The following is a 50,936-nucleotide window of genomic DNA, read 5'->3' on the forward strand; positions in this document are numbered from 1 at the left end:
CCTCTCGGACGCGGGGTTTTCACATCAGCAAGCCGATCAGTTCTTGGCGAGGCGCTGCCAGGTATCGACAACGGTATCCGGGTTGAGCGACATCGACAGGATGCCCTCGTCCTTCAGCCATTGCGCGAAGTCCGGGTGGTCGCTGGGGCCTTGGCCGCAGATGCCCACGTACTTGTTGGCGGCCAGGCAAGCCTTGATCGCGCGGCGCAGCATGAACTTCACGGCCTCGTCGCGTTCGTCGAAGTCGGCAGCCAGCAACTCCATGCCGGAATCGCGGTCCAGGCCCAGCGTCAGCTGGGTCATGTCGTTCGAACCGATAGAGAAACCGTCGAAGTACTGCAGGAACTCGTCGGCCAGGATGGCGTTGGACGGCACTTCGCACATCATGATGAGCTTCAGGCCGTTCTCGCCGCGCGCCAGGCCGTGCTTGGCGAGCAGGTCCACCACCTTGGACGCCTGGCCCAGGGTGCGCACGAAAGGCACCATGATTTCGACGTTGGTCAGGCCCATTTCATCGCGCACCTTCTTCAGCGCTTCGCATTCCATGCGGAAGCACTCGGCGAAGTCCTCGGCGATGTAGCGCGACGCGCCGCGGAAGCCCAGCATGGGGTTCTCTTCCTCGGGCTCGTAGCGCGAACCGCCGACCAGCTTGCGGTACTCGTTGGACTTGAAGTCCGACATGCGCACGATGACGGGCTTGGGGTAGAAAGCGGCCGCGATGGTCGCCACGCCTTCGGCCATCTTCTCGACGAAGAAGGCGCGCGGGCTGGCATGGCCGCGGGCGGCCGATTCCACGGCCTTCTTCAGTTCGCCGTCGACGTTCGGGTAGTCAAGCACCGCCTTGGGGTGGATGCCGATGTTGTTATTGATGATGAATTCCAGGCGCGCCAGGCCCACGCCGCCGTTCGGGATCTGGGCGAAGTCGAAGGCCAGTTGCGGGTTGCCCACGTTCATCATGATCTTCAGATCGATGGGGGGCATGTCGCCGCGGCGCACTTCTTCCACTTCGGTTTCGATCAGGCCGTCATAGATGCGGCCTTCGTCGCCCTCGGCGCAAGACACGGTCACGGCCTGGCCTTCCTTCAGCAGGTCGGTCGCGTTGCCGCAGCCCACGACCGCCGGAATGCCCAGCTCGCGCGCGATGATCGCCGCGTGGCAGGTGCGGCCGCCGCGGTTGGTGACGATGGCGGAGGCGCGCTTCATCACGGGTTCCCAGTTGGGATCCGTCATGTCGGTGACCAGCACGTCGCCCGGCTGGACCTTGTCCATGTCGGAGATGTCGCCGACCACGCGCACCGGACCCGCGCCGATCTTCTGGCCGATCGCGCGGCCGGTGATCAGGACCTGGCCGGTGGCCTTCAGGCGATAGCGCTGCTGCACGTCGTTGACGCCCTGCTGCGACTTCACCGTTTCCGGGCGCGCCTGCAGGATGTAGATCTTGCCGTCGATGCCGTCACGGCCCCACTCGATGTCCATCGGGCGCTGGTAGTGCTTCTCGATGATGACGGCGTAGCGGGCCAGCTCGTTGACCTCGTCGTCGGTCAGCGAGTAGCGGTTGCGCTCGGACACCGGCACGTCGACCGTGCGCACGGCACGGCCTTCGGGGCGCTCGGGGTCGAACTCCATCTTGATCAGCTTGGAGCCGATGCGGCGGCCCACGATCGGATAGTGGCCCTGGGCCAGCGTCGGCTTGAAGACGTAGAACTCGTCGGGATTGACCGCGCCCTGCACCACGGTTTCGCCCAAGCCATAGGACGAGGTGATGAACACCACGTCCTGGAAGCCGGATTCGGTGTCGATGGTGAACATGACGCCGGCGCTGCCCTTGTCGGAGCGCACCATGCGTTGGATGCCGGCCGACAGCGCGACGTCGGCGTGAGCGTAGCCCTTGTGCACGCGATAGGAAATGGCACGGTCGTTGTACAGCGACGCGAACACGTGGCGGATCTTGTCCAGCACGTCATCGATGCCGACGACGTTGAGGAAGGTTTCCTGCTGGCCGGCGAACGAGGCGTCGGGCAAATCTTCGGCGGTGGCGGAGGAGCGCACGGCGAACGAGCCCTTGCCGTCAGCGTCGAGCTTGGCGAAGGCGGTACGGATCTGCGATTCGAATTCGGACGAGAACGGCGCGTCGATGATCCATTGGCGGATCTGCGAGCCGGCGTTGGCCAGTTCGCGCACGTCTTCGGGGTTCAGCGTGGTCAGGCGTTCGGCGATGCGCTTGTCCAGGCCAGAGGCCTTGAGGAAGTCGCGGAAGGCGTCAGCGGTCGTGGCAAAGCCGCCCGGTACGCGGACGCCCGCGCCAGACAGCTGGCTGATCATTTCGCCTAGTGATGCGTTCTTGCCTCCTACCGAGTCCACATCCGTCATGCGGAGCTGCTCGAACAAAACAACATACGACATTGAAGTCACCTTTTACAATGGAATGAAAGCGAGTTTGGTCAATGCATCAGGAAGCTGGATCACAGCTCCAATTTACGCGCTGACCAAACTGGCCTTGGACCGCCCTTGGGGTGACTTATAGGGGCCTGATTGTACTCGGTGGAGTGCATCCGGCTATCTGCCTGGTTGGAATTTTTTACACATGACATCTACCCCGATCGTACGCACGGTATACATCGTTTCCGACAGTACCGGCATCACCGCAGAAACCTTCAGCCAGTCAGTGCTTTCGCAGTTTGAAGAGGTCAATTTCAAGCCTGTCCGCCTGCCTTTTGTCGACACGCTGGAAAAGGCTGCGGAAGTGGCCATGCGGATCGACCGCAGCGCCCTGGAGGCTGGCGTTCCCCCTATCGTGTTCAGCACCCTGGTCAATCCCGACATCCTGGCGCGCGTTCGTCAGGCGAACGGCGTTTTCCTGGACCTGTTCGGCACCTTTGTCAGCCATATCGAGCAGGCCCTGGGCCTGAAGTCCAGCCATTCCATCGGCCGCTCGCACATGCAGGCCAATTCGGAAAAGTACCGCAACCGCATCGACGCCATCAATTTCAGCCTGGCGCATGACGACGGTCAGTTCGTGAACCAGCTGGATCAGGCGGACGTGATCCTGGTCGGCGTATCCCGCTGCGGCAAGACTCCCACCAGCCTGTACCTGGCCATGCAATACGCCATCAAGGCGGCCAACTTCCCACTCACGCCGGACGATTTCGAGCGCGGCACCCTGCCCTCGACCATCGCGCCGCACCGCGGCAAGCTGTTCGGCCTGTCGATCCAGCCCGAACGCCTGGCCGAAGTCCGCAACGAGCGCCGCCCCAACAGCCGCTATGCGCAGCTGGAACAGTGCCGCTACGAAGTGGCCGAGGCCGAGCGCATGATGCGCCGAGAGGGCATTTCCTGGCTGTCCAGCACCACCAAATCGATCGAGGAAATCGCCACGACGGTGTTGCAGGAAGTGGGTCTGGACCGGGGCTGAAAATGGCAAGGGCGCGCCGATGGCGCGCCCTCCTTTAAGACATGGCCCAGATCAGGGGCGCAGCTTGACACGCTCGCGCGACCCGGCGCCCCAATATTGCAGCGGCCCCATTTCCCGCTGGGCGGTTGCCTCCGACTCTTCCAGGCGCATGTCCTGGCGGCCCATGTTGGACGAATTGCCACTTACGCCTTCGATGCTCAACCGCACGTAGCGGGTCTGGCCCGGGGCCAGCGTGAACGACAGTTTCTCGTCGTCGCGCAAAGTGTCGACCACGTACTGGCCGGCAGGCCGGTTCACATAGAAGAAGCTGCCCGGCTTGGAGCGGCCGACCTTCAGGCCGTTCACGCGCAGGTACGGCTGGGCCGACACCACGCCAACCGGCGCCGGCGGCTGGTAAAAGTAGATGCGGCCCGTTTCCGGCACCATCATGGGAATGGAACTGGCGACCTCCTTATACCGAGGACCGCCGCAACCCGCCAACAAGGCCGCGCCCAGCACGGCGGCAGCCACCATCTTGAACCTGCGCTTCATTCCGTCTTCTCCGATTTGCTTGCCTCGCAGGCCATCAACTCTATGGCCCGATGCGAACATGCATACAAATAAATCTAAAACATACATATTGTAATTTATTCATAGCGCAGCGGCTCGCGCTCGCGCCGCCCAGCGCCCCATTAACGCAGGTCCTTCATGGCCTGCACGGCTTCGTCAGCGGAAGCCTCCAGCCGTAGGACCTGCCGACCGCCTGCGATATCCACCCGCAAGTACCTGGTTTGTCCCGCGGCCAAGGGGACCTTGAGCGCATCCTTGCGCTCCTTGCGGTCGGTGGCGGTAATGACTTCCACCTCGCCTGGCGCGCGGTCCACGAAGAAGAAGCGACCGGATTTGGAACGCCCGACCTTGCGGCCGTCGACCAGGATTGCGGGTTGGGCGACTTTGTCGCCGTTGGGCGTCGCGGGCTGGTAGAAGTAGATCCGGCCTTCGGCAGCTTCCAGCGCCGGAATGCGGTCCGCCACGTCGCCATACCGGGGGCCGGCGCAAGCAGCTAGCAACACCGCCGCGCCCAGCGCCACAAAACTCGATTTGATCCAGCTTTTCATGTCCCGTCCTTGATCTGGTCCCGCGCACGGCTCAAGGCCGCCCGGTTCGGGCAAACGGGGCAGTATAAACAGGGGACGGTGCCTTCAATCGGCGGAAAAGCGGCGAAACGCCGGACTGCTCGGAGTTCAGCCCGGCTTGCCGCGCAAGGCCTGGCGCCGCTGCTCGAAGAGGCAGATCGCGGCTGCGGCGCCCACGTTGAGCGACTCCACTGCCGCCATGTCATGCGGAATGCGGACCTTGAGGCGCGCGGCGGCAAGCAGCTCCGCCGCCACGCCCTGGCCTTCGTGGCCGAACACCCAGGCGCAACGCGACGGCAATCCGTCTTCATACAGGTCACGCGCGCCGTCCAGAGCGGTCGCCACCAGCGGCACTGCCAGACGGGACAGCAAGGCGGCCAGATCGACATGCTCATGGATGGCCAGCGCGAAATGGGCGCCCTGCCCGCTGCGCAGCACTTTGGGAGACCAGGCAGCGGCGGTGCCCGTCGCCAGGAAGACGCGCTTCACGCCCGCCGCCGCGCAGGTGCGCAGCAGCGTGCCGACGTTGCCGGGATCCTGGATGCGGTCGAACAGCACGCAGTTCTCATCCACGGCATCGGGCAGGTCCAGGACCGGCGGCGTCACCCGAAAAGCCACGCCCTGCCCGCTTTCGACGGCCGCCAGGGACTGCATCAGGCGCGCGTCCAGGGCCAGGCAGTCGCGATCCGGCACAGCGGCCGCCAGCGCCGCGATATCGGGCTGGGACAGGCGTTCCACGTCGAAGATCGCCTGATCGGGCGCGCCGTGATGCTGCAGCCAGGCCTGGCACAGGTGCACGCCGTCCAGCAGCACCGGCGCGCCGCGCTTGCCCGCCGTGACGGCGAGCTTGGCCAGCGCCTTGACGGCGGGATTGTCGCGTGAACTGATGTGCTTCATAAGTTCAGGCCAAAGGCCTTGATGGGAGCGAAGCTGCGCCGGTGTTCGGCGCAGGGGCCGTGCTCGCGCAGCATCTCCAGATGCAGCGCGGTGCCATAGCCCTTGTGCTGGTCGAAGGCGTACTGGGGATACAGGGCATGCAGGCGCAGCAGGTCCGCGTCGCGCGCCGTCTTGGCGAGGATCGAGGCCGCGGAAATCGCGGGCACCAGGGCATCGCCTTTGATGACGGTCTGCACCGTGCAGCCCAGCTTGGGAGCCTGGTTGCCGTCCACCAGCGCCAGTTGCGGCATCGTGGACAGGCCCTGCACCGCACGCTGCATCGCCAGCATGGTGGCGCGCAGGATGTTCATGCTGTCGATCTCGGCGACGCTGGCGCTGGCGATGCACCAGGCCAGCGCGAATTCCTGGATTTCCAGCGCCAGCGCCTCGCGCGTGGCCGCCTTGAGCACCTTGGAATCCGCCAGGCCGGCGATGGGCCGCGCCGGATTCAAGATGACGGCAGCCGCGTAGACGGCGCCCGCCAGCGGGCCGCGGCCCGCCTCGTCGACGCCCGCCGTGACCATGGCTGGCTGCTCTGGCGCCGCGAACAGCTCAGGCTGCTCCACCTGCCACCTCCAGGATCGCCTGGGCGGCCAGCGCGGGCGTGTCGCGCAGCAGCTCCTGATGCAGGGCCGTAAAGCGCGCCTCGATGCGCGCCCGGCCCGCGTCGTCGGTCAGGGACGTCCAGGTCGCTTCCGCGAGCTTTTCGGGGGTTGCGTCGTCCTGCAGCAGTTCCGGCACGGCGAAATCGCGCAGCAGCACGTTCGGCAAGCCGACCCAGGGCAGGTAGGGCCGCTGCTGGCCGGACTTCCAGGCCATGATGCGGCGCATCCAGGGTGACAGCACGTAGGAAATCACCATGGGACGCTTATACAGCGCCGTTTCCAGCGTGGCGGTGCCGCTGGCCACCAGGACCGCCGTGGCGGCCTCCATGACGGTCCACGCCACCGGCGCCTGGCGCTCTCCGCCCTCGCCGTGCAGATCGTTCGCGGTGACGCAGCGCAGCCCTGGCACGGGGTACTGGGCCAGGATGGCCTGGAACTCCGCGCGCCGCTGGTCATTGACCATGGGCACCACGCATTGCAGCGCCGGATCTTTCTTCAGCAGGATCTGGGCAGCTTGCAGGAAACGCGGCGCCAACAGACGGATCTCGGACGAACGGCTACCCGGCAGGATCGCCAGCACGCGGGCGTTCTGATCGATGCCCAGACGCTCGCGCGCTGCGGCGCGGTCCGGCTGCATGGGCACGGCCCCGGCCAGCGGGTGACCCACGTAAGTGACCGGAATGCCTTCCTTGCGGTAGATCTCTTCCTCGAACGGGAACAGCACCAGCATGTGCGACACCGACTCGCGGATCTTGTGGATGCGCTCGTAGCGCCAGGCCCAGATCGAAGGTCCGACGAAATGCACCGTGGGCGTGCCCGCCTGGCGCAATTGGTGCTCCAGGCGCAGGTTGAAGTCCGGCGCGTCGATGCCGACGAATACGGCGGGCGGCTCCGCCAGCCAGCGCTGCTTGACGTTCCGATAGGTGCCAAGCAGGCTGGGCAGGCGCTTGAGCGCGTCGACATAGCCGAACACGGTCAAGGCGTGCATGGGATGCCAGGCATCGAAGCCGCGCGCCTGCATCTGCGGCCCGCCAATGCCTTCGCAGCGGATGCCGGCGTCGCGCGCTTGCAGACCGGCAATGATGCGACCGGCCAGCAGGTCGCCCGAAGGCTCGCCGGCCACCATGCCGATCCGTGTGTTCATGGACGGATGATGCCGCGGCTCGCGACGTCCAGGAAGTCCAGCAGGGTTTGCAGATGCGGGGCGACCTCGGGCTCCGCCTGCTGGCGGGCACGCATTTCGGCGCGCGCCGCGTCCAGCGACAGGCCCCTGCGGTAAATGAGCTTGTAGGCGTCGCGCAGGGCCGAAATGGCGGCGGGCGTGAAGCCTCGGCGCTTGAGGCCTTCGACGTTGACGCCCACCGGGCGGCAAGGATTGCCCGCGGCCAGCACGAAAGGCGGCGTGTCCTGCATGAGGGAGCTGTTGCCGCCCGTCATGCTGTGCGCGCCAATGCGCGCAAACTGGTGCACACCGGTCAGGCCGCCCACGATGGCCCAATCGCCGACGTGGACGTGGCCGCCCAGCTGCACCGAATTGGCCAGAATGGTGTTGCTGCCAATGTGGCAGTCGTGCGCCACGTGCACGTACGCCATGACCCAGTTGTCGTCGGCTATCGTCGTGACCCCGCCGTCCTGCACGGTGCCCGTGTTGAGCGTGACGAATTCCCGGAAGGTGTTGCGGTCGCCGATTTCCAGGCGGGTAGGCTCGCCCTGGTACTTCTTGTCCTGCGGCATGCCGCCGACCGAGCAATAGCGGTAGAAGCGGTTGTCGCGGCCGATGGTCGTCACCCCGTCCACCATGCAGTACGGGCCGATCTCGGTGCCCGCGCCGATGGTCACATTGGGACCGATGGTCGCGAACGCACCCACGACGACGGTCGGGTCGAGCTTGGCCGCCGGATCAACGACGGCGGTGGGGTGAATGTTTCCTGCCATTTACTCTTCCAGGCTGCGAATCGCGCACATCAGCTTGGCCGAGGCGACTTCCTGGCCGTCCACCGTCGCGCGCGCTTGGTACTTACAGATGCTGCGGCTCAGGCGTTCGGCTTCCACCTCGATGCGCAACTGGTCGCCCGGCACCACGGGACGGCGGAAACGCGCGCCGTCGATGCCGACCAGGTAATACGCGGTCTTGGAACCTTCGCACTTCAGGCCGCCGTTCTCGTCCGTAAACGAGAACAGGGCGGAGGCCTGAGCCATGGCTTCCACGATGAGCACGCCCGGCATCACCGGGTGGTGCGGGAAATGGCCGTTGAAAAACGGTTCATTGATCGAGACGTTCTTGATGGCCACGATGGACTTGCCAGGCACCATTTCGACGACGCGGTCAATCAGCAGCATCGGATAACGATGCGGCAGTCTCTCCATGATCCCCTTGATGTCGAGTTCCATTTTTCTATGCTTTCCTGCGAAGTAAAGTAATCGTGCGGCGCGGACGCGCCAGGGGCGGCAATGCGCCCTAGTCTTTTTCCAGCGTCCGCACGCGCCGGCGCAACTGCGCCAACTGTTGTATCACGGCGGCGTTGCGCTGCCATTCGCCATGTTCCGCATACGGGAAGACCCCGGTATAGCGGCCAGGTTTCGAAATGCTGGAGGTCACCGCTGTGCCTCCGGAAATATGCACATCGTCGCCCAGCGTCAGGTGTCCCGACAGCATGGCCGCACCGCCGATGGTGCAGCGCTCGCCGATGGTGGTCGACCCGGCCACGCCGACGCAGGCCGCAACGGCGGTATGTGCGCCAATCCGGCAGTTGTGGGCGACCATGATCTGGTTGTCCAGCTTCACGCCATCGGACAGGACGGTGTCCTCCAGCGCCCCGCGGTCGACGGTGGTGTTGGCGCCGATCTCGACGTCGTCACCGACGGTCACGCCGCCGAGCTGGGGAATCTTGCCCCAGGCGCCCTTGCCCAGCGTCGGGTCCGGCGCAAAGCCGAAGCCGTCCGCGCCCAGCACGGCGCCGCTATGGATGATCGCGCGCGCGCCCACTTTCACCCCGTCATACAGGGTGACATGGGCGTACAGGCGGCTGCCGGGTCCAACGGACGAGCCGGCGCCGATGACGCAGCCAGGTCCGAGCACGGTATCGCGGCCGATGCGGGCGCCGGATTCGACAACGCAATTCGGGCCGATACGCACGCCCTCTTCGATGATGGCGTCAGCGGCGACAACCGCGGAGGGATGCGTGGACGCGGGCAGCGCGGGGCGCCTGGCGGCGTCGAACCACTGCGCCAAACGGGCGTAAAGCAGATAGGGATGCTGACAGACGACCAGCGCGAACGGCGGCCGGGCGTGGCCTTCGGCTTCCAGAGCCTGGGCCACGTCGGGCGAGACGATGACCGCCCCTGCTTGCGTGGCGCCTAGCTGACTCTGGTAGCGGGGGTTGGCCAGGAAAGCGATTTCCTGCCGACCCGCCGATGACAGGGTTCCGATGCCGCAGACCCGCATGGGGTCTGCACCTGGAACCGCACTGATACGCCAGTCCATTCCCTGGGTGTTGGCGGCGCTCAACAGTGTTTCCAGCGTTGGCGCGCGGGCAAGATCCAGTAAAACCGGCATAGCTTGACAGGTGCTGCTTACTTGCCCAGGCTCTGGATCACCTTGTCGGTGATGTCGATGCGCGGGTTGACCGTGACGGCGTCCTGAATGATCAGGTCGTAGCTTTCCTGTTCGGCGATGCGCTTGATGGCGTCATTGGCCTTCGTCACGATGCCGGAGAACTCTTCGTTGCGGCGGCGGTTGAAGTCTTCCTGGAACTCGCGGCGCTTGCGCTGCAGGTCGGTATCCAGGTTGGACAGTTCGCGCTGGCGCTTGACGCGGTCGGACTCGGACAGAACGGGAGCGTCCTTGTCGAACTTCTCGGCTTGCGAACGCAGGCTGTTATTCAGGCGCTGGAGCTCGTCGTCGCGCTTCTTGAATTCGGCTTCGATCTTGCTTTGCGCTGCCTTGGCCGGACCCGACTCGCGCAGGATCCGCTCGGTATTGACGAAACCGATCTTCGTGCCTTGGGCCTGCGCGGGAATCGCTGCAGCCGAACCGAGAATGAGCGCACCTACCAGGGCAATCGAGCCGCCCAGCTTGCCGCGGCGCTTGGCGCGCAGCGAATTCGAGGATTTAAGTGCGGAATCAGACATCATGAAAATCTCACCTTCCAGTAAGGCAAAGCCAAAGTGTGTATTGTGCCACTAAACAGCAAGGGAGCCGGCTGAGCGCCCCTCCCCCTTGTTTTCAAGCGTAACGACGCGCTTAGAAACCCGTTCCGATCTGGAACTGGAAACTCTGCTTGTCGTCGCCCGACTTCGAATTGAGCGGACGGGCGTAGGACAACTGCAACGGCCCCATCGGCGACTGCCACGACAGGCCGATACCGGCCGAGAACCTCCAGCCGCACGGATCCTCGACCTCGCTGCCGGGCTTGCCGCCGGTGCAGCTCTGGCCGCTGCCCGCCGATACCTGGCCGGCGTCCGAGAAAATGAACCAGCGCAGCGTGCGGTCCTTCGACGCGCCCGGGAACGGCAGATAGAGCTGCGCGTTGGCGATGACGCGCCGCGTGCCGCCCAGGTAGTCGCCCGTCTTCGAATCGCGCGGACCCAGCGACGAGCCTTCGTAGCCGCGCACCGTGCCGATACCGCCGGCATAGACGTTCTTGATGATCGGGTAATCCTTGCTGCCGTAGCCCTGCCCCCAATCGACCATGCCATTCAAGGCGAGGGTATAGGAGCCGCCCAGCGGCACGAAGTACTGCTGCTGCGCCGTCAACATCGTGTACTGCAGGTCGATGGTAGACAGGTCAGCCTTCAGGCGGGTGTAGCCGCCCTTGGTCGGGGCCAGGCCGCTGTCGCGCGTGTCCTTGGTCCAACCGGTGGTGAAGATCACCGAGTTGGTCGCGTCGCCGTAGTCCCTGACGAACTTCTCATAGGCCGCCGGCGAGTTGTTGAACAGGTCGATCTGGTTGCGCTCGACGTTCGCGCCCAACATGATGCGGTCGTATTCCGAGATCGGCACGCCGAAGTTCATGCCCAGGCCCATGGCCTTGACGCGGTAGTCGCCGTCGTTGTTGTTCCAGGGCTCGGTCACGCGGTAGTAGGCGGACGTGGTGCGGCTGATGCCGTCCTTGGTCCAGTACGGATCGGTGTGCGACAGCACGATGGCACGGTTGGTCTTGCTGGTGTTCAGCTGCAGGGTCAGGTTGGTGCCGCTGCCGAAGACGTTGTCTTCGCTGATACCGGCCGACAGAATGGCCTTTTCGGACGAGCCGTAACCCACGCCCAGGTTGATCATGCCCGTGGGCTTTTCCTTGACGTCCACGTTGACGTCGACCTGGTCGGGAGAGCCCGGAACCGGATCGGTCTTGACGTTGACGTCGCTGAAATAGCCCAGGCGGTCGACGCGGTCGCGCGAGGTCTTGATGTCCTTGGCGTCGTACCAGGCAGCTTCCTGCTGGCGCATTTCGCGGCGCACCACTTCGTCGCGCGTGCGGGTATTGCCGCCGATCTGGATGCGGCGCACGTACACGCGGCGGCTGGGGTCGACGTAGAACGTCAGGTCGGCCTCATGCTTGGCGCGATCCAGCTGCGGGTTCGGGTTGACGTTGGCGAAGGCATAGCCCAGTTCGCCCAGGTAGTCGGTAATGGCCTTGGCCGAGCCGTTGGCCTTGGCGGCCGAGAACGTCTCTTCCGGCTTGATTTCGACCAGCGCGTTGATTTCCTTGTCCAGGCCCAGCAGATTGCCGGCCAGCTTCACGCTGCGCACCTTGTAGGGCTCGCCTTCGTGGACAGTAATCGTGATGCGGATGTCCTTGCGGTCCGGCGAAATCGTGACCTGGGGCGGCTCGACCGAAAATTCCAGATAGCCCTGATCCAGGTAGAACGAGCGCAGACGCTCCAGGTCGCCCTCGAGCTTTTCACGCGAGTACTTGTCGGTATCGGTGTACCAGGTCAGCCAGCCCGGCGTGGTCAGCTTGAATTCGTCGAGCAGATCGCTTTCGGAGAAGGCCTTGTTGCCGACGAAGCGGATTTCCTGGATGCGCGCGACCGAGCCTTCGAACACGTCGAAGCTCACGCCCACGCGATTGCGGGGCAGCGGGGTCACGGTGGAAGTCACTTCGATGCCGTACTTGCCCTTGGACAGGTACTGCTGCTTCAGTTCGTATTCGGCGCGCTCGAGCATGGAGCGGTCGAAGATGCGGCCTTCGGCGAAGCCCACTTGCGCCAGCGAGGTGGTAATGGCCTTGGAGTCGAACTCGCGCATGCCATTGAAGTTCACCGACGCGATCGTGGGACGTTCCTGCACGACCACCACGACAACGTTGTTGTCCGTCTGGATCTGCACGTCGGTGAAAAAGCCGGTGCCGTACAAGCGGCGGATGGCTTCGGTGGCTTCTTCTTCGGTGAACTTTTCGCCCACCTTGACGGGGAGATAGCCGAAGACGGTGCCGGCGTCAGTCCGTTGAATACCCTCTACGCGGATATCCCGCACGACAAAAGGGTCGAAGGCGTGGGCGATGGCCGGAACCAGCAGTGCGGCGATCAAACCCGGCAGTACACCCTTTTTGTGATGAAACATCCGGCGAAAAGACATCCTTGAGTATCCTCGGTCGTGCAAATGGCGGGGGATTTTATGCTAAATCGCGTTCAAGTGAACAAACGCGTGAAATCATTGAACAGCGCAAGCCCCATCAGGCTTGCCAATAAACCTATGCCGGCGCGCTGTCCGATATCGATCCACCTTGCTGGCGGCGGGCTACCCCGCACAATTTCGACGAGATAGTACAGCAGATGGCCACCGTCCAGCATGGGAATAGGCAGCAAATTTAGTACGCCCAGGCTGATGCTGATCAAGGCGATATAGGCGATATACGCAACAATTCCGATTCTGGCGGTCTGGCCGGCGTAATCCGCGATGGTCACCGGGCCGCTGACATTGCGCCAGGAAACGTCGCCCGTCACCATGCGGCCCATCATGCGCAGGGAGAACCAGGCCGTGTCCCAGGTGCGGACCGCGCCTTTCCACAGGCTCTCTAACACGCCGTAGCGCACAGTCACCATGGGGATGTCGCCGCCCAGCTGGACGCCCAGTCGGCCGATCACCTGGCCGTTGACGGTCTCGGCGCGCGGCGTGACGTTCAGCGAAATATTGGCGCCGTCGCGCGCCAGCGTGAGCGCCAGGGTCTTGCCGGCGCTTTCCTGGATCTGCCGGACCAGGGCCCCGGTATCCGGCGTGAGCACGCCATTCACGGCCAGCACCAGGTCGCCTGCGCGCAAGCCGGCCGCCTGCCCTTCGCCGCCATCGTTGACGACGCGCACGGCGGGCTTGGGCTGGGCCAGCCGCACGCCGGCCGCCGCCAACGGGTCGCCGCCCGCCGGGTCCATGCTGTTGGACGGCAGGATCAGTTCACGCTGCTGCACCGCGCCCGCGGGGGTCTTGACCTCGATCCGGGCGCTGCCGCCAGTGGCCATGACGTCCATCAGACGCCAGCGCGCGTCCGACCAGGAGGCGACTTCTTCGCCGTCGATGGCAAGGATGTGGTCGCCCGAGAGCAGGCCCGCCTGCGCCGCCGGCGTGCCAGCGGCGGGCTGGGCGATGACGGCCACGGGCTCTTCGGTGCCGGCCATGTTGAGGCCGGCGTACAGGAACACCGCGAGTATCAGGTTGAAAATGGGGCCAGCGGCCACGATGGCAATGCGTTGGCCGACGGGCTTGCTGTTGAAAGCGCCCGCGACTTCCGCCGGGCTCGCGCCAGCAGGAGGATCGTCCTGCATCTTGACGTAGCCGCCCAGCGGCAGGGCCGAGACAGCCCATTCCGTGCCGTGGCGGTCGGTGCGACGCAGGATGACCTTGCCGAACCCCACCGAGAAGCGCAACACTTTCACGCCGCACAGGCGGGCCACCCAATAGTGCCCCAGTTCATGGAAGATGATCAGGGAGCCAAGCGCAACCGCAAAGGCCAACAGGGTGAAAAGCATCGAGGTCGGAGAAATCTAGAAAATCAGAGGCTGGCGAGCGACGACGATGACCTGTATCAGGCCAGGCCCAGGCTGCCCGCGAAGACGCGCGCGTCGGAGTCAAGGGCGAGCACGTCGTCAAGACTGTTGAGCGTAACAGATGCTTGCCGTGCCTGCCACTCCAAGGAAGCCTCGATAACCCGCGGAATCCAGGTGTACGGCAGGCGCCCGCCCAGGAAAGCCTCCACGGCGATCTCGTTGGCGGCATTCAGGGTCACGCAGGCCCCCTGCCCGGCCCGCAGCGCCGCGAAGGAATGCGCCAGGCATGGGAAACGCGCCAGATCGGGCTTCTCGAAGTCCAGCCGCCCCAGGCGAGTCAGATCCAGCGGACCGACGCCACTGTCCAGGCGTTCAGGAAATCCCAGGCCGTAGGCGATGGGGGTGCGCATATCCGGCTGGCCGAGCTGTGCCAGCACCGACCCGTCGTCGTACTCCACCATGGAATGCACCACGCTTTGGGGGTGCACCACCACTTCGATACGGTCGGCGGGCATGGCAAACAGCCAATGCGCCTCGATCACCTCGAGGCCCTTGTTGAGCATGGTGGCGGAATCCACCGAAATCTTGCGGCCCATGCTCCAGTTGGGGTGGGCGCAGGCCTGGGCCGGGGTCACTTCGTGCAGATCTTCCAGGTCGCGCCCGCGGAACGGGCCGCCGGAAGCAGTCAGGAGCAGGCGGCGCACGCCCGGCGCCGGGCTTTCCGGCGCCGTAGCACGCCCACCATGGGGCAGGCATTGGAAAATAGCGTTATGTTCACTGTCGATAGGCAGCAGTTCGGCGCCGTTATCGCGTATGGCCTGCATGAAGAGCGAGCCAGCCGCCACCAGCGCTTCCTTGTTGGCCAGCAGCACGCGCTTGCCGCTGCGGGCGGCCGCCAGGGCGGCGGGCAGGCCCGCGGCGCCTACGATGGCCGCCATGACCGAGTCGCATTGGGGATCGGCGGCGGTATCCGCCAAGGCCTGCGCGCCCACCCGGATCTCCGGCATGGGCCGCCCGCCCGCCCAGGCCGCGGCGAACTTCTTGCGGGCCGCCGCGTCGGGCACCACCACGACTGCTGCGCGGCTGGCCTGCGCCTGCTCCGCCAGGCGCGCCATCTGGCTGTAGGCCGACAAGGCATACACCGCCAGCCGCTCGGGGTGGCGGGCGATCACATCCAGCGTGCTTTCACCGATCGAACCGGTCGATCCCAGCACGACGACGCGTTGAAAAGCCGTCAAAACAACACTCCAGACAAAAGTAGCGCAAACGGCGCGACCGGGAGAATCGCGTCAATGCGGTCATAGACCCCACCGTGGCCCGGCAGCAGCGTGCTGGAATCCTTGCGGCCGGCGCGCCGCTTGAGCAGCGACTCGAACAGGTCTCCCACGATCGACACCACGCCCAGCAGTGCAGCGATGGGCAGGGCCAGCCAGAAGCTCCAGCGCTCGACCAGCGCGTGCCCGTAAGTGCCCTCCCAGAGGCTGGAAAGACCGATCCAGACCACCGCCCCCAATACGCCGGCGACCGCGCCTGCGATCGTCTTGCCCGGGCTGACCCGCGGCGCCAGTTTACGCTTGCCGAACGCTCTGCCGGCAAAATATGCGGCGATATCGGCGACCCAGACCAGCGCCAGCAGCGACACCACGAAACCGGGGCCATGGGCCACGAACATCTGCGCCAGCACGGCCCAGGCGGCGAATGCGGCAGGCACGGAGAAAGCCGACCAGCCCAAGCTGGCGGGAGGCGCGTCGGAGCGGCCGCGTACTACCGCCGCCAGACCGCCGAACAGCCAGACCGCCGCCACCGCCGGCACCAGATAGCGCAACACCCAGGCGGGATCGGCGATGCCCGTGCCGCCACCCGCCAACCAGGCGGAGGTCAAGGCCAGCATGCCGGCGAACAGCAGGACGGCAACGCCTACGGCGATAAAGGGGGATGGCGGCTGCGGCAGCGTCAGGCGCAGCCACTCCCAGTTGGCGCAGGCGGCAGCCAGCGCCAGCAAGGCAACGAACCACCAGGGGTTCGCGCTGATCATTGCGGCAGCCAGAATGGCCAACAGAACGACTGCGGTAACGATACGCTGGCCCAACATATGACGGTCTCCTCGTGTACTGCCCTGGAAAGACGCGCTGGTCGTCCGCTTATTGCGCGCCGTCTTGGCTGAGTTGCGCGCTGGTGCGGCCGAAACGGCGTTCGCGCGTGCGATACCAGTCAAAAGCGGCCGCGAGTTCTGCGGCGCCGAAATCCGGCCAGTAGCGGTCCGTGAAGTAGAACTCCGCGTAAGCCATCTGCCAGATCAGGAAATTGGAAATGCGCTGTTCGCCGCCAGTGCGGATGAACAGGTCGGGCTCGGGGGCCCAAGCCATGGACAGGTGCCGGGACAGGCGTTCCTCGTCCACCAGTTGGGGCTGCGAGGCCAAACCCGGTTCGGCGGCCAGCATGGCGCGGGTCGCCTGCAGAATGTCCCAGCGTCCGCCATAGTTGGCGGCAACCGTCAGGTGCAGGCGGTCGTTGTGCGCCGTGCGTTCCTGAGCGGCGAAGATCAGCTCTTGCAGGCGGGGCTCGAAGGCGGACAGGTCGCCAATGACGTGCAAGCGCACGCCCTGCTCGTCCAGCTTGCCGATCTCGCGCTCCAGCGCTTGCACGAACAGGCGCATCAGCAGCGACACTTCCTCGGCGGGACGCCGCCAGTTCTCGGAACTGAAGGCGAACAACGTCAGATAGCGCACGCCGGCGCGGCCGCAGGCCTCGACGACGCGCCGCACCGCCTGCACGCCTTTGGCGTGGCCCGCGGTGCGCGGCAGCAGCCGCCTCGTCGCCCACCGGCCATTGCCATCCATAATGATGGCCACGTGCTCGGGAATGTCGCGGGTAGCGGGAACCGCCTGGGTCGAACTGGTTGCCATTGGTCTGGAGCTGCGCGCGGTGAAACGGCGAAAACGGAACTACATGAAGAAAAGCCTGCGCCGTCGTTCCATCGTTACGCAGCAACGCTGCGGACCAATGGACAGGACGGCGCTCAGGCAGGAAATCCTGGTCGCCAGGGCGATACGGCCTAGCCTATCACCCTGGCGGCATCCAGGAATTATACGGTCATGATTTCCGCTTCTTTTTGCGTGACCATCTTGTCGATCTCGGCCACGCTGCGGTCGGTCAGCTTCTGGACGTCATCCTGCGAACGACGCTCGTCGTCCTCGGAGATTTCCTTGTCCTTGACCAGCTTCTTCAGCGCTTCATTGGCTTCGCGGCGCAGGTTGCGCACGGCCACCTTGGCGTCCTCGCCTTCGCTACGGACCACCTTGGTCAGGTCGCGGCGGCGCTCTTCGGTCAGGGCGGGCATCGGCACGCGGATGGTGTCGCCCATCGACATGGGGTTCAGGCCCAGGTCCGATTCGCGGATCGCCTTTTCAATGGCGGCGGCCATGCTCTTCTCGTAGGGCTGCACGCTGATGGTGCGCGCGTCCACGAGGTTCACGTTGCCGACCTGGCTGATCGGCACGGGCGAACCGTAGTACTCGACCTGCACGTGGTCCAGGATGCCGGTATGGGCGCGGCCCGTGCGGATCTTGGCCAGGTTGGTCTTGAGCGTGTCAAGCGACTTGGCCATCCTGGCTTCGGCGGATTTGCGGATTTCTGCGACGCTCATGGCGTTTCCTTTTCTTTAGACGTGTACCAAGGTGCCTTCGTCTTCGCCGCTGACGACCCGCTTGAGGGCGCCGGACTTATTGATCGAAAACACTTTGATCGGCAGCTTCTGGTCACGGCACAGCGCAAAGGCCGTGGCGTCCATGACTTCCAGCCGGCGGACGATCGCTTCGTCGAAGCTGATGCGCGAGTAACGCGTGGCGGTGGGATCCTTGTTGGGATCCGCGCTGTAGATGCCGTCGACCTTGGTGGCCTTCAGCACGATCTCCGCCCCGATCTCGGCGCCGCGCAACGCAGCGGCCGTGTCCGTGGTGAAGAAGGGGTTGCCGGTGCCTGCCGCGAAGATGACGACCTTGCCCTCTTCGAGGTAGCGCAGCGCCTTCGGGCGGATGTACGGCTCGACGACCTGGTCGATGTTCAAGGCCGATTGCACGCGGGTGTCGACACCCTTGTGCTTGAGCGCGTCTTGCAGCGCAAGCGCGTTCATGATGGTGGCCATCATGCCCATGTAGTCGGCGGTCGCGCGGTCCATGCCCTGCGCGCCCGGGGCGACGCCACGGAAAATGTTGCCCCCGCCGATGACGATAGCCAATTCGACGCCCGTGGCGGCGACTTCGGCGACCTCATCGGTCATGCGGACGATGGTGGAGCGGTTGATGCCGAATGCATCGTCGCCCATCAGCGCCTCGCCGGAAAGTTTGAGAAGAACCCGTTTGTATGCTCTGCTGCTCATAGGTGATATCCCGAAGAACAATCCGACGAAAGTGTAAGACAAGAAATAGGCCGGACTAGAATTTAATCTAGCGCCGGCCCTTAAGCACTACCCTGGGGTCAGGCGCGGCCAGCGGCGGCGGCGGCGACCTCAGCGGCGAAATCGCTGGTCTTCTTCTCGATACCTTCGCCGACAACGAACAGCACGAACTTGCTGATCGAAGCGCCCTTTTCCTTGAGCATCTGCTCAACGCTGTGCTTGTCGCTCTTGACGAACGGCTGCGACAGCAGGGTGACTTCCTTCAGGAACTTCGCGACCGAGCCTTCGACCATCTTGGCGACGATTTCAGCCGGCTTGCCGGATTCGGCGGCCTTCTGTTCGGCGACCGAGCGTTCGGCAGCGATGTCGGCGGGGTTCACGCCGTCGGCGTTCAGCGCCTTGGGCTTGGTGGCGGCGATGTGCATCGCCAGGTCCTTGCCCACTTCTTCCGCGCCGGTGTATTCGACCAGCACGCCGATCTTGCCGCCGTGCACATAGCTGGCCAGGGCGTTCGGGGTCTCGATGCGCTCGAAGCGGCGGATCGAGATGTTTTCGCCGATCTTGCCGATCAGGGCGGTGCGGGTGGTTTCGACCGTGCCGTCGCCGTAGGGCAGCGCCGACAGGGCTTCCACCGTGGCGGGGTTCTGCGTGGCAACCAGCTCGGCCAGCTTGTTCACGAAGCCGACGAAGTCGTCGTTCTTGGCGACGAAGTCGGTTTCGCAGTTGATTTCGATGACGGCGCCCTTCTTGGCGTCGGCGGAGATGAACAGACCGATCAGGCCTTCAGCGGTGACGCGGGCGGCAGCCTTGCTGGCCTTGTTGCCCAGCTTGACGCGCAGGATTTCCTCGGCGCGAGCCAGGTCGCCCTCGGCTTCCGTCAAGGCCTTCTTGCACTCCATCATGGGGGCGTCGGTCTTTTCGCGCAGTTCCTTGACCAGGGCAGCGGTAATTTCAGCCATGTTTGCTCCAATTTGCTAGAACATGCCCCGGCAGGCCGGGACAGTGGTTTGATTCGATGGGACATCCGCGACTAGCGGATCAGGAAGATGGGAGCCCACCTTCGCATTGCCGGCGAGGCGGGAGCGGACCCGCATTCGGAACCGCTCCCAGACGCTAACCGCCGGACATGACAACAGGCTTAGGCCTGGTTGTCCTGCACTTCGACGAACTCTTCCTGACCTTCGCCCAGCTCTTCGACCAGACCGTTCAGGTTCTGTTCGCGGCCTTCCAGCACGGCGTCGGCGATGCCCTTGGCGTACAGCGCGATGGCCTTGGCCGAGTCGTCGTTGCCGGGGATGACGTAGTCGATGCCGTCGGGCGAGTGGTTGGTGTCAACCACGGCGACCACGGGAATGCCCAGCGTCTTGGCTTCGGCGATGGCGATCTTGTGGTAGCCGACGTCGATCACGAAAATGGCGTCAGGCAGACCGTTCATGTCCTTGATGCCGCCGATCGACTTGTTCAACTTGTCCAGTTCGCGTTGGAACAGCAGGCCTTCCTTCTTGATCATGCGCTCGGCGCCGCCTTCGGCGACCACGACTTCCATGTCCTTCAGGCGCTTGACCGAGGTCTTGACCGTCTTGAAGTTGGTCAGCATGCCGCCGAGCCAGCGGGCGTCGACGAAGGGCATGCCGCAACGGGCGGCTTCGGTGGCGACCAGCTCGCGCGCAGCGCGCTTGGTGCCGACGAACAGGATGTTGCCGCCGCGAGCAGCCAGCTGCTTCACGAACTTGGTGGCTTCCTGGTACTTATCAACCGTCTTTTCGAGGTTGATGATGTGAATCTTGTTGCGATGGCCGAAGATGTAAGGGGCCATCTTGGGGTTCCAGTAGCGGGTCTGGTGACCGAAGTGGACACCCGCTTCCAGCATTTCGCGCATCAAAGACATAACTTTCTCCAAGGGTTGATTTCTTGCGCCGCACCTGCATCAGCCTCTGGCTGACACCCTGGGTGGTGTTGCGCGCGATTTCCCGCAAATGCGGGATGACAAAATTTTAACCGGGCCGACCGATCACTGCCGCAATAACTACGACGCCTGGGGCGCCTTCTACTACGCTGCCGCGATAAACCCAGACGGCCGCCACGACCAAGAACCTTGCACCGCATGCTTGCAGGCGCTTGTCCAGACCCACCAGGAATTTCCTGGAAGTTTCCGGCGGTTTCCCGAAAGCGCACCCGGACCTGTTTTGTTGGCGGCGAAATCCAGCTCTGGAAAATCCAGCTCTTCGCGTTCAAGCGTGGGGCTTTACGCCCTGGCTTCAGTTCGATCGCGCATCAGACCATCGGGGCATTTCTTAAGAAAACGCGAACGTTTTCAAGAACTTAAGCCGACATCCATACCGAGTCCAAACCCTGAGCCTGCATCGCCGCTCTAAAACATGACCGGGCTTACAAGCACGCCGCGTCCCAGCTTGCGCCAGCATCCGCATCGCCGCCGACCATGCCCAACCCGACTTGCTTCCAGCAAGCGCCCCCGCTCGTAATATCCACGACCTGCCCGATTTCGCTCCACAACCTTCGCTTGCGGTGAAACTTCAGAGCCTGCCGCCGATCACTATGAATGGACCGCCGCTAGTGCCTGCCGGGTGTGCCTGACCTGCGACCAAGCCGCTGCCAACACCCGCCGGGTCAGCCTTTGCCGTAACCCGATTGCTCCCCAAAATTTTAGGGAAGCCTATAATTCTACTATTCTTTCAAGCAGACATTCAAGCGAGACATCGCGAAGCGACTCCATGGGCACTATTACCAATCAGGCCGACCTAGCCAAGATGCGCGCCGCCTGCCAGGACGCGGCCAAAGTCCTCGATTTCATCACCCCTCATGTCAAGCCTGGCGTCACCACCGGGGAACTGGACCGTCTCTGCCTGGAATACCTGACCGATGAGCTGGGCGTGAAGTCCGCCACCGTGGGCTATGCGCCCCCGGGTTACCCGCCCTTCCCCGGCGCCATCTGTACTTCGGTCAACCACCAAGTCTGCCATGGCATCCCTGGCGACAAGGTGCTGAAAAACGGGGACGCGCTGAACATCGACGTCACCATCATCAAGGACGGCTGGTTCGGCGACACCAGCCGGATGTACGCGGTGGGCGAGCAGTCCATATTGTCGCGCCGCCTGACCGAAATCACCTTCGAATGCATGTGGAAAGGCATCCAGCAGGTGAAAAACGGGGCCACGTTGGGCGACATCGGCAACGCGATCCAGAAGCATGCCGAGGCCAACGGCTTTTCGGTGGTGCGCGAATTCTGCGGCCATGGCATCGGCCAGCGCTTCCATGAAGACCCGCAGGTGCTGCACTATGGCAAGCCTGGCACCGGCGTGAAGCTGATCACGGGCATGCTGTTCACCATCGAGCCCATGATCAACGCCGGACGCCGCGAGATCCGTCAGTTGTCCGACGGTTGGACGGTGGTCACCCGCGACCACAGCCTGTCGGCGCAATGGGAGCATGCTGTCTGTGTCACCGAAACCGGCTATGAAGTCCTGACCCTGTCGCCGGGCATGCCCCAGCCGCCGGCCTTCATTACCGAACCCATCATCATCCCCGCACTCTGACGCACCTGCTCCAGCCACCATGACCGCCGCATCCCTCAGCGCCCTGCGCGAACGCATCCAGGAAGCCCGGCGGACCGCGGTGGCGCAGTTCCGCACGCACCTGCGGCCGGACACCCTGCTGTCCGAGCAGCGCCGCATCGTCGACGCCGCCCTGCGCGACCTGGTGAAGCACTGCCCGCTGCCTGCCGGTGCCACGCTGGCGGCCGTGGGCGGCTATGGCCGGGGCGAGCTTTACCCGCATTCCGATGTCGATCTGCTGATCCTGCTGCCGCACGCTCCCACGCCCGACGATGAGTCCGCCATCGAAAAGCTGGTGGCTTCGCTCTGGGACCTGGGCCTGGAACCCGGCCACAGCGTGCGCACCATCGAGGACTGCGAACGCGAGGCCGACGCCGACATCACCGTGGAAACGGCCCTGCTGGAGTCCCGCTGGCTGGCCGGCAGCCGCACGCTGATGAAGCAATTCGAAGCCGCGACCAAGTCCCGCCTGGACCCGCGCGCCTTCTTCCGCGCCAAGCGGGTCGAAATGCAGCAGCGCCACGCCCGCTACCACGACACACCTTACGCGCTGGAACCGAACTGCAAGGAATCTCCCGGCGGCCTGCGCGACCTGCAGGTCATTCTGTGGATGGCGCGCGCGGCGGGCTTCGGCAATAGCTGGCGTTCCGTGGCGCAGGCCGGCCTGCTGACCTCATCGGAAGCGCGCGACCTGCGCAAGGCCGAACAGGCTTTCAAGCGTCTGCGCATCGAATTGCACCTGCTGGCGAACCGGCGCGAGGACCGCGTGCTGTTCGACCTGCAGCCGGCCCTGGCCGAGGTCTACGGCATTCACGCCACCGCCACCCGCCGCGGCAGCGAGCTGTTGATGCAGCGCTACTACTGGGCGGCGCGGCTGGTGACGCAGCTGAACGGCATTTTGGTGCAGAACATCGAGGAACGGCTGTTCCCGCGCCCGGACAGCGACGCGCGCGACATCGACGACGATTTCCGCAATCTGCGCGACCGCCTGGACATCATTCGTGACGACGGCTTCGAACGCAATCCCACCCTGCTGCTGCGCGCCTTCCTGGTGATGCAGCAGCATCCGGAACTGACCGGCATGTCGGCGCGGACGCTGCGCGCCATCTGGCATTCGCGCCACCGCATCGACGCGCAGTTCCGCCGCAACCCGGTCAACCGCAAGCTGTTCCTGCAGATCCTGCAGCAGCCGCGCGGCATCGTGCATGAGTTGCGGCGCATGACCATGCTGAACATCCTGCCGCGCTACCTGCCGGTGTTCCGCCGCATCGTCGGCCAGATGCAGCATGACCTGTTCCACGCCTACACAGTGGATCAGCACACGCTGGCGGTGGTGCGCAACCTGCGACGCTTCACCATGCCGGAACATGCCCAGGAGTATCCGCTGGCCAGCCAGCTGATCGCCGGCCTGGACCGGCACTGGCTGCTGTATGTGGCGGCGCTGTTCCACGACATCGCCAAGGGCCGCGGCGGCGATCATTCCGAACTGGGCGCGCGCGAAGTGCGCAAGTTCGCGCAAGAACACGGCATGGAGCCCGAGGACACCAAGCTGGTGGAATTCCTGGTCCGCCAGCATCTGCTGATGTCGGCCGTGGCGCAGAAGCGCGACCTGTCCGACCCGGCCGTGGTGCAGGACTTCGCCGCCACCGTGAAGGACGAGCGCCACCTGACCGCTCTGTATCTGCTGACGGTGGCCGATATCCGCGGCACCAGCCCCAAGGTCTGGAACGCCTGGAAGGGCAAGCTGCTTGAAGACCTGTACAAGCTGACGCTGGCCGCACTCGGCGGCGCCCACGCCGACGCCCACACCGTCCTGACCGAACGCAAGGAAGAGGCCGCCCGCCTTACCCGCCTGGCGGGCCTGCGCGACGACGCCCGCGAAGCCTTCTGGAACCAGCTGGACGTGGCGTACTTCCTGCGCCACGACGCCTCGGACATTGCCTGGCACACGCGCCATCTGTACCACCAGGTCGCTCCAGCCCAGGCGGTCGTCAAGGCCCGCCCCATCGAACAAGGGGAAAGCCTGCAGGTCATGGTGTACACCCGCGACGCGCCCGATCTGTTCGTGGCGATTTGCGGCTACTTCGACGCCAAGTCGCTCTCCATTCAGGATGCCCGCATCCACACCACGCGCCACGGCTGGGCGCTGGACAGCTTCATCGTGCTGCTGCCGGAAGGCGCCAGCGACCTGCGAGCGCAGGCCACCCTGGTCGAGCATGAACTCGCCGAACGCCTGAAAGATCCGCATGCCGCCGCCCAGCAGCAGCCCGCCCGTGGCGGCTACTACGGCCGCGGCCGCCAGTCGCGCGTGTCGCGCGTTTTCCCGGTCATGCCTCAGGCCGAATTGCAGCCCGACGAACGCAGCACCTCCTGGCGCCTGTCGGTAACCGCCACCGACCGTCCTGGCCTGCTGCACGCCCTGGCGCGCGTCTTCGCCCGCCACGAGGTGAACCTGCTGATGGCCAAGATCATGACGCTGGGCGACCGCGTCGAGGACGTGTTCATCGTGGATGGATCGACGCTGGCGCGCCCGCGCAGCCAGATGCAGTTCGAGCGCGACATCCTGGACGCCCTGGCGGGCGAGGAAACGCAACAGCGCGCCGCCTGAGCGCGGCAGGCCCCTGGCATCGCCAGCGCCGCCGGGACCGCATACAATCCCGGTTTTCGGCCAGGCGATACCCTCCCCATGGAGCTAAACGATTATCTGCGCGTTTTCGGCACCAGCTTCTTTTTCGCGCTGGCAACCCTGCTGCCGTTCCTGAACCCGCCCGCGATCGCGCCGATTTTCCTGTCGCTGACCGAAGGCGCTTCGTCTTCCACCCGCATGGTGCTGGCCAAGCGCGTGGCCATCAATGTCTGCCTGATGCTGATCGTGGCCATGGTGGCGGGCAACGTGCTGCTCAGTTTCTTCGGCATTTCCCTGTCCATTGTGCGGGTCGGCGGCGGCATGCTCGTGATCGCCAGCGCCTGGCGCCTAGTGAATTCGCCCGACGCCGACACTGAGCGCGTGGCGCGCATGGCCGAGTCCTTCACCCCCGAAATGGCCAAGGCGCGGGCGTTCTACCCCCTGACCTTTCCCATCAGCTGCGGCCCAGGCTCCATCGCCGCCGCCATCACCGTGGGCGTGTCGCTGCGCGACCAGAACCACGTGCTGAGCCTGGTGCGCCTGGGCGGCTCCATCCCGGGCATCATCGTCGTGTCGGTGACGCTCTACATCTGCCTGCGCTTTGCCGCGCAGATGCTGCACCGCCTGGGCGACAACGGCACCGCCGTGTTCATGCGCCTGTCCGCCTTCATCATGCTGTGCCTGGGCGTGCAGATCTTCTGGGAAGGCTCGCGCGAACTGCTGCTGGGCGTGCTGCAGCAAGTGATGCAACCAATTCCGATTCCCAAGGCCTAAGCCTGGCCGGACGCCGCGTCCGGCCCTTTTTCCAACCCTTGCAAAGCAACAATGACTTCTCGCTCAGAACGCCTGCTCCGCCTGATCGCCCTCTTCTGCTTCGGCGCCGTCGGCCTCGCCCTGGTTTCGCAGCACGTCTTCGACATGCCGCCCTGCGCCTGGTGCGTCATGCAGCGCCTGATCTACCTGGTGATCGGCGTCGTCGCGCTGGTCGGTGGATTCGGCGGCGGACGCGCCCTGACACGCCTGTGCGGCGCGCTCGCCGCACTGCTGTCCCTGAGCGGCATTGCCGCCGCCTGGTACCAGTACAGCGTGGCCGCCAACATGCTCTCCTGCGACCAGACCTTCGCCGACCGCTTCATGACCGGCATCGGCCTGGAAAGCGCCGTGCCGTCGCTGTTCGGCATCTATGCCACCTGCATGGACGCCAAGGTGCCGGTGCTGGGCATCGAGTACGCCTTGTGGAGCCTGGCGCTCTTCGTCATCATTTTCTTCATGGCGCTGCCGGTCGTATTCAGGCGCGGCGGGTCGCAGTAACTGCCCATCCCGATGCCGCCCGCGGCCCCGCGGGCGGCGGCCAAACGCCGGGAAGCCTGACCGCGCCCCCGCCGGCGCCCTCGTCTTGATCATGTCCACCCTGAAATACCTGACCGGATATCCGGAATCCCTGCTCACCCAGGCCCAGAAGCTGCTCGACCAAGGCAAGCTGGGCACGGCGCTGCTGGCGCGCTACCCCGCCGGCCCGCACGACGTCCGCACCGACCGGGCGCTCTATCAATACGTGACGGACCTGAAGAACGTCTACCTGCGCAATGGCGATCAGATCAACAAGGTCGCCTTCGACAGCAAGATCCACGTGATCCAGCATGCGCTGGGCCAGCACACCTATATCTCACGGGTGCAGGGCGGAAAGCTCAAGGCCAAGCATGAAATCCGGGTGGCGACGCTGTTCAAGACTGTGCCGGCGGAATTCCTGAAGATGATCACGGTGCATGAGCTGGCTCACCTGAAGGAGAAGGACCATAACAAAGCCTTCTACAACCTGTGCCTGCGCATGGAGCCGCAGTACCACCAATACGAGTTCGACTTGCGGCTATATCTGACACATCTGGAAGCCACACGCGAAACCTTATGGAAGGCCGCGGCCTGATTTCCCAGGGCAAGTGCCCAGCAATAAAAAATGCCGCCCCGAAGGACGGCATTTTTCTTGCCAGCAGGCAGACGCGTCAGGCGTCGCTGGCCGCGTAGCCCATGTTGAACTGCAAGCCGCTGGCGCCGCCTTCCTCGCCGGGTTCGGCGCGGGACTGACCCAGCCGAGCCAGGTATTCGGCGGTGATGTCGCCCGTGACGTACTCACCGTCAAAGCACGAAGCCTCGAAGCGCGACAGCTTGGGATTGATGTCCCGCACCGACTGCTGCATGTCGTGCAGGTCCTGGTAGACCAGCGAGTCGGCGCCGATGGCGCGGGCGATTTCCTCGTCGTTGCGGCCGGTGGCGATCAGTTCGCTCTGCGTGGGCATGTCGATGCCGTAGACGTTCGGGAACCGCACCGGAGGCGCGGCCGAGGCGAAGTACACCTTGTTGGCGCCGGCGGCGCGGGCCATGTCCACGATCTCGCGGCTGGTGGTGCCGCGCACGATGGAGTCGTCCACCAGCAGCACGTTCTTGCCCTTGAATTCCATGCCAATGGCATTGAGCTTCTGGCGCACCGATTTACGGCGCACAGCCTGGCCCGGCATGATGAAGGTGCGGCCCACGTAGCGGTTCTTGATCAGGCCTTCGCGGTAGTCCAGGTTCAGGCGCGCGGCCAGCTGCATGGCGGCGGGACGCGAGGAATCCGGAATCGGCATGACCACGTCGATGTCGCCCAGGCGCATGTTGCGCGCCACCTTGTCGGCCAGGTATTCGCCCATGCGCAGACGGGCGTCGTACACCGACACGCCGTCGATCAGCGAATCCGGACGCGCGAAGTACACGTATTCGAAAATGCAGGGCACCAGTTGCGGATTGTCGGCGCACTGGCGGCTGACGAAGCGGCCGTCCAGGTCGACGAACACCGCTTCGCCCGGCTCGACGTCGCGCACGAAGGCGAAGCCGCTGCCTTCCAGCGCCACGGATTCCGAGGCCACCATCCACTCCACGCCCTCTTCGGTTTCCTGGCGGCCGATGCACAGCGGACGGATGCCGTTGGGATCGCGGAAGGCCAGCAAGCCGTAGCCGGAGATCTGCGCCACCACGGCATAGGCGCCGCGCACGCGCTTGTGCAGGGCCGACACGGCGCGAAAGATGGCATCGTCATCCAGCGACACGCCGTTGGCCGACGATTGCAGCTCGTGCGCCAGGACGTTCAGCAGGACTTCGGAATCGGAGTTGGTGTTGATGTGGCGGCGGTCCACGCGGTAAAGCGATTCGCGCAGCTCGCGCCAGTTGGTCAGGTTGCCGTTGTGGGCGAACATGATGCCGAACGGCGCGTTGACGTAGAACGGCTGGGCCTCTTCCTCGCTGGCGCTGGAGCCCGCGGTGGGATAGCGGACCTGGCCGACGCCCGACGTACCCGGCAGCGCGCGCATGTTGCGCGTGCGGAAGACGTCGCGCACCAGGCCGTGCGCCTTGTACATATTGAATTGGTTGCCTTGCGACGTCGCGATGCCCGCGGCGTCCTGCCCGCGATGCTGCAACAGCAGCAAGCTGTCATAGAGCAGCTGGTTGACCGGCCCGCGCCCGATGACCCCTACGATTCCACACATGGTGAGCTTTCCTGGTTGATTTAAAGCTAATCAATACGGCAGCCACGTCGCCAGGGACGGCGGCAGCCACGTCTTGATATGTTTGATGGCCTCGATGGCCGAATGCGAAAACATGGCGTCCTTCCACCACGGCTCTTCCGGCAGCGGCGTGTAGCCTGCGGCGGCGACCAGCGCCAGCACGATCAACAGGCCACGGGCCAGCCCGAACATCCCGCCCAGGCCGTGGTCGGCGGGACTCAGTCCTGTACTGCGGATCAAGGCGGCAAGCGTCATATTGACCAACCCCACGCCGAGCAGCACGATGATGAACACTGCCGCGTACGAAGCTCCCATGCGCAGCAGCGTTGTTTCAATATAGGGCTCCAACCAGGCATAGACCGTGGGGCCCCACCATATCGCGGCCACAAAGGCCAGCAGATAGGCGACCAGCGACAGCACCTCTTTGAGCAGGCCGCGCACCAGGCCCAGCACACCCGAAACCGCCAGGATGGCCAGCACGACGAAGTCGAAACCGGTCACTATTGGGCGGCGATGAAACCATTGTCATAGCCCAGGGTGCGCAACCGCGCCTGGGCCGCCTGCGCCGCCTCGCGCGAGGGGAACGGCCCCACCCGCAGACGGTACTGCTGCTTGCCATTGATGGTGGCTTGTTCAACGAATGCGTTGGTCACGCCGGCCTGGTGCAGCTTGCCGCGCCGCGACTGGGCGTCCTCGGACGTGGTGTAGGCGGCGATCTGCAATACGAAATTACCTTTCGCGGCCGGCTTGGGCGCGGGCGCCGACGCGGCGGGCGCCTGGCGTCCTTCCAGCAGGGCCAGGGCGCGCGCGCCGTCATCCGAGCGGGTATCGGGCTTGGGCGCCGGCTTGGGTTCGGGTTTGGGCGGCGTGGCCGGCTTGGCCTCGGGCTTGGGCGGCGTAACGGCTGCGGTCACCGGCGGCGTCGTGGGCTGTGTCGCCGGGGGCGTCGTCGGGGTTGCCGTCGCGGGCGGTTGTACGGACGTGACCGGAGGCGGCGTAGGGATGGCCGAAGGATCCGTCGGCGCAGCGCTGCCCGGTGCGGGCGTCTGCGGCGTGGCGACCTGCGGTTCGCTCACTTGCGGCTGGAACGGCGTGTTGCGTTCCGGCACCCTGATGGGAATGTTGTCGTCGACCGGCGTGGGCTGAGAATCCAGCACCATGGGCAGGATGATGACGGCTGCCAATACCAGCGCGACAGCGCCTGCCAGCCTGCGCCGCGCGCGGCCGCGCAGCTCCGCAGCCTGCACCTCGCTGGGCACTGCCGCCCGCTTGGAGGGCTGCGCCTGGTCGGCAGGATCTTTGCGTTTGAAAAAACCCATGGAGGAGAATTCCTTGCGGCGATATGGCGGCGGGCCGCCTGGACGCGACTGACCCGCTGCTGCCTATGCCTTGCGACCCAGAGCCTGCAAAACCGAGGCTACGGTGAGAAACGAGCCGAACACCACGATTCTATCATTCTCCCCTGCCCGTTCGCGCGCAGCCGCGAAGGCCTGCGCAGGATCCGCATACGCGGAGATGCCCGGTTTTTCGCCGTCTGCAGGCGCGGGCGGCAGCGCCGCGGCGACTTGCTCCGCCAGCGCTTCGCCAGGCGTACCGCGCGGCCCCGGCAAGCCGGCGCAGTACCAGTTGTCGATGCGCGTCCCGAGCTTGGCGACGACGCCGGCCAGATCCTTGTCGTTCAGCATGCCGAACACCGCATGGGTGTACGGATGGAAACCCATGTTGTCCAGGTTCTGCGCCAGCACCGCTGCGGCATGCGGGTTATGCGCCACGTCCAGGATGACCGCGGGCTGGCCCGGCAGGATCTGGAAACGGCCTGGCAGGGACGCCTGCAACAGCCCCAGGCGCACGGCCTGCTGCGGCACCGGCAGACGGTCGCGCACCGACTCCAGCGCCGCCAGCGCCGCCGATGCATTCAACAACTGGTTGGCGCCGCGCAGCGCCGGATAGGCCAGCGAATTGCGGCGCTGTTCGCGCCCGCCGTAGGCCCATTGCTGGCGGTCGCCGGAATAGTTGTAGTCACGGCCGAACAGCCACAGATCGGCGCCGATCTTCTCAACGTGATCCAGCAGCGATTGCGGGGGCACGGGGTCGCTGCAGATTGCCGGCCGGCCGCCGCGGTAGATGTGGGCCTTCTCGAAACCGATTTTTTCGCGCGTATCGCCCAGCCAGTCGGTGTGGTCCAGATCCACGCTGGTGACGATGGAGCAGTCGGCGTCGACGATGTTGACGGCGTCCAGCCGCCCGCCCAGGCCGACTTCCAGCACCACGGCATCCAGCTTCGACTGCGAGAACAGGCGCAGGATCGCCAGCGTGGTGAATTCGAAATAGGTCAGCGAAACGTCGCCACGCGCTACCTCGACCGCCTGGAACTGGGCGATAAGCGCCTCGTCCGTGGCGATCTGGCCATTGATGCGGGCGCGTTCGTTGAAATCAATCAGATGCGGGGAGGTGTACAGCCCGACCTTGTAGCCGGCCGCCAGCAGGATCGCTTCCAGCATGGCACAGGTGGAACCCTTGCCATTGGTGCCGCCGACGACGAACTTCACGCCGGACAGCTCCAACCCCATGCGCCCGGCGACCTCGCGCACCCGGTCCAGGCCCATGTCGATGGCGGTGGCGTGGATCGACTCCAGATACTGCAGCCAATCGGACAGGGTGGCGGAAACGTCGGGCGTGCGGGCAGAAGACATGACAAAGCCGGAAGTGAAGTCAGCGTTCGATTTTAGCAGTCCGCGCACGGTGTTTTCCCTAATCCCCCAGGGAGCGGCAAGGTATCCGGATCGAAAAACTGCTTGCCGATATTTTTCTCATACATAAAAATAATTTCACGTATAGAAATTTTAACGGACCAAAAATGACGCAGAGCAAGACCCCAGCCTGGCTGGTGCGCGAGGCCGACGTGCCCGGCTATCACCCCGCCAACCACACCGGCACCCTGAACCGCCGCCTGATCGGTCCGGACACCGTGGGCTCCCGGGGCGTGGAAGTGCTGCTGGGCGTAATCGACAAAGGCAAGGGCGCCCTGCCGCACGCCCACCCCGGCATCGAGCAAGTCTGCTACCTGCTGTCCGGCACGGCGCGCGCGCAGGTGCAGGACGAATGGGCCGACATGGGTCCGGGAGACTGCTGCTACTTCCCCCCGGACATTCCGCATGTCTTCACCGTCACCAGCGACGAGCCCGCCCGCCTGCTGGTGATCTACACGCCCCCCTATGAAGAATCCCCAGACCGCGTGATACGCGGCTTTCCGGCGCCACCCCCAGCCGCTTGACGCAGCGCAGCCCCGGGCAGCGGACGCAGAAACCGCGCCGGGATCCGAAGCACACAGGAGACAAACCCATGAAACCTCTAAGCCTGCTGGGCGCCGCCCTTATCGGCGGCGCGGCGCGGGCCGCCGGCCCCGCCGCGCACGCCGCTGATTACCCCACCAAACCCATCACCCTGATCGTCCCCTTTCCCGCCGGATCCGGCACCGACGCCGTGGGCCGCATCTTCGGCGCCGAGCTCGGCAACATACTGGGCCAGCAGGTCGTGGTGGAGAACAAGCCCGGGGCCAACGCCACCATCGCGGCCAATTACGTCGCTCGCGCCAAGCCCGATGGCTACACGTTGTTCGTCACCACCAACACCTCGCATTCGGCGGCGCCCTGGCTGATGAAGAACGTGCCCTACGATCCGGTCAAGGACTTCACCGCCATCGCCCGCGGCGGCAACCTGCCCTTCATCCTGGTGGTGAATCCGAAGCGTCCCTGGAAAACGGTGGGCGAACTGGTCGCCGACGCGCGCCAGCATCCGGGCCGCATTACCTACGCCAGCGGCAACAGCACCGGCATCGTCGCCGGCGCCACGCTGGCCAACCGCGCCAAGATCGACATCCTGCACGTGCCCTACAAGGGCACGCCGCAAGGGCTGACCGACGTGGTCGGCGGGCAGGTCGATTTCATGTTCACCGACCTGGCTTCCGGCCTGCCCTTCGTGCAATCGGGCCAGCTGCGGGCGCTGGCCGTGTCGACCGCCGAACGCAGCGCCATTGTCCCGGACCTGCCATCCATGGCCGAGTCCGGCGTGCAGGATTTCGACCTGAACTCATGGAACGGCTACTTCGGCCCGGCCGGCATGCCGCCGGAAATCGTGGCCAAGCTGAATGCCGCGATCAATCAGGTGGTGGCCAAGCCGGACGTAAAAATGCGGCTGGCCGGCCTGGGTTTTGACGCCTTTTCCAGCACGCCACAAGCGTTCTCGCAGTTTGTCGGCGCCCAGCTGGACCTGTGGGGCAAACTGATCCGCGACGCGGGGATCGAGCAGCAATGAACGCATCACCGCAATCTGGCACGCAGGCCTCCGGCCCGTTGGCGGGCGTGCGCATCCTGGACCTGAGCACGGTGGTGATGGGCCCCTATGCCACCCAGGTCCTGGCCGACCTGGGCGCCGACGTCATCAAGGTGGAACCGCCGGCCGGCGACAACATGCGGGCCGTCGGCCCCATGCGCAACCCCGGCATGGGGCATATCTATCTACATCTGAACCGCAATAAGCGCTCCGTCGTGCTGGACCTGAAGACGCCGGAGGGGTTGGAGGCCTGCCTGACACTGGCCGAAAGCTGCGACGCCCTGCTCTACAACATCCGTCCGCAGGCGATGGCCCGGCTGGGCCTGTCCTACGAGGCGGTGGCGGCGCGCAATCCGCGCATCGTCTACCTGGGCGCCTACGGTTACGGCGAGGCCGGCCCCTACGCCGGGCGCCCCGCCTACGACGACCTGATCCAGGGCCAGACCGGCATCGCCGCCCTCTCCGCGCAGCAAAGCGGGGACGTGCCGCGCTACGCGCCGCTGACCCTGGCCGACCGAGCGGTCGGGCTGCACGTGGGCATCGCGCTGGTGTCCGCAGTGCTGCACGCCCGCGGCGCGGGGCTAGGCCAGCAAGTGGAAATCCCCATGTTCGAAGGCATGGCCCACCTGGTGCTGGGCGACCATCTTGGCGGCGCCACCTTCGATCCCCCGCTCGGCCCCACCGGTTACGCGCGCCTGTTGGCGCCGCACCGCCGCCCCTACGCCACGGCCGACGGCTATATCAGCTTGCTGATCTACAACGATAAGCACTGGCGCAACTTCTTCGACCTGATCGGCCGGCCCGAATTGTCGCGGGACCCGCGCTTCAGCTCCCACGGCGCACGCGCCGCCCACATCGGCGAGGTCTACGCCTTTGTCGCCGAGGTCGTCGCCACCCGCCGCAGCGAGGAATGGCTGGAAGGCCTGGCGCGGGCGGACATTCCCGCCTCGCCGCTCTATTCCGTGGACGACCTGCTGCAGGACGAGCACCTGGCCGCGACCAACTTCATCCGGACCATGGACCACCCCAGCGAAGGCCCGATCCGCACGACGGCTCCCCTGGGCAGATACGAAAGCACCCCCACCTCCCTACGCCGCCCCGCCCCCAGGCTGGGCCAGCACAGCCGCGAAGTGCTGGCCGAGGCCGGCTATGACCCCGCCCGGATCGACGCCATGGCGGCCCGCGGCATCACCCAGGATGAAAACCACTGATGGACTTTGAATTCACCCCCGACCAGTTGGCGCTGCGGGACGCCGTGGCCCGCATCTGCGAGCGCTATCCGGACGAATACTGGCTGGAGCGCGACCGCGAAGGCGGCTTTCCTGAACCTCTGCACGCCGATCTGGCGCGCGACGGCTGGCTGGGCATCGCCATGCCCCAGGAGTATGGCGGCGCCGGCCTGGGCATGACCGAAGCCGCCCTGATGATGCAGACCATTGCGGCCTCCGGCGCCGGCTTCACCGGCGCCTCGGCCGTCCATATGAACATCTTCGGCCTGAACCCGGTCGTGGTGTTCGGCAGCGACGAGCAGCGCCGCCGCTGGTTGGAACCCCTGATCGCCGGCCGCGAGAAGGCCTGCTTCGCGGTCACCGAACCCGACGCCGGGCTGGACACCACCAAGCTCAGCACCCGCGCCGTGCGCCAGGGCGACGAGTACGTGGTGCATGGCCGCAAGATCTGGATCTCGACCGCCCAGGTCGCGCACAAGATGCTGCTGCTGGCGCGCACCACCCCGCTGTCCGAGGTGGCAAAGCCCACCCAGGGCCTGTCGCTGTTCTATACGGACCTGGACCGCAACAAGGTAGAAGTCCGCGAAATCGAGAAGATGGGCCGCAAGGCGGTGGACTCGAACATGCTGTTCATCGACGGCCTGCGCATCCCGGTGGCCGACCGAATCGGTGAGGAAGGCCGGGGATTCGAATACATCCTGCACGGACTGAACCCCGAGCGCATCCTGATCGCGGCCGAGGCGGTGGGTATCGGCCGCGCCGCACTGGATCGGGCGGTGAAATACGCTGGCGAGCGTACCGTGTTCGGCCGCCCCATCGGCCAGAACCAGGGCATCCAGCATCCGCTGGCACAGGCCTGGATGCAGCTGGAAGCCGCCGACCTGATGGTGTTCAAGGCCGCCAGCCTGTATGACGCGGGCAAGCCCTGCGGCCCCTACGCCAACTCGGCCAAGTACCTGGCGGCCGAGGCCGGCTACAACGCCTGCCAGACCGCGGTCATGACCCTGGGCGGCATGGGCTACGCCAAGGAATACCACGTGGAGCGGTTGCTGCGCGAGAGCTTCATTCCCCGCATTGCGCCGGTCAGCCCGCAACTGATCATGTGCTTCATCGCGGAAAAAGTGCTGGGCCTGCCCAAGTCCTACTGAACGGCGGCGTTTGATCAGCGGCCAGGCCTGCCTGTCAGGCCTGCTGCTCCAGCGCCGTGCAGGCCGAGCGCAGGATGCGCGCGTAGGCTTCCTGCTGCGGCTCGATCCGGTAGATCGGCCCGCCCACCGAAATCGCATAATGTTCGCCGGACAGGGTGACCGGCCAGGCGATCGCGCCCACGTCCGCAATGGACTCGCCGCTGTTCATGAACCAGCCGCGCTGGCGCGACAGTTCCAGATCCGCCAGCAGCGCCTCGCGCGTGACCAGGGTGCGTTCGTTGTGACGGGTCATGGTCATCCCGGCGAGCATAGCGTCGCGGGCTGGCGCGTCCAGCAGCGATAGCAACGCCTTCCCCAGCGAATTTGCATGAACGTCTTTGAATTCACCCGCAACCGGCGCATATCTGATGGTATGAGGAGAATCGAGGACATCCAGGTAGACCACTCGGCCTTCCTGGCTCAGTTTGGCGAAAACAATCGTTTCGCGCGTAGCGTCCCTTAATTCGGTAAGGCTGGGATAAACCCGGTCCAGCACCGGATCGGCGCGGGCGATGCGCTGCGCCATGGCCAGCAGCCTGCCGGTCGGGTAGTAGCCCTGGCGCCGGCCGGTTTCATATAGGTAGCCCAGGCCGGTCAGCGTGCGGATCAACGCCAGGCAGCTCGACACCGGCACATCCAGCAACCGGGCCAGTTCCGATAGCGGCAGCGCGCGCTTCTCGCGCGCATAGGTTTCGATGATTTCGATAACTCTCAGCGCCGTCTTGACACTCATTACCCGATCCGAACTGTTTAGCACGTGAAACATCTGGCTCGCCGGTGGCTAAAGTTCCCTGCGGGCCTGCCGTTATCGTAGCTGAGAATTCCCTGAAAACAGCGCGTTCCTCCGAGACGCCCACATCGCCGTTGGAGTGATCATGGCCGTAACCCCCATAGCCCCTGCATCGTTTGCACCAGCGCCGCTGGCCTCCGCGCCCGTCGCGCCGGACCCCGCCGTGAGCGTCGTGCCCACGGCCGCCGCAACGAACAGCGGGGCTTCGGACAGCGCGACGTCGGATCAATCCGATTCGCAGAAGCTACCCCTGGACAAGGCTCTGGATGAAATCAACGACCAGATGAAAGCCTGGTCCACCCAGCTCCAGTTCGAGATCGACCCCAATGTGCACCAAGTCGTGGTCTCGGTGATCGACGCGGAATCGGGTGACGTCATACGCACGATCCCCAGCGAAACGCTCCTGAAAATCGCCAAAATGATCGTGAACATGCAAGGAAACGGCATCAAAACCACGGCCTGATTCGACCCTGTTTTCATGCTCCGTCCGCTGCCATCGAGCGGGCCAATCATGGAAGCGTCGAATTAGGCCCGCCTAATGCCCTTACCCGGCCAATCGCCGCCAACGTATTTTTGACAGAATCGCATCGCTAGGAAGGAATTTCACATGGCCTCTATCACCAACCTCGGCTCGACCACCGGCTTGCCCCTTGAAAAGATCCTGACCGATCTGCAGGCGGCCGAGGACAAAAAACTTAGCCTATATACGAATCGCCAAGCCAGTTACGAGGCCCGTGTAAGCGCCTTTGGCCAGATTCAAAGCGCGGTTGAAGCCCTGCAGAAGGCTGCAGCGGCACTGGGCAAGGCGTCGACGCTGGACGCCGTCAAACCCAATGTCATAGGTGACGGCCTGACCGCGACCATTGGTGAAGACGGCGCCACGATGGGCGAATACGCCATCAAAGTGAAGAACCTGGCGGCGGCGCAGACCTTGCAATCCGCCATGGTCACGGATCGCAAAGCGTCGAACGGCGCGACCGGTTCATTTGAAATTGAACTCACCAACGGTGAAAAGCACACGATCGAGCTGAAGGACGATACGTCGCTGAATGGCATCGCAAAGGCGATCAATAGCGATGACAAGGCTGCGGTGCGCGCGACGATCATCACAAATGACTCCGGTAGTTACCTCATGCTCAGCGCAAAGGATACTGGCGTGCAGGCATCGGTAAAGTCCATCACAGTTACCGGCACTCCCGAACTGGAAAACATTCTGAGCTACAACTCTGGCTCCGGCACCCAGTTGACGCAGCAAACCGCAGCCGACGACGCTGAGGTCGAGGTTAACGGCATCACTATCAAGAGCGGCAGCAACAATATTTCTGGTGCGATTGACGGCGTTACGCTGAACCTGACAGCAAAGACGGAAGCCAACAAAGTCGTCACCTTGAAACTGCAAAGCGATACCACCGTCGCTAGCAAAGCGGTGCAAGATTTCGTCAGTGCCTACAACGCGGTGCAAAGCACGATCTCGAAACTGACTGCATTCGATATCACTGCCCAAACGAATCAAGCCCTGACCGGCGATAGCACAACCCGCGGTATCCAGTCTGCAATGTCTAGCGCTTTGCAGGTTTTCACGCAGGGGGGCTCGGTGAGTTCGCTGGCCGATCTCGGTATCGCCATGGACCCCAAGACGGGTCAACTGAAGCTCGACCAAAAGGAACTGGACAAGGCGTTGACTGCCAACCCCGCAGACGTCAAACGCCTCATGACCTCAGCCGATGGCCTTGCTGCCAAGTTCGACGCCGCCACCAAGGCGGCCCTCGGCAGCAACGGCTCGATCAAGACCAGCCAGGATGGCCTGAACGAGTCGATTAAAGACGTAAAAGACCAATTGGAACGAGCCAAGGCCTCTAGCACAGCGTCCATGGCCGCCATGCGCGCCCAATTCGTAGCTTTGGACAAGTTCGTATCGCAACAGACGGTCACGGCCAACTACCTGACGCAGCAGTTCGCAGCCATGAGCAAATCCAAGTAATTTCTAGAAGATGTATTGATGACCTACGCTGCCCGCCGCCCCTCCGGATCTTATTCCGTGCGTTCCTACGCAGAAATAGGGCTGGAAACACAGATCCTGGGCGCCAGCCCCGAAAGGCTTATCTCCCTGCTGTACATGGGTGCTCGGGCGGCAATCGGGCAGGCTCGCCTGCACCTTCAAGAAGGCAGAATCACCGAACGGGGAGCCGCCATTTCGAAGGCCATCAAAATCGTCGATGAAGGCTTGAAAACCGGACTGAACATGGAGGCCGGCGGCGAAATTGCCGCCAACCTCGCCCGCCTCTACGACTACATTGTCCGCACGCTGCTGATGGCAAACCTGAAAGCAGACCCGGAAGCGCTCGAAACGGCAGACCGCCTATTGGCCGATCTGGCCGAAGCCTGGCAAACATCCATTGATCGCCCTGTCGGAGGCGTGCAGCCTTGACGGCACCGCATACGCACCGTCCAGCCATCGAACGCCCGAGATTTCCATGACGTCCACGACCCAGTACACCTCCCCTATCCTGGAACACTACCAGGAGATCGCTCTCATCACGGGAGAAATGCTAGCAGCGGCGCAAGCCGGCGACTGGGACGGGGCCATGGTCCACGGACAGCAATACTGCGAGCTGGTGGAGCGTCTGCGCCAGACCGAACATTCCGCGCCGCTGGACGAAGCCGGCCGCGCCATGAAATACGACCTGCTCGTGCGCATCCTGGATAACGACGCGCTCACCCGCGACCTGGCGCTGCCACAACTGGCCCGTCTGGGCGACTTGCTCGGGCGCATGAAACGCCAGCAGACCCTGCTGTCCGCCTACGGCTACCAGGCGCCTGAAGAATGAGCGTAGGTCCCGCCGCACTCGGCAACGTCCTGGTGCAGCGGCTGGACGCCGTGCTAGGCACGACGATGTCCGCCGCCAGCGCCAATCAAGTCTCCGGCGCCCGGCCCGACGCGGTCAGCCAGCCCGGCAACCTGGAAAAGCCCGGCGCCTCGGACGGCTCGACGCGCGACCCGCGGCAAGGCATACAGACTGGCGGCGCCCGCGGCGACCGCCAGAATACTGTCGTCGACCCCAAAACCGCGGCAGCGCTGGCGCTGGCTGCCCGCGGCCTGGTCACCAGCAGCGACACCACCGCCTCGGCCCCGACCACGCTGGGCACGACGGCGCGCACCATTCTGGCCTTGCTGGCCCAATTCCCCGAGGCGGCTCCGGCAGTTCAGGGCCGCGCGCCCCTGTGGACCGCCGACGCGCAGGCCGGCCAACCCGCCGCCGGCGCCGGCCCCATGCCGACAGCGCAACCAGGCCAGCAGCCCGCGCAGACCGCTGCGCAGACACCTCAGCCCACGCCTGGCCAGACGCCGACGCAGACCACCGCCCAGCAAGCTTCCGCTCTCGCGACCTCGGTCGCGGCTGCTTTGGACGGCGATAGTCCGGCGACCGCCGCCAAGCAGAACCTCCAGACCGGACACGGCGCAAGCGCCAACGCCGCCAAAGGACCAGACGCCGCAGCGCATGCCGCCCTGGCGGCGGGCGGCCCTTCCGCCCGCGCCCTGGGACAGGCCCTGCGCCAGGCGCTGCAAGGCAGCGGACTGTTCTACGAGTCCCATCTGACCGACATGGTCTTCGGTCGGGCCAGCCCGGAGCAATTGCGCAACGAACCGCAGGCCATGCTTGGCAAGAATCCGCCCGCACAGGAATCCGCACCTTCGCGTTCGCGGGTCGGCACGTCCGCCAGCGGACGCCCGGGCACGGACGCCGCACCCAGCAGCACTGGTTCCTCCAGTTCATCCGCCCCCGGCACGGCCGTCAGCGGCATACACCAAGACCTTACGCCGCTCGTCCGCCAGCAGCTCGACGTGCTGGCCAACCAGACGCTAACCTGGCAAGGCGAAGCCTGGCCCGGCACGCCCATGGAATGGGAAGTCGAACGCGACCCCTACGGCGGCGACCCAGACTCCGCGGTCCCCACCTGGGCAACGCGGCTGAAGCTGGACCTGCCCCGCCTGGGCCTGGTCGACGCCCGCTTGAACCTGGCCGGCGACCAGATCGTCCTGCAGCTGATCGCGCCGCACAGCGCGGCCGAGATCAATGACTCCTCGGACTCGCTGCGCGCGCGCCTGCTGGCCGCCGGCCTGACCTTGAGCAATCTGTCGGTGAACGTGGTCGAACCGCGCCCCGACATTCCCGCCGATATCTGATGAGCCGCCTCACCCTCCATCCGGAATCGGACCCGAACGCCGGCCGCAACGCAGCGGTCGCCATTTCGTACGAAGACAAGGACGGCGCTCCGCGCGTCGTCGCCAAGGGCTACGGCCAGCTCGCGGACACCATCGTCCGCGCCGCCCAGGAAAACGGGCTCTATGTCCACGAGTCGCGCGAACTGGTCGGCCTGCTGATGCAGGTGGACCTGGACGCACATATTCCGCCCCAACTCTACGTAGCGGTGGCAGAATTGCTGGCCTGGCTCTATCGCCTGGAATCGCGCGAGTTCCCCGAACCCGCTCCGCCCGCCTGACCCTATTACCTGAGGAAGACCAAAGTGTTGGATGCCAGCGACCCGGAGTTCCTGCTGACCCGGCCTGAAGAGATGCGCTCGGCCCTGTTCGAGCTGACCCACCCCGACAGCCACATCCTCGTTCGCGACGCCGCGGACCGCGAGATGGCGGTGCTGATCCTCGGCGTGGACAAGCAGGCCGGCGAGTTCTTCTGGAGGCCGCGCGATTACGCTGGCGCGGACTTCGAGCAATCCGACTCCATGGGCTTGCTGAGCGGCGCCACTTTCCACTTCCATGCGACCGCCTACGGCGGCGTGCAGATCCGCTTTCGCGTGCAGCGGCCGCAGATCATTCATTTCGACGACGGCAGCGCCGCGCTGGTCTCGCCATTCCCCGAGCGCCTGGCCCGCATCCAGCGCCGCAAGATGTTCCGCGCTTCCCTGATCGCGGCCGCCAACGTGTGCCGCGCGAGCTGGCAGGCATCCCCCGCCGACAAGCCCTACACGTTCACGATACGCGACATCTCGGTGGACGGCGTGGGCCTGCGCGCAGGACTGGCGGTCCCCGCCCTGCCCGAGCGCGGCACCGTGATGGAAAACGTGCTACTGGACTTTGGCGACCAGGGCAAGCTCAGCGCCAGCCTGGAAGTGCGCAATGTGTATCCGGTCTCGGGCCAGCCCATGGTGCGGTCCACCGATCCAGACGAACCGGCGCCCAAGCATGTTTCGCTGACAGGCGAGCCGCCGGTCAGCCACCTTGGGGCCATCTTTCTCAATCTGGACGCGCGCCAGGAAAACTGGCTGCAGCAGGTGGTCTGGCGCCTGGAAAAAAGCGCCCAGCGCAATTGATGGCTGGCCGCGCTTGCGGCCGGGACCGAAGCGCTGCCCCCAGAAACAGAACTCAGACCGCCATCGAGGATATTTCCTTGTAGGCCGCAACCAGCTTGTTGCGTACCTGCACCGCCGTCTGGAAGCCGATGCTGGCCTTCTGCATGTCGATCATGACGTCGTTGAGCGAAATATCGGGCGCGCCCAGCTCAAAGGCCTTGGCCTGCGCCGTGGCGGCGTTCTGGGCCGAGGTGACGCGACGGATGGATCGCTGCAGTTCCGCGGCGAAGCCATCCGGCTGACCGACCATTTCACCTGCGGCGAGGTTACCGGTCTCTGCCTTGCTTACTACCGTGCGCATCTGCTGAAGCATGCTTTCGATGCCGGACAAGCCTGATACAGCCATTACCTGATTCCTTGCTGATGGGGATTACGTCAATGTTGCGCACAGCGTACCCCCGATCCCGCCGGTTCATAGCCGACAAGAACCGCCAAAAAACCCGACATTTCCGCGTATGCAGCCGCCTCTCGCCCGGGCAGCGACGGCGACTTTCGCCTTGTGGGGGACATAGGGGATAAGTAACGCCAAAAACCGGCTGTTTTCAACGATTGGGATGGACGTCTCAGGGGCAATAATCCACGCTCTCCCCAGACCAGAAGCACGTTGCATGTGTAATCTGCCCTACCCAGACATGAAGTCCCATCTCCAGCTCCGCGTGGCCAGCGGGGGCCGCCAATGAACCAGCAGGCCACCCTGAGTTCGTCGCTGCTGACGAAATTCCCCGCGCTGGAGAAGGTGCGCGCGCTACCCAAGCCCATTCTGCTGGGCGCGGCGGCGGCGCTCGTCGCGGTCATCGTCGCCGTGGCGATGTGGAGCAGCGAACCCAAGTACAAGGTGCTGTTCTCGAACCTGGACGACCGCGATGGCGGCGCCATCGTGGCGGCGCTGGGGACGATGAACGTGCCCTACCGCTACAACGAAACCGGCACCGCCGTGCTGGTTCCGGCCGACCGCGTGTACGATGCCCGCCTGCAGCTGGCGTCCCAGGGGCTGCCGCGCGGCGGCTCCGTCGGCTTCGAACTGATGGACAACGCCCGCTTCGGCGCCAGCCAGTTCACGGAACAGATCAATTACCAGCGCGGCCTTGAAGGCGAGCTGGCGCGTTCGATCGAAGCCATGCACACCGTGCAGCATGCCCGCGTGCACCTGGCCATGCCGCGCCAGTCGCTGTTCGTGCGCGAGCGCCAGGCCCCAACCGCCTCAGTGCTGCTGAACATGCATCCCGGCCGCAGCCTGAGCGACGCGCAGGTCTCCGCGATCTCCTGGCTGGTCGCCTCGAGCGTCCCCGAACTGACCGCCGAAAACGTGTCCATCGTCGACCAGAACGGCCGCCTGCTGTCCGCGCCGATGGGCGAAGGCCGCGGCATGGACGCCGACCAGATGCGCTTCGTGCGCGAAATGGAACAGCGCACGGTCGAGCGCATCCTCACCATCCTCAATCCGCTGGTGGGCCCGGGCAACGTCCACGCCCAGGCCAGCGCCGACGTCGATTTCGCCCGCCGCGAAGAAACCTCCGAGGTCTACCGCCCGAACCAGGAACCCGGCCAGGCCGCCGTGCGCAGCCAGCAGACCAGCGACTCATCCCAGCGCGGCGTCAACGCCGCCCAGGGCGTGCCCGGCGCGCTGTCGAACCAGGCGCCGGCCAATCCGCAGGCGCCGATCGCCAATCCGCCGCAACCGCAGCCGCCCCGTCCCGGCCAGCCGCAGCAGCCCGCCAACGCCCAGCAGCAGACCGGCACGCAAGCCGCCACCGGCAACCTGAACGAACGCCGCGACGCCACCACCAACTATGAAGTGGACCGCACCATCAGCCACATCAAGCAGCCGGTGGGCAACCTCAAGCGTCTGTCGGTGGCCGTGGTCGTCAACTACATGCGCGACAAGGACGGCGAACTGCAGCCCTTGCCGCCTGAAGAACTGAACAAGCTGACCAATCTGGTGCGTGAAGCCATGGGTTACTCCGAGCCCCGCGGCGACTCGCTCAACCTGGTCAACAGCCAATTCAACGACGGCCCGCCGCCGGTGCCGATGTGGCGTGATCCGGAAATGATCTCGCTGTTCAAGACGATCCTGGCCTGGCTGGTCGGTGGCGTGCTGGCACTGTGGCTGTACCGCCTGCTGCGCCGCACGGTGGGCGACTACCTGTATCCGCCGGTCGATCCGGAACAGGCTGAAGCCGAGCGCGTCGAAGCGGCGCGCGAGGCCCAGGACGCGGCCCGCGCCAAGGAAGTGGACCGCTACCAGGACAACCTGGAACGGGCCCGCACGATGGCCAACAAGGATCCGCGCGCCGTTGCGATGGTTCTGCGCACCTGGATGAGCAAAGATGAAAAATGATTCCACTCCGCTGGACGGCATGACGCGCAGCGCCGTCCTGATGATGTCGCTGGGCGAGGACGCCGCGGCCGAGGTCTTCAAGTACCTCGGCGCCCGTGAAGTGCAGCAGGTCGGCGCCGCCATGGCCAGCCTGAAACAGGTCACGCGCGCCGACGTGGCCGTGGTGCTGGAAGAATTCCGCCAGGAAGCCGACCAGTTCATGGCCGTCACGCTGGGTTCCGACGACTACATTCGCACCGTCCTGACCAAGGCGCTGGGCAGCGACCGCGCCGCCGGCCTGATCGAAGACATCCTGGAAGCCGGCGAAGGCGGCAGCGGCATCGACGCACTCAACTGGCTGGATCCGAACACCGTGGCCGAACTGATCGGCGACGAACACCCGCAGATCATCGCGACCATCCTGGTGCACCTGGAGCGCGACCGCGCCGCCGGCGTGCTGGCGTTGCTGACGGACCGCCTGCGCAACGACGTGATGTTGCGTATCGCCACTTTCGGCGGTGTGCAGCCCGCGGCGCTGTCCGAGCTCACCGAAGTCCTGAACTCGGTGCTGGCCGGCCAGGGCGCAAAGCGCAGCAAGATGGGCGGCGTGCGCACCGCGGCCGAGATCCTGAACATGATGAACTCGGCCGAGGAAGAAACCGTGGTCGCCAGCCTGCGCGAGCGCGACAGCGATCTGGCGCAGAAGATCATCGACGAGATGTTCGTCTTCGACAACCTGCTCGACGTCGAGGATCGCGCCATCCAGCTCATCCTCAAGGAAATCGACAACGACACGCTCATGGTCGCGCTCAAGGGCGCCCAGGAAGAGCTGCGCGCCAAGTTCCTGCGCAACATGTCCAGCCGCGCCGCCGAAATGCTGCGCGAAGACCTGGACGCGCAGGGCCCGATCCGCATGTCCAAGGTCGAGGCCGAACAGAAGAAGATCCTGCAGATCGCGCGCCGCCTGGCCGAGAGCGGCCAGATCGTCCTGGGCAACCAGGGGGACGACGCGTATGTCTGAAGTGGACAGCGGCGCCACGGCGCTCATCTCGCGCAGCGCCGCCTGGCGGCGCTGGCAGATGCTGTCGTTCGACCAGCCCGCAGTCGTCGAGCGGGAGCCCGAGCCCGAACCCGATCCGGGTCCGGACCCCGAGGTGGTAATGGCCCAACTGCGTGCCCAGGCGCTCGCCGAAGGCCGCGACGAAGGCCATGCCCTGGGCCATGCCACCGGCCTGGAAGCCGGTCAACAGGCGGGATACGAAGCCGGCCTGGCCGCTGGCCGCGAGCAAGGCTACGCCGAAGGCCTCAACCAGGCCCGCGAGCAAGGCGTCGCGGAAGCGCAGCGCCTGCACGCGCTGGTCGAGGCCTGCGCCGCGTCCCTCGGCTCGCTCGAAGAAAAAATGGGCCAGGGCCTGCTGACCCTGGCGCTGGACATCGCCCAGCAGGTCGTGCGCACCACGCTCGCCGAGCAGCCGGACACCGTGGTCAGCGCCGTGCGCGAAGTGCTGCACATCAATCCCACCGCCGGCGGCCAGATGCGCTTGTGGGCCAACCCCGAAGACATCGAACTGATCCGGCTGCACCTGGCGGACGAACTCAAGGAAGGCCATTGGCGCGTCCTCGCCGATGAGTCGATCTCGCGCGGCGGCTGCCGTGCCGAAACGCCCTACGGCGACATCGACGCCACCTTGCAGACGCGCTGGCGCCGGGTCGCGGCCTCGCTGGGTCGCAACGTGTCCTGGGAGGAGCCGGCGTGAGCCCCAATCCGGCCCCCGCCCTGCCCGGCCAGCCGGCCGCGACTGCCGTGCCGGTCATCGACCGCTGGCAGACCCAGCTGCAGATCGGCTCGATCCGCGCCGCCTCGACCGACCCCTGGCTGGTCAGCGGCAAGATCACGCGCGCCACCGGCCTGGTGCTGCACGCGACCGGCCTGCGCCTGCCGGTAGGAGCGGCGGCCCGCATTGAAATCGCCCGCGGCCACGACCATTGGGCGGACGCCGAAGTCGTCGGCTTCGACGGCCACACCCTATATCTGATGCCGCAAGCCGACATTTCCGGCTTGCCGCCCGGCGCGCGCGTCGTGCCTGGCGAGCCTCCCGTGCAGCGCCAGATCCCGCTGCCGCGCAAGGCCGAACTGAACGGCAACGCCAAGCCGCAGCTGGGCCGCCACCTGCCTGTGGGCAACGCCTTGCTGGGCCGGGTGCTGGATGGCGCAGGCCGGCCGCTGGACGGGCTGGGTCCGCTCACGGGCGCCGAACTGGCGCCCCTGTCCGCCCAGCCGATCAACCCGCTGTCGCGCGCGCCCATCGATACGGTGCTGGACACGGGTGTGCGCGCCATCAACGGCCTGCTCACGGTCGGCCGCGGCCAGCGCATGGGCCTGTTCGCCGGCTCCGGCGTCGGCAAGAGCGTGCTGCTGGGCATGATGGCCCGCTATACCAAGGCCGACGTCATCGTGGTCGGACTGATTGGCGAACGCGGCCGCGAAGTCAAGGAATTCATCGAACACAACCTCGGCCCCGAAGGCCTGGCGCGCTCGGTGGTGGTGGCCGCGCCGGCCGACGTGTCGGCGCTGCTGCGCCTGCAAGGCGCGGCCTATGCCACGCGCCTGGCCGAGCACTTCCGCGATCAGGGCCTGGACGTGCTCCTGATCATGGACTCGCTGACCCGCTATGCCATGGCGCAGCGCGAAATCGCCCTGGCGATCGGCGAGCCGCCCGCCACCAAAGGCTATCCGCCTTCGGTCTTCGCCAAATTGCCGATGCTGGTCGAACGCGCCGGCATGGGCGCGCCTGGGGCGTCCGGCAAGGCAGGCTCGATCACCGCGTTCTACACCGTGCTGGCCGAAGGCGACGATCAGCAGGATCCTATCGCCGATTCGGCCCGCGCCATCCTGGACGGCCACGTCGTGCTGTCGCGCCACCTGGCCGAAGCGGGCCATTACCCCGCCATCGACATCGAGGCATCAATCTCGCGCGCCATGACCTCGCTGATCACACCCGAGCAGTTCGCCGTGGTGCGCCGCTTCAAGCAAAGCCTGTCGCGCTTCCAGCGCAACCGCGACCTGATTGCGGTGGGCGCCTACGCCGCCGGCAACGATCCGCAGCTGGACGAGGCCATCGCCCGCTATCCGCGCCTGGAAGCCTTTCTGCAGCAAGACATCGGCGAAAACGTTGGCTACGAAGCCGCCGTCAGCCAGTTGCGCGCCAGTTTCGAATTGAGGGACGCTTATGCCTAGCCAATTGCCTTTGGACATGCTGATCAACCTGGCCAAGGAAAGCACGGACGAAGCCGCGCGCCTGCTCGGCAGGCTCGGCGCCGAACGCACCAACGCCGAGCGCCAATTGTCCATGCTGCACGACTACCGCCAGGACTACCTGGAGCGGCTGCAGCAGGCCATGACCAGCGGCATGTCGGCCAGCGATTGCCATAACTATCAGCGCTTCATCAGCACGCTGGACGACGCCATCAGCCAGCAACAAGGCGTGCTGCGCCAAGCGGACGACAACCTCGCGAAGGGCCGGCTGTACTGGCAACAGGAAAAGCGCAAGCTCAACTCCTACGACGCCCTGGCGCAGCGCGAGTTGCGCGCCCAAGCGGTGGTCGAATCGCGCCGCGAACAACGCGCCAATGACGAATACTCCGCCCGCCTGGTCCAACGCCAGACCGGCATGCATTAAGCAATACCTCACAGGAAGCCCCAGATGAACGCTCCCCTGCCCTCGATCGCGCCCACTGCGCCGCCCTCGATCGCCGACGCGCTTGGCGCCAAGGCCGTGCCCGTAAACAAAAAGGGTCCCAGTTTCTCCGACGTGCTGGCCCAGCAGCGCCCCGCACAACAGCGGCCGAACCAGGCCGCCGACGCGCGCCCGGCCAGGAACGGCGCCAAAACGCCTGCCGACAGCCAAAATTCCGGCGACCCCGCCGCCCGCGCTGAAGGCGCCGCCGCCAGCGCCATCGACCAGGCCGTGCAGACCGCCACGCAGGCCGAAGCTGGCGCGCTGGCAGTCGCCGCAACGCAACCGGCCGTCATCCTGCCGCAGCAAGCCCTGGAGATCGCAACCCAGGCCGCCGAACAAGTACAGCTCGCGCGCGGCAACGCCGTCGCCGCCGCCACCGCGATGAGCAGCGGCGCCGCCGTCCTCACTGCCGCCCTGAATGCCACCGACGTCGCGCCCGCGACGCAGGCCGCTACGGCTGCGGGCGCTGGCGCCCTCACCGCCCCGCAGGCCGAGGCCGCCGCCGCGCTTGCCGCGCGCGACGCGGAAATCGCCGTGCCGGTCATCACTGCGGCAGTCAAGCCCGGCACCGACGCCCCCGCCGCCACGCAAGCGCCGGTCCGCGCCCCGGCCGCCGCCGCGCCGGTCAAAACCGAAGCGCCGCGACTCGCCGCGGAGGTCGCGCTGCCTCGTCCCGCCCGCGATGCGCGCGCCGAACCCGGCCACGCCGCCTTGCCCGAGGACGCCGACGACGCGTCGCCGCAGGCGCTGGTCAGCGCCGAACAACAGTTCCAGACGCCCCAGCATGGTGGCTCCGCCCAGGACCACCTGGCCCAGGCGCTGGCCGCCGCAACCCAACGCCAGCCTGCCGCGCCGATTGCCAACCAGACCGCCATCGCCGCTCCCGTCGTGCCGGTCGTGCTGCAGGTCGCCACTCCGGTCGGCGGCACTCATTGGGGTACCGAGCTTGGCCAACAGGTCGTCATGATGAGCCACGGCGCGCGCCAGGGCATGCAGACTGCCGAACTGCGCCTCGATCCGCCCGATCTGGGTCCGCTGCGCGTCAGCCTGAACCTGACGGACGGCGTGGCCAGCGCGTCGTTCGTGTCGGCCCACGCCTCGGTGCGCCAAGCCATCGAAACCGCCCTCCCGCAACTGCAACAGGCGCTGGCCCAGGCCGGCATCTCGCTGGGCCAGACCAGCGTGGGCGAACAAGCCGCCCAACAGGAGTTCGCGCAACAGGGCGGCAACGGCTCGCAACGCCATGCCGGCGGCGGCCAGACAGGCGCCGACAGCGTGGCAGAAGCGCCCGCCGCAGTGACGGTCGCGCGCAACGCCAATGCGCTGGTGGACACCTTCGCCTGACAAACAAGCGCACCGCTCGCGGCCATGGCTGCGGGCGGCGCAGCAATAGCTTGAGATACGCGGCTTTCGCCCTGTTTTTCGCCTCCAAGCCGAGGCGGCATTTGGGGCAGAATGCTTTCATCCACTAAGAACCCGTTTTCATCAGCGGCAAAACACGCATCGACACCGAGATGGCGACTTCCAAACCTTCACCCATGCCTGCGCGCGGCGCGCCTTCTTCCCGCTCTGGCGGCATGGGCCGTATTCTTCGCCCCCTGCTGGCGATTCTGGTGCTGCTCATCGTGGCCGCGGCCAGCGCCGGCGCAACCTGGTTCATCACCCAGCGCATGCAGCCGCAAAACAGCGCAAACGTGCAACTCGGCGTCGGCCAGGTGCCAGCCCGCGAACCTGGCCAACCCGGCCAACCGGGCCAACCCGCTCAAGGCCCGCAGGGCACCCCGACGACCTTCGTCGCGCCGCCGGCCAGCCCGATCGCCGTGCCCGCTCCGATCTTCGTGCCGATCGAGCCTTTCACCGTCACGCTGCAAAACCCGGACACGGAACGCATCATGCACGTGGGCCTGACGCTGCGCGTGAGCGACGAGCAGACCCGCACGCGTCTCGAAAAGTACATGCCTGAAGTGCGCAGCCGCATCCTGATGGTGCTGTCGTCGCAATCGCCCACCGGCGTGCAGACGCAGCAAGGCAAGACCGACATGGCCAACGCCATCAAGCAGGCCGTCAATCGCCCCTTCTCGCCCCTGCCGGACGGCCAGTACGTCACCGACGTGCTGTACACGGCGTTCGTGGTGCAATAAGCATGGCCTACGAGGCATTTCTTTCGCAGGACGAGGTTGATGCGCTATTGGCGGGCGTCACCGGCGAAAGCGACAGCAAAACAACCGCCACGGACCAGAGCGCCGGCGCCCGCGCCTACGACCTGAGTTCGCCCGAGCGCGTCGTGCGGCGCCGCATGCAGACGCTGGAGCTCATCAACGAGCGCTTCGCTCGCCAGATGCGCCACGTGCTGCTGAACTTCATGCGTCGCAGCGCCGATATCACGGTGGGTTCGATCAAAATCCTGAAGTACGCGGACTTCGAGCGCAACCTGCCGGTGCCGAGCAATCTGAACATGATTCAGATGAAACCCCTGCGCGGCACGGCGCTCTTCACGTATGACCCGAACCTGGTGTTCCTGGTCATCGACAGCCTGTTCGGCGGCGATGGCCGCTACCACACGCGTGTCGAAGGCCGCGACTTCACCACGACCGAACAGCGCATCATCCGACGCCTGCTCAACCTGACCCTGGAAAGCTACGGCAAGTCCTGGGATCCCGTCTACCCGATCGAATTCGAGTACGTGCGCTCGGAGATGCACACCAAGTTCGCCAGCATCACCGGCAACAATGAAGTGGTGGTCGTCACCTCCTTCCACATCGAATTCGGCGCGACCGGCGGCGACCTGAACATCTGCCTGCCCTACTCCATGATCGAGCCGGTGCGCGATCTGCTGACGCGCCCGCTGCAGGAAACCACGCTCGAGGAAGTGGACCAGCGCTGGGCGCAGCAATTGTCGCGCCAGGTGCGCAGCGCCGATATCGACGTGGTGGCGGAGTTTGCCCGCATCCCCTCGTCGATCCGCGAACTGATGCGCCTGAAGGTGGGCGACGTCCTGCCCGTGACCGTGCCCGAAACCATAGTCGCCAGCGTCGACGGCGTGCCGCTGATGGAATGCGGCTATGGCGTCTTCAACGGCCAGTACGCCCTGCGCGTACAGAACATGTTTACCCACGATACAGAATCCAACGAGGCCTCTGACCATGACTGACAAGAACGAGCCCGGTACCGGCTCGTCCCCGGCCGACGACTGGGCCGACGCGCTCGCCGAACAATCCCGCGCCAATCCGCCTACCCAAGCCGACGGCCTGAAGCCCCAGGACGACTGGGCCGCCGCGATGGCCGAGCAGACCGCCACGGCTGCGCCCGCTGCCGCGCCAGCTCCCGCTCCCGCGGCGCCAGCGGCACCCGCCGCGCAATCCGCGGCGCAATCCGTGTTCAAGCCTCTGGCCAGCGCGTCTGGCGGAGCCGGCGCCGACATCGACCTGATCATGGACGTGCCCGTCCAGCTGACGGTCGAGCTGGGGCGCACCCGCCTGACCATCAAGAACCTGCTCCAACTGGGCCAGGGCTCCGTGGTCGAGCTGGACGGCCTGGCCGGCGAGCCGATGGACATCTTCGTCAACGGCTACCTGATCGCCCAGGGCGAAGTCGTGGTCGTGGAAGACAAGTACGGCATCCGCCTGACCGACATCATCACGCCGTCCGAGCGGATCAACCGCTTGAACAACCGCCGCTGATCCTGGCGTCATGGACGACTCCGCCCTCCTGCGCGTCATCATCGGCCTCATCCTGGTGGTGGCCGCCATCCTGGTTTCGGCCTGGCTGGCGCGCCGCGCGGGGCTGACCC

At 65.4% G+C, this 50,936-nt stretch carries 51 protein-coding genes and 1 pseudogene; 27 read left to right on the top strand and 25 right to left on the bottom strand.

The genetic code is table 11. The features are described 5' to 3' along the window. Positions 1-36: 36 nt before the first annotated feature. On the bottom strand, positions 37-2,403 hold the full coding sequence (gene ppsA / locus AC6LKD_RS20025; RefSeq protein WP_013393456.1) for a phosphoenolpyruvate synthase: 2,367 nt from the start codon (positions 2,401-2,403) through the stop codon (positions 37-39). A 181-nt stretch (positions 2,404-2,584) separates the two neighbouring features. On the opposite strand from ppsA, the gene ppsR reads away from it, so the two are divergent. Further along, entirely contained in the window at positions 2,585-3,412 is an 828-nt protein-coding gene (gene ppsR / locus AC6LKD_RS20030) for a posphoenolpyruvate synthetase regulatory kinase/phosphorylase PpsR (protein ID WP_013393455.1), read from the top strand. Positions 3,413-3,463: 51 nt separating this feature from the next. Here ppsR and AC6LKD_RS20035 read toward each other — a convergent pair whose 3' ends face one another. From AC6LKD_RS20035 to rpsB, 18 genes are all read right to left on the bottom strand, one after another. Continuing rightward, positions 3,464-3,943, bottom strand: a complete 480-nt coding sequence (locus tag AC6LKD_RS20035) for a DUF2846 domain-containing protein (RefSeq protein ID WP_498117253.1) — start codon at positions 3,941-3,943, stop codon at positions 3,464-3,466. Between the two features lie 140 nt (positions 3,944-4,083). Further along, entirely contained in the window at positions 4,084-4,509 is a 426-nt protein-coding gene (locus AC6LKD_RS20040; protein WP_498117255.1) for a DUF2846 domain-containing protein, read from the bottom strand. 126 nt (positions 4,510-4,635) lie between these two features. After that, positions 4,636-5,424: a TrmH family RNA methyltransferase gene (locus AC6LKD_RS20045; protein WP_498117256.1), complete on the bottom strand. Its 789-nt coding sequence runs from the start codon at positions 5,422-5,424 to the stop codon at positions 4,636-4,638. Then, on the bottom strand, positions 5,421-6,029 hold the full coding sequence (gene rnhB, locus AC6LKD_RS20050; protein ID WP_498117257.1) for a ribonuclease HII: 609 nt from the start codon (positions 6,027-6,029) through the stop codon (positions 5,421-5,423). Before rnhB ends, AC6LKD_RS20045 begins: the two co-directional genes overlap by 4 nt. Next, the gene (lpxB, locus tag AC6LKD_RS20055) at positions 6,016-7,212 is read right to left on the bottom strand and encodes a lipid-A-disaccharide synthase (protein ID WP_498117258.1); all 1,197 of its coding nucleotides are present in this window, start codon (positions 7,210-7,212) and stop codon (positions 6,016-6,018) included. Before lpxB ends, rnhB begins: the two co-directional genes overlap by 14 nt. Continuing rightward, the gene (gene lpxA, locus AC6LKD_RS20060; protein WP_013393449.1) at positions 7,209-8,003 is read right to left on the bottom strand and encodes an acyl-ACP--UDP-N-acetylglucosamine O-acyltransferase; all 795 of its coding nucleotides are present in this window, start codon (positions 8,001-8,003) and stop codon (positions 7,209-7,211) included. Before lpxA ends, lpxB begins: the two co-directional genes overlap by 4 nt. Beyond that, a complete protein-coding gene (gene fabZ / locus AC6LKD_RS20065; RefSeq protein ID WP_008167730.1) occupies positions 8,004-8,459 on the bottom strand; it encodes a 3-hydroxyacyl-ACP dehydratase FabZ in 456 nt (151 codons plus the stop codon). A 67-nt stretch (positions 8,460-8,526) separates the two neighbouring features. After that, positions 8,527-9,624, bottom strand: a complete 1,098-nt coding sequence (gene lpxD / locus AC6LKD_RS20070; RefSeq protein ID WP_013393448.1) for a UDP-3-O-(3-hydroxymyristoyl)glucosamine N-acyltransferase — start codon at positions 9,622-9,624, stop codon at positions 8,527-8,529. Between the two features lie 17 nt (positions 9,625-9,641). Further along, the gene (locus AC6LKD_RS20075; RefSeq protein WP_013393447.1) at positions 9,642-10,202 is read right to left on the bottom strand and encodes an OmpH/Skp family outer membrane protein; all 561 of its coding nucleotides are present in this window, start codon (positions 10,200-10,202) and stop codon (positions 9,642-9,644) included. Between the two features lie 109 nt (positions 10,203-10,311). Then, a complete protein-coding gene (gene bamA / locus AC6LKD_RS20080) occupies positions 10,312-12,645 on the bottom strand; it encodes an outer membrane protein assembly factor BamA (RefSeq protein WP_013393446.1) in 2,334 nt (777 codons plus the stop codon). 53 nt (positions 12,646-12,698) lie between these two features. Next, positions 12,699-14,030, bottom strand: coding sequence for an RIP metalloprotease RseP (gene rseP, locus AC6LKD_RS20085; RefSeq protein WP_013393445.1), 1,332 nt, complete (start codon positions 14,028-14,030; stop codon positions 12,699-12,701). Positions 14,031-14,086: 56 nt separating this feature from the next. Continuing rightward, complete coding sequence (locus AC6LKD_RS20090; RefSeq protein ID WP_013393444.1) at positions 14,087-15,286, bottom strand: 1-deoxy-D-xylulose-5-phosphate reductoisomerase; 1,200 nt, start codon at positions 15,284-15,286, stop codon at positions 14,087-14,089. Then, on the bottom strand, positions 15,283-16,140 hold the full coding sequence (locus AC6LKD_RS20095; RefSeq protein ID WP_013393443.1) for a phosphatidate cytidylyltransferase: 858 nt from the start codon (positions 16,138-16,140) through the stop codon (positions 15,283-15,285). The genes AC6LKD_RS20090 and AC6LKD_RS20095 overlap by 4 nt, the downstream gene beginning before the upstream one ends. A gap of 49 nt (positions 16,141-16,189) precedes the next feature. Further along, the gene (gene uppS, locus AC6LKD_RS20100; RefSeq protein ID WP_013393442.1) at positions 16,190-16,954 is read right to left on the bottom strand and encodes a polyprenyl diphosphate synthase; all 765 of its coding nucleotides are present in this window, start codon (positions 16,952-16,954) and stop codon (positions 16,190-16,192) included. Between the two features lie 179 nt (positions 16,955-17,133). After that, positions 17,134-17,694 (bottom strand): ribosome recycling factor, encoded by a 561-nt coding sequence (gene frr / locus AC6LKD_RS20105; RefSeq protein WP_013393441.1) that lies wholly within the window; start codon positions 17,692-17,694, stop codon positions 17,134-17,136. Positions 17,695-17,709: 15 nt separating this feature from the next. After that, complete coding sequence (gene pyrH / locus AC6LKD_RS20110) at positions 17,710-18,426, bottom strand: UMP kinase (RefSeq protein WP_013393440.1); 717 nt, start codon at positions 18,424-18,426, stop codon at positions 17,710-17,712. A 98-nt stretch (positions 18,427-18,524) separates the two neighbouring features. Beyond that, complete coding sequence (gene tsf / locus AC6LKD_RS20115) at positions 18,525-19,403, bottom strand: translation elongation factor Ts (protein ID WP_013393439.1); 879 nt, start codon at positions 19,401-19,403, stop codon at positions 18,525-18,527. Positions 19,404-19,582: 179 nt separating this feature from the next. Then, positions 19,583-20,332, bottom strand: coding sequence for a 30S ribosomal protein S2 (rpsB, locus tag AC6LKD_RS20120; protein WP_013393438.1), 750 nt, complete (start codon positions 20,330-20,332; stop codon positions 19,583-19,585). Between the two features lie 844 nt (positions 20,333-21,176). Between rpsB and map the strand changes: the two genes are divergently transcribed. From map to AC6LKD_RS20145, 5 genes are all read left to right on the top strand, one after another. Then, positions 21,177-21,998 carry a type I methionyl aminopeptidase gene (gene map, locus AC6LKD_RS20125; protein WP_498117259.1) on the top strand — a complete coding sequence of 274 codons (822 nt, stop codon included), beginning with the start codon at positions 21,177-21,179 and terminating at the stop codon, positions 21,996-21,998. A gap of 19 nt (positions 21,999-22,017) precedes the next feature. After that, positions 22,018-24,624, top strand: coding sequence for a [protein-PII] uridylyltransferase (locus AC6LKD_RS20130; protein ID WP_492276858.1), 2,607 nt, complete (start codon positions 22,018-22,020; stop codon positions 24,622-24,624). A gap of 78 nt (positions 24,625-24,702) precedes the next feature. Beyond that, positions 24,703-25,416: a MarC family protein gene (locus AC6LKD_RS20135; protein WP_013393435.1), complete on the top strand. Its 714-nt coding sequence runs from the start codon at positions 24,703-24,705 to the stop codon at positions 25,414-25,416. A gap of 51 nt (positions 25,417-25,467) precedes the next feature. Then, positions 25,468-25,953: a disulfide bond formation protein B gene (locus AC6LKD_RS20140; protein WP_498117260.1), complete on the top strand. Its 486-nt coding sequence runs from the start codon at positions 25,468-25,470 to the stop codon at positions 25,951-25,953. 91 nt (positions 25,954-26,044) lie between these two features. Beyond that, the gene (locus AC6LKD_RS20145; RefSeq protein ID WP_498117261.1) at positions 26,045-26,566 is read left to right on the top strand and encodes a M48 metallopeptidase family protein; all 522 of its coding nucleotides are present in this window, start codon (positions 26,045-26,047) and stop codon (positions 26,564-26,566) included. A 76-nt stretch (positions 26,567-26,642) separates the two neighbouring features. Here AC6LKD_RS20145 and purF read toward each other — a convergent pair whose 3' ends face one another. The 4 genes from purF to folC form a co-directional block, all read right to left on the bottom strand. Continuing rightward, positions 26,643-28,163, bottom strand: a complete 1,521-nt coding sequence (purF, locus tag AC6LKD_RS20150) for an amidophosphoribosyltransferase (protein ID WP_013393432.1) — start codon at positions 28,161-28,163, stop codon at positions 26,643-26,645. 30 nt (positions 28,164-28,193) lie between these two features. Next, a complete protein-coding gene (locus AC6LKD_RS20155) occupies positions 28,194-28,682 on the bottom strand; it encodes a CvpA family protein (RefSeq protein WP_498117262.1) in 489 nt (162 codons plus the stop codon). Then, complete coding sequence (locus AC6LKD_RS20160) at positions 28,682-29,500, bottom strand: SPOR domain-containing protein (protein WP_498117263.1); 819 nt, start codon at positions 29,498-29,500, stop codon at positions 28,682-28,684. The genes AC6LKD_RS20155 and AC6LKD_RS20160 overlap by 1 nt, the downstream gene beginning before the upstream one ends. A gap of 63 nt (positions 29,501-29,563) precedes the next feature. Then, positions 29,564-30,874 (bottom strand): bifunctional tetrahydrofolate synthase/dihydrofolate synthase, encoded by a 1,311-nt coding sequence (gene folC, locus AC6LKD_RS20165; protein ID WP_498117265.1) that lies wholly within the window; start codon positions 30,872-30,874, stop codon positions 29,564-29,566. 164 nt (positions 30,875-31,038) lie between these two features. On the opposite strand from folC, the gene AC6LKD_RS20170 reads away from it, so the two are divergent. The 4 genes from AC6LKD_RS20170 (at position 31,039) to AC6LKD_RS20185 (ending at position 34,890) form a co-directional block, all read left to right on the top strand. Next, positions 31,039-31,455, top strand: a complete 417-nt coding sequence (locus tag AC6LKD_RS20170; protein WP_088140156.1) for a cupin domain-containing protein — start codon at positions 31,039-31,041, stop codon at positions 31,453-31,455. A 68-nt stretch (positions 31,456-31,523) separates the two neighbouring features. Further along, positions 31,524-32,495 carry a Bug family tripartite tricarboxylate transporter substrate binding protein gene (locus AC6LKD_RS20175; RefSeq protein WP_498117266.1) on the top strand — a complete coding sequence of 324 codons (972 nt, stop codon included), beginning with the start codon at positions 31,524-31,526 and terminating at the stop codon, positions 32,493-32,495. Beyond that, positions 32,492-33,724, top strand: a complete 1,233-nt coding sequence (locus tag AC6LKD_RS20180) for a CaiB/BaiF CoA transferase family protein (RefSeq protein WP_498117268.1) — start codon at positions 32,492-32,494, stop codon at positions 33,722-33,724. The genes AC6LKD_RS20175 and AC6LKD_RS20180 overlap by 4 nt, the downstream gene beginning before the upstream one ends. Next, positions 33,724-34,890, top strand: coding sequence for an acyl-CoA dehydrogenase family protein (locus AC6LKD_RS20185; protein ID WP_013393425.1), 1,167 nt, complete (start codon positions 33,724-33,726; stop codon positions 34,888-34,890). The genes AC6LKD_RS20180 and AC6LKD_RS20185 overlap by 1 nt, the downstream gene beginning before the upstream one ends. Positions 34,891-34,924: 34 nt before the next feature. Here AC6LKD_RS20185 and AC6LKD_RS20190 read toward each other — a convergent pair whose 3' ends face one another. Further along, complete coding sequence (locus AC6LKD_RS20190; protein ID WP_207472557.1) at positions 34,925-35,662, bottom strand: IclR family transcriptional regulator; 738 nt, start codon at positions 35,660-35,662, stop codon at positions 34,925-34,927. 142 nt (positions 35,663-35,804) lie between these two features. On the opposite strand from AC6LKD_RS20190, the gene AC6LKD_RS20195 reads away from it, so the two are divergent. The 7 genes from AC6LKD_RS20195 to AC6LKD_RS20225 all read left to right on the top strand — a co-directional run bounded on the left by AC6LKD_RS20195 (position 35,805) and on the right by AC6LKD_RS20225 (position 41,050). Beyond that, positions 35,805-36,182, top strand: a complete 378-nt coding sequence (locus AC6LKD_RS20195) for a flagellar protein FlaG (protein ID WP_492276851.1) — start codon at positions 35,805-35,807, stop codon at positions 36,180-36,182. 144 nt (positions 36,183-36,326) lie between these two features. After that, the gene (gene fliD / locus AC6LKD_RS20200) at positions 36,327-37,700 is read left to right on the top strand and encodes a flagellar filament capping protein FliD (RefSeq protein WP_492276850.1); all 1,374 of its coding nucleotides are present in this window, start codon (positions 36,327-36,329) and stop codon (positions 37,698-37,700) included. Between the two features lie 18 nt (positions 37,701-37,718). Further along, complete coding sequence (fliS, locus tag AC6LKD_RS20205) at positions 37,719-38,147, top strand: flagellar export chaperone FliS (RefSeq protein WP_492276849.1); 429 nt, start codon at positions 37,719-37,721, stop codon at positions 38,145-38,147. Positions 38,148-38,193: 46 nt separating this feature from the next. Then, a complete protein-coding gene (locus tag AC6LKD_RS20210) occupies positions 38,194-38,547 on the top strand; it encodes a flagellar protein FliT (RefSeq protein WP_492276848.1) in 354 nt (117 codons plus the stop codon). Beyond that, positions 38,544-39,905 carry a flagellar hook-length control protein FliK gene (fliK, locus tag AC6LKD_RS20215; RefSeq protein ID WP_492276847.1) on the top strand — a complete coding sequence of 454 codons (1,362 nt, stop codon included), beginning with the start codon at positions 38,544-38,546 and terminating at the stop codon, positions 39,903-39,905. The genes AC6LKD_RS20210 and fliK overlap by 4 nt, the downstream gene beginning before the upstream one ends. Then, entirely contained in the window at positions 39,905-40,222 is a 318-nt protein-coding gene (locus AC6LKD_RS20220) for an EscU/YscU/HrcU family type III secretion system export apparatus switch protein (RefSeq protein ID WP_498117269.1), read from the top strand. Before fliK ends, AC6LKD_RS20220 begins: the two co-directional genes overlap by 1 nt. A 24-nt stretch (positions 40,223-40,246) precedes the next feature. After that, the gene (locus AC6LKD_RS20225) at positions 40,247-41,050 is read left to right on the top strand and encodes a flagellar brake protein (RefSeq protein ID WP_498117270.1); all 804 of its coding nucleotides are present in this window, start codon (positions 40,247-40,249) and stop codon (positions 41,048-41,050) included. A gap of 52 nt (positions 41,051-41,102) precedes the next feature. Here AC6LKD_RS20225 and fliE read toward each other — a convergent pair whose 3' ends face one another. After that, positions 41,103-41,435, bottom strand: coding sequence for a flagellar hook-basal body complex protein FliE (gene fliE / locus AC6LKD_RS20230; protein ID WP_013393416.1), 333 nt, complete (start codon positions 41,433-41,435; stop codon positions 41,103-41,105). Positions 41,436-41,765: 330 nt separating this feature from the next. Here fliE and fliF point away from each other — a divergent pair, with 330 nt between their 5' ends. The 10 genes and pseudogenes from fliF to AC6LKD_RS20280 all read left to right on the top strand — a co-directional run. Then, complete coding sequence (gene fliF, locus AC6LKD_RS20235) at positions 41,766-43,427, top strand: flagellar basal-body MS-ring/collar protein FliF (protein WP_492276844.1); 1,662 nt, start codon at positions 41,766-41,768, stop codon at positions 43,425-43,427. Further along, positions 43,417-44,427 carry a flagellar motor switch protein FliG gene (fliG, locus tag AC6LKD_RS20240; protein ID WP_013393414.1) on the top strand — a complete coding sequence of 337 codons (1,011 nt, stop codon included), beginning with the start codon at positions 43,417-43,419 and terminating at the stop codon, positions 44,425-44,427. Before fliF ends, fliG begins: the two co-directional genes overlap by 11 nt. Beyond that, on the top strand, positions 44,420-45,163 hold the full coding sequence (fliH, locus tag AC6LKD_RS20245; RefSeq protein WP_498117271.1) for a flagellar assembly protein FliH: 744 nt from the start codon (positions 44,420-44,422) through the stop codon (positions 45,161-45,163). The genes fliG and fliH overlap by 8 nt, the downstream gene beginning before the upstream one ends. Next, the gene (fliI, locus tag AC6LKD_RS20250; protein ID WP_492276843.1) at positions 45,160-46,644 is read left to right on the top strand and encodes a flagellar protein export ATPase FliI; all 1,485 of its coding nucleotides are present in this window, start codon (positions 45,160-45,162) and stop codon (positions 46,642-46,644) included. Before fliH ends, fliI begins: the two co-directional genes overlap by 4 nt. Continuing rightward, a complete protein-coding gene (fliJ, locus tag AC6LKD_RS20255) occupies positions 46,637-47,086 on the top strand; it encodes a flagellar export protein FliJ (RefSeq protein ID WP_013393411.1) in 450 nt (149 codons plus the stop codon). Before fliI ends, fliJ begins: the two co-directional genes overlap by 8 nt. A 24-nt stretch (positions 47,087-47,110) precedes the next feature. Next, on the top strand, positions 47,111-48,490 hold the full coding sequence (locus AC6LKD_RS20260) for a flagellar hook-length control protein FliK (protein WP_498117273.1): 1,380 nt from the start codon (positions 47,111-47,113) through the stop codon (positions 48,488-48,490). A gap of 170 nt (positions 48,491-48,660) precedes the next feature. Further along, entirely contained in the window at positions 48,661-49,287 is a 627-nt protein-coding gene (fliL, locus tag AC6LKD_RS20265) for a flagellar basal body-associated protein FliL (protein ID WP_498117275.1), read from the top strand. A gap of 2 nt (positions 49,288-49,289) precedes the next feature. After that, positions 49,290-50,297: a flagellar motor switch protein FliM gene (fliM, locus tag AC6LKD_RS20270; RefSeq protein ID WP_498117276.1), complete on the top strand. Its 1,008-nt coding sequence runs from the start codon at positions 49,290-49,292 to the stop codon at positions 50,295-50,297. After that, positions 50,290-50,826 (top strand): flagellar motor switch protein FliN, encoded by a 537-nt coding sequence (fliN, locus tag AC6LKD_RS20275; RefSeq protein ID WP_498117277.1) that lies wholly within the window; start codon positions 50,290-50,292, stop codon positions 50,824-50,826. The genes fliM and fliN overlap by 8 nt, the downstream gene beginning before the upstream one ends. A gap of 10 nt (positions 50,827-50,836) precedes the next feature. Next, a pseudogene (locus AC6LKD_RS20280) lies at positions 50,837-50,936 on the top strand (flagellar biosynthetic protein FliO); the annotation flags it as partial.

The organism is Achromobacter sp. D7-1, assembly GCF_059760445.1.

Bases quoted from the DNA above. Each gene is read 5' to 3' on its own strand.
- ppsA (WP_013393456.1), bottom strand. From the start codon at position 2,403: ATGTCGTATGTTGTTTTGTTCGAGCAGCTCCGCATGACGGATGTGGAC.
- ppsR (WP_013393455.1), top strand. From the start codon at position 2,585: ATGACATCTACCCCGATCGTACGCACGGTATACATCGTTTCCGACAGT.
- AC6LKD_RS20035 (WP_498117253.1), bottom strand. From the start codon at position 3,943: ATGAAGCGCAGGTTCAAGATGGTGGCTGCCGCCGTGCTGGGCGCGGCC.
- AC6LKD_RS20040 (WP_498117255.1), bottom strand. From the start codon at position 4,509: ATGAAAAGCTGGATCAAATCGAGTTTTGTGGCGCTGGGCGCGGCGGTG.
- AC6LKD_RS20045 (WP_498117256.1), bottom strand. From the start codon at position 5,424: ATGAAGCACATCAGTTCACGCGACAATCCCGCCGTCAAGGCGCTGGCC.
- lpxB (WP_498117258.1), bottom strand. From the start codon at position 7,212: ATGAACACACGGATCGGCATGGTGGCCGGCGAGCCTTCGGGCGACCTG.
- lpxA (WP_013393449.1), bottom strand. From the start codon at position 8,003: ATGGCAGGAAACATTCACCCCACCGCCGTCGTTGATCCGGCGGCCAAG.
- fabZ (WP_008167730.1), bottom strand. From the start codon at position 8,459: ATGGAACTCGACATCAAGGGGATCATGGAGAGACTGCCGCATCGTTAT.
- lpxD (WP_013393448.1), bottom strand. From the start codon at position 9,624: ATGCCGGTTTTACTGGATCTTGCCCGCGCGCCAACGCTGGAAACACTG.
- AC6LKD_RS20075 (WP_013393447.1), bottom strand. From the start codon at position 10,202: ATGATGTCTGATTCCGCACTTAAATCCTCGAATTCGCTGCGCGCCAAG.
- bamA (WP_013393446.1), bottom strand. From the start codon at position 12,645: ATGTCTTTTCGCCGGATGTTTCATCACAAAAAGGGTGTACTGCCGGGT.
- rseP (WP_013393445.1), bottom strand. From the start codon at position 14,030: ATGCTTTTCACCCTGTTGGCCTTTGCGGTTGCGCTTGGCTCCCTGATC.
- AC6LKD_RS20095 (WP_013393443.1), bottom strand. From the start codon at position 16,140: ATGTTGGGCCAGCGTATCGTTACCGCAGTCGTTCTGTTGGCCATTCTG.
- uppS (WP_013393442.1), bottom strand. From the start codon at position 16,954: ATGGCAACCAGTTCGACCCAGGCGGTTCCCGCTACCCGCGACATTCCC.
- frr (WP_013393441.1), bottom strand. From the start codon at position 17,694: ATGAGCGTCGCAGAAATCCGCAAATCCGCCGAAGCCAGGATGGCCAAG.
- pyrH (WP_013393440.1), bottom strand. From the start codon at position 18,426: ATGAGCAGCAGAGCATACAAACGGGTTCTTCTCAAACTTTCCGGCGAG.
- tsf (WP_013393439.1), bottom strand. From the start codon at position 19,403: ATGGCTGAAATTACCGCTGCCCTGGTCAAGGAACTGCGCGAAAAGACC.
- rpsB (WP_013393438.1), bottom strand. From the start codon at position 20,332: ATGTCTTTGATGCGCGAAATGCTGGAAGCGGGTGTCCACTTCGGTCAC.
- map (WP_498117259.1), top strand. From the start codon at position 21,177: ATGGGCACTATTACCAATCAGGCCGACCTAGCCAAGATGCGCGCCGCC.
- AC6LKD_RS20130 (WP_492276858.1), top strand. From the start codon at position 22,018: ATGACCGCCGCATCCCTCAGCGCCCTGCGCGAACGCATCCAGGAAGCC.
- AC6LKD_RS20135 (WP_013393435.1), top strand. From the start codon at position 24,703: ATGGAGCTAAACGATTATCTGCGCGTTTTCGGCACCAGCTTCTTTTTC.
- AC6LKD_RS20140 (WP_498117260.1), top strand. From the start codon at position 25,468: ATGACTTCTCGCTCAGAACGCCTGCTCCGCCTGATCGCCCTCTTCTGC.
- AC6LKD_RS20145 (WP_498117261.1), top strand. From the start codon at position 26,045: ATGTCCACCCTGAAATACCTGACCGGATATCCGGAATCCCTGCTCACC.
- purF (WP_013393432.1), bottom strand. From the start codon at position 28,163: ATGTGTGGAATCGTAGGGGTCATCGGGCGCGGGCCGGTCAACCAGCTG.
- AC6LKD_RS20160 (WP_498117263.1), bottom strand. From the start codon at position 29,500: ATGGGTTTTTTCAAACGCAAAGATCCTGCCGACCAGGCGCAGCCCTCC.
- folC (WP_498117265.1), bottom strand. From the start codon at position 30,874: ATGTCTTCTGCCCGCACGCCCGACGTTTCCGCCACCCTGTCCGATTGG.
- AC6LKD_RS20170 (WP_088140156.1), top strand. From the start codon at position 31,039: ATGACGCAGAGCAAGACCCCAGCCTGGCTGGTGCGCGAGGCCGACGTG.
- AC6LKD_RS20175 (WP_498117266.1), top strand. From the start codon at position 31,524: ATGAAACCTCTAAGCCTGCTGGGCGCCGCCCTTATCGGCGGCGCGGCG.
- AC6LKD_RS20180 (WP_498117268.1), top strand. From the start codon at position 32,492: ATGAACGCATCACCGCAATCTGGCACGCAGGCCTCCGGCCCGTTGGCG.
- AC6LKD_RS20185 (WP_013393425.1), top strand. From the start codon at position 33,724: ATGGACTTTGAATTCACCCCCGACCAGTTGGCGCTGCGGGACGCCGTG.
- AC6LKD_RS20190 (WP_207472557.1), bottom strand. From the start codon at position 35,662: ATGAGTGTCAAGACGGCGCTGAGAGTTATCGAAATCATCGAAACCTAT.
- AC6LKD_RS20195 (WP_492276851.1), top strand. From the start codon at position 35,805: ATGGCCGTAACCCCCATAGCCCCTGCATCGTTTGCACCAGCGCCGCTG.
- fliD (WP_492276850.1), top strand. From the start codon at position 36,327: ATGGCCTCTATCACCAACCTCGGCTCGACCACCGGCTTGCCCCTTGAA.
- fliS (WP_492276849.1), top strand. From the start codon at position 37,719: ATGACCTACGCTGCCCGCCGCCCCTCCGGATCTTATTCCGTGCGTTCC.
- AC6LKD_RS20210 (WP_492276848.1), top strand. From the start codon at position 38,194: ATGACGTCCACGACCCAGTACACCTCCCCTATCCTGGAACACTACCAG.
- fliK (WP_492276847.1), top strand. From the start codon at position 38,544: ATGAGCGTAGGTCCCGCCGCACTCGGCAACGTCCTGGTGCAGCGGCTG.
- AC6LKD_RS20220 (WP_498117269.1), top strand. From the start codon at position 39,905: ATGAGCCGCCTCACCCTCCATCCGGAATCGGACCCGAACGCCGGCCGC.
- fliE (WP_013393416.1), bottom strand. From the start codon at position 41,435: ATGGCTGTATCAGGCTTGTCCGGCATCGAAAGCATGCTTCAGCAGATG.
- fliF (WP_492276844.1), top strand. From the start codon at position 41,766: ATGAACCAGCAGGCCACCCTGAGTTCGTCGCTGCTGACGAAATTCCCC.
- fliG (WP_013393414.1), top strand. From the start codon at position 43,417: ATGAAAAATGATTCCACTCCGCTGGACGGCATGACGCGCAGCGCCGTC.
- fliH (WP_498117271.1), top strand. From the start codon at position 44,420: ATGTCTGAAGTGGACAGCGGCGCCACGGCGCTCATCTCGCGCAGCGCC.
- fliJ (WP_013393411.1), top strand. From the start codon at position 46,637: ATGCCTAGCCAATTGCCTTTGGACATGCTGATCAACCTGGCCAAGGAA.
- AC6LKD_RS20260 (WP_498117273.1), top strand. From the start codon at position 47,111: ATGAACGCTCCCCTGCCCTCGATCGCGCCCACTGCGCCGCCCTCGATC.
- fliL (WP_498117275.1), top strand. From the start codon at position 48,661: ATGGCGACTTCCAAACCTTCACCCATGCCTGCGCGCGGCGCGCCTTCT.
- fliM (WP_498117276.1), top strand. From the start codon at position 49,290: ATGGCCTACGAGGCATTTCTTTCGCAGGACGAGGTTGATGCGCTATTG.
- fliN (WP_498117277.1), top strand. From the start codon at position 50,290: ATGACTGACAAGAACGAGCCCGGTACCGGCTCGTCCCCGGCCGACGAC.